Origin of the sequence: Xanthomonas arboricola, assembly GCF_002940665.1 — a bacterium.
Taxonomy (GTDB): Bacteria; Pseudomonadota; Gammaproteobacteria; order Xanthomonadales; family Xanthomonadaceae; genus Xanthomonas; species Xanthomonas arboricola_B.
The window spans coordinates 166649-223615 of the sequence record NZ_MIGY01000003.1 but is presented as its reverse complement, the minus strand read 5'-3'; the positions used below and the strand labels follow the sequence as shown (position 1 = coordinate 223615).

Below are 56967 nucleotides of genomic sequence, written 5' to 3'. Positions count from 1 at the left end.
CCCGACTGGGGCGTTGGCAGCGATCGCCGATGAGAACGTTCGCCCGCGACGGTCAGTTGCGTTGCAGGCGATAGATGCCGGTCGACAGGGCAGTGACACCGTCGGCACGGAAGCGCGGCTCCTGATCGAGAATGTCGCGGTGTTCCAGTTGCTGCACCTGCCAATGCGTGTCGAACAGTTTGTGTATCTCGGTGGCGTCCACCGAAAACGGCGGTCCGGCCCTTTCGGCCTGCGGGTATTACAGGGTGATCAACAGACCGCGGCATCCCGCAGGCAGGCGCGCGTACGTGGTGTGCAGAAACTGTTGGCGCAAGCCGGCAGGCAGGGCGATCAATGCGGCGCGATCGTAGACGGCGCTGCAATCGGCCAGCACGCTTGGCTCCAGTGCAAACGCGTCGCCGCAGATGATTTCGATCGGGCCGGCGATAAAGTGCTCGCCTGCGCGGCTGCTGTGTCGTTGCGGTCGCAAACCGGCATCAGCGAAGAATTGCGCCACCGCCAGCGGCGATATCTCCACGCCGAGCACGCGATGACCTTGTGCGGCCAGCCAGTGCAGGTCCAGCGTCTTGCCGCACAGCGGCACCAGCACGCGGGCAGCCTTCGGCACCTGCAACGCCGGCCAGTGCTTTTGCAGCAGCGGCATCACCTGGTCCTGATGGAAGCCGGTCTGACCGTTCTGCCAACGCTGCAGCCAGAAATCTGTGTCCATGATGTTGTCTTGTTGGTTTGCGTTGACGAGTGCCGTGATGCAGCCAATGGCACTCACACTGCAGATCGAAAGGAACCGCTCAGACCACACCGCACCGCCGCGCGACATGCACTGCACACACCCACGCACGCCGACCATTTCGACCGGTCCTTGTCCGCCCACCGTCGCGGGACCTTACGCGGCATGGATGCCGCGTAAGCGCCTACACGGACGTACTTGCGGCGTGTGCTGCGATGGTGGGCGGGCAAGGGCCCTGCAGCAAATCCGCAGATCTCTCGCTCTACAACCGACGCATCCGCACCGCTCGATTACTTCTCAAGGCAATGCAGAGCTTGCGCTTCAGCGTAGCCTCGCCGTTGCAAGCCAAGCTGCCCGAGGGCGCGATGCCCTAAAGCCGGCAGCATCCAGCTGGCGGTAGTTTTGTGGGTCGCTCACAACCGCACGGCCAACGCGCCGCCGCGCGGCGCTTGGGTGAACAGCCGTTACTGCACTTCCAACCCGTCCACCTTCTGCCACCCTCGCGGCAACAACGCCCCGCGACTTGCGCGCGCGCCCACATAGGGATCCAGATCCTTGAACGACAGGCTCATGGTGCGTGCACCGCTGCGCACCAGCAGCGTGTTGCCTGGTGCCACCGCCACCACCGCGACCACACGCTCGGTGCCGAGCTTGGCCTTGGGGATGTCGATGATCTTGTTGCCTTTGCCCTTGTCCAGCTCGGGCACGTCGCTGGCGGTCACCGCCAGCAGATTGCCGGCACTGGTGACGGCGACGATGCGGTCGCTCTGCGGATTGGTCACCTGCGCAGGCGTCAGCACATGTGCGCCGGTGGTCAGGTTGAGCATCGCCTTGCCGGCCTTGTTGCGGCCGGTGAGGTTTTCGAAGCGGGTGACGAAGCCGTAGCCGTGCGAGGACGCCAGCACGAAGCGGGTGGCGTTGTCGGCGCTGGCCATGACCTGGAACGCCGCGCCCGAGGCCGGCGAGAAACGCCCGGTCAACGGTTCGCCATTGCCGCGTGCCGAGGGCAGGGTGTGCACCGCGGTCGAATAGGCGCGCCCTTCCGAATCCAGGAACGCCACCTGATGCGTGCTGCGGCTGCGCACCGCTGCCAGCAGGCTGTCGCCTTCGCGGTAGGACATGCCGGCCGGGTCGACCTCATGGCCCTTGGCCGCGCGTACCCAGCCCTTTTCCGACAGCACCACGGTCATCGGTTCGCTGGCGACCATCTCGGTTTCGTCGATCGCCTGCGCCGCGCCACGCTGTACCAGCGGCGAGCGGCGTGCGTCGCCGAACTTCTTGGCGTCGGCGGTCAGTTCGTCCTTGATCAGCTTCTTCAGCTTGGTCTTACTTTCCAGGATCGCCATCAACTGCGCGCGTTCCTTGGCCAGTGCTTCCTGCTCGCCGCGGATCTTCATTTCTTCCAGGCGTGCTAGCTGGCGCAGCTTGGTTTCCAGGATGTATTCGGCCTGCTCTTCGCTGAGTGCGAAGCGCGCGATCAACACCGGCTTGGGTTCGTCCTCGCTGCGGACGATGCGGATCACTTCGTCCAGGTTGAGGAAGGCGATCAACAACCCTTCCAACAGGTGCAGGCGGCGCTCGACCTTCTGCAGGCGATGGTTGAGGCGGCGGGTGACGGTGTCGCTGCGGAAGGTCAGCCACTCGCTCAGCAACTGGCGCAGATTCTTCACCTGCGGGCGGCCGTCCAGGCCGATCACGTTGAGATTGACGCGGTAGCTGCGCTCAAGGTCGGTGGTGACGAACAGGTGTCCCATCAGCTGCTCGGCATCGACACGGTTGGAGCGCGGCACCAGCACCACCCGCACCGGGCTGGTGTGGTCGGACTCGTCGCGGATGTCTTCCAGCCACGGCAGCTTCTTGGCGCGCATCTGCTGGGCGATCTGCTCGATCACCTTGGACGGCGAGACCTGGTACGGCAACGCATCGATGACGATGTTGGCGTGTTCTTTCTTGTAGGTGGCGCGTGCGCGCACGCTGCCATGGCCGGTCTCGTAGATTGCGCGCAGATCGGCCGCCGGGGTGATGATCTCGGCGGTGGTCGGGTAGTCCGGGCCAAGCACGTGTTCGCACAGCTCGGCGACCGTGGCATCGGGGTTGTCGAGCAGGCGCAGCAGCGCGCTGACGATCTCGTTGAGGTTGTGCGGCGGCACGTCGGTGGCCATGCCCACCGCGATGCCGGTGGTGCCGTTGAGCAGCAGGTGCGGCAGGCGCGCCGGCAGCCAGGTCGGCTCTTCCAGGGTGCCGTCGAAGTTGGGCGCCCAATCGGTGGTGCCCTGGCCGATTTCGCCTAGCAGCACCTCGGCGATCGGGGTCAGCTTGGATTCGGTGTAGCGCATTGCCGCGAACGACTTGGGGTCGTCGGTGGAGCCGAAGTTGCCCTGGCCCTCGATCAGCGGGTAGCGATACGAGAACGGCTGCGCCATCAGCACCAGCGCTTCGTAGCAGGCGCTGTCGCCGTGCGGATGGTACTTGCCGATCACATCGCCCACGGTGCGCGCGGATTTCTTCGGCTTGGCAGCGGCATTCAGGCCCAGCTCGCTCATCGCGAAGATGATGCGCCGCTGCACCGGCTTCAGGCCATCCCCGAGGAACGGCAGGGCGCGGTCGAGCACCACGTACATCGAATAGTCGAGATAGGCGCGTTCGGCGTACTCGCGCAGCGGCAGCTGCTCGAAGCCGTGGAAGGTGGGGCGGGTCAAATCGGTCATGTAAAGCCAGGTCCTACGAAAGAGGAGCCCGCGCCGTGGCGCGCGCTCGAAGAGCGCCGATTATCCGGATGCGGCCGGGGATGCCAAGCCGCGCGCATGCGCGCCGGCCAGATACCGCGTGGGTGGAGCGCCGAAATGGCGGTGGAACACGCTGACGAAGGCGCTGGGGCTGCTGTATCCGAGCTGGTCGGCGACCCGGGCGACCGGACTGCCCTGGCTGAGCCGCCGCAGCGCCTCCGCCAGCCGGGCCTGCTGCCGCCATTGCGCGAAACTCAGCCCGGTCTCGCTGCGGAAATGCCGGCTCAGGCTGCGCGCCGACAGCCCGCCCCAGTCGGCCCAGGCGTCCAGCGGGCGCGGGTCGGCCGGGGTATCGAGCAACTGCCGGGCGATGCGCAGCAGCCGCCGGTCGGCCGGCATCGGCAGGTGCAGGTGGTCGATCTGCACCTGGTGCAGTTCGTCCAGCAGTACCGCGGCCAGGCGTTGCCGGGTGGGGTCCAGCGGCTGACCCGGCGGCCAGTCGGCTGCGCGCATGATCGCCTCGCGGGCGAGCCCGGTCAGGCGGATCACCCCGCCTTGCGCAGGCAGCGCAGCACAGGCGTCCGGCCGGACCACCACACCCCAGCCGCGCAGCGGTCCGGCCAGCTCCACCGTGTGCTGCTGCCCGGGCGGCATCCAGCCGGCGCAGCCCGGCGGTAGCGACAGGGTTCCCTGTTCGGTGTGCACCGTCAGCACGCCGTGCTCCACATACATCAGCTGCCCGCGGACATGCGCATGCCGAACGGTCTCCGGCGCCCATACCGCGCGCAGGTCGGCCAGGAATGCGATCACCTCCGGTCCATCGGCCCATTCGAAGCTGTCCCGCACGCCGGGTGGGAATGCATCGACCGTGGTTGGCGGGTTTTCGACAGTCATTGGCGCAATTGTATTACCAGGCCAGCGGCGTAGGCACGTAAGGTAGCGATCCTTGCTGGCGGTTTAATCCCGTTAGAAATATTTGCGTTGACAAATATATTTTTCGGAAGAAAATGGCCTGCCATGAATGACCTCTCCTCCGCCTCGCCATCGTTTGGCCTGCTGTTGCGTCAGGTGCGCGATGCGCTGATGCGGCAGCTCGAAGCCGAAATGAAGGGCGAGCTGCCGGACTTCGGCTTCAGCCACTATGTCGGTCTGAAGATTCTGGCGGTGCGTTCGCCCTGCACGGCCAACGAACTGGCGCTGGCGCTGGACCAGACCCCGAGCGCGGTCACCCGCCTGCTCGACAAGCTCGAAGCGTTTGGCGCGGTGCGACGCGAGCCGCATGCGCAGGACCGGCGCGCGCTGCAGATCGTCATGACCGACCAGGGCGTGGCGCTGTGGGAACGCCTGAAGCTGCGTGGCGAACGCGCCATCGAACATGGCTTGCGCGATCTGTCTCCGCCCGAGCGCGAACAACTCACCTCTCTCCTCATCCGTGTCCGCGATGCACTCAACTCATGAACGCTGCTAGTTCCCCGATCCAGATGCTGCGCCTGCGGTCCACGCAGCTTGCGCGGCCGCTCGTCCTCACTGCACTGACGCTGGCGCTGGCCGCCTGCGCCAGCAGCCGCGGGCTTGCCCCGCACGGCGCCGTGCTGGAGCCGGCCGCGCTGCATGCCGAGCGCACCCTCGCCCAGGCCACCCTGAGCACGGCCGCCTGGCCGACCAGCGATTGGTGGCGCGCCCTGGGCGATTCGCAATTGAACACGCTGATTGCCGAAGGGCTGCAGCGCAGTCCCAGCCTGGCGGCGGCCGATGCGCGCCTGCGTCAGGCGCAGGCACGCATCGGTAGCGCGCAGGCCGATCGCGGCCCCAGCCTGTCGGTGTCCGGCGGCTATGCGGGCGTGCAATTGCCCGAATCGATGGTAGGCGAGGAGCGCGGCGGCAAGTTCGGCGGCAACGGCCAACTGGTGCTGGACTTCCGCTATGGCGTGGACCTGTGGGGCGGCAAGCGCGCCGCCTGGGAAGCGGCGGTGGACCAGGCGCATGCGGCCGATGTGGACGCACAGGCGGCACGCCTGAACCTGTCGGCGGCGATCGCCGAAGCTTATGCGCAGCTCGACTACGCATGGCGCCTGCACGACGTGGCCAACGATGAGCTGACCCGCGTGCAGAAGACTCTGGAGCTCACCCGGCAACGCCGCGGCGCCGGCATCGACAGCGATCTGCAGGTGCGCCAGGCGCAGGCCCGTGTACCGTCGGCGCAGCAGCAGCTGCAGTCCGTGCAGCAGCAGATCGACGAGGCGCGCAACGCCCTGGCCGCGCTGGCCGGGCAGGGGCCGGATCGCGGGCTGGAGATCGCGCGCCCGACGCTGAGGGCGGCAATGGCCACGCAGTTGCCGAGCAACCTGCCAGCCGACCTGCTGGGTCGCCGCCCCGATGTGGTCGCCGCGCGCTGGCGCGTGGAAGCCTCCGATCAGGACATCGCCGCCGCCAAGACCCGCTTCTACCCCAGCTTCAACATTACTGCGCTGGGCGGGGTGGTGAATCGCGATGTCGGCCAGTTGCTGGAAAGTGCCTCGGTATTTGGCGTGGTTGCGCCGGCGCTGAGCCTGCCGATTTTCGATGGCGGCAAGCTGCGCGCCAATCTGGCCGGCAGCGATGCGCAGTACGACCTGGCGGTGGCCGACTACAACCAGAAGGTACTCGACGCCCTGCGCGAGGTGGCCGACCAGGTCAACGCCGTGCGTTCGCTGGAGCAGCGTGCACGCGCGCAGGACGACGCCGTGCAGACCGTGACTGCCGCCTTCGAGCTCGCGCAGCAGCGCTACCGCGCCGGTATCGGCAGCTATCTGGAAGTGCTCAGCGTGCAGGAGCAATTGCTGCTCGCACGCCAGCGCATGGCCAGCCTGCAATCGCAACAATTGTTGGCCTCGGTGAGGTTGCAGCGTGCCTTGGGCGGCGGATTCACGCCGGAACCTGCGCGCGATACCGCACACGCCGCGACCACTTACGCACAACCGAATTCCTGAGACAGCGACGATGAGCCAGACGACTCCAACTTCTTCCCCCCCTGCGCCGGCCGTGCCCAGCAGGCGCCGTGCGGCGCTGCGCATCGTGGCCATTGCGGTGATCCTGGCGATCATCGGTCTTGTGGTGTGGTACTTCCTGGTCGGCCGCTGGCATGAGGACACCGACGACGCGTATGTACAGGGCAACCAGGTGCAGATCACCCCGATGGTGGGCGGCACCGTGGTCAGCATCGGCGCCGAAGACGGCATGCGCGTGGAGCGCGGCCAGTTACTGGCGCAGCTGGACCCGGCCGACACCGCGGTCGCGTTGCAGCAGGCCGAAGCCAATCTGGCCAAGATCGTGCGTCAGGTGCGTGGTCTGTACCGCAGCGTGGAAGGCGCGCAGGCCGAACTGTCCTCGCGCGAGGTGAGCTTGCGCAGCGCACGTGCCGACTTCGCACGCCGCAGGGATCTGGCCGCCAGCGGCGCGATCTCCAACGAAGAATTGGCGCATGCCCGCGAGGAACTGGCCACTGCCGAAGCGGCGGTGAGCGGTTCGCGCGTGAGCTTCGAACGCAACCGCGCCCTGGTGGACGACAGTGCGGTGGCCAATCAGCCGGACGTGCAGACGGCCGCCGCGCAGCTGCGTCAGGCCTATCTCAACCACGCCCGCACCGGGGTGATTGCACCGGTGTCCGGTTACGTGGCGCGTCGTTCGGCGCAGCTGGGCCAGCGTGTGCAGCCCGGCAGCGTGCTGATGGCGGTGGTGCCGCTGGAGCAGGTGTGGGTGGAAGCCAACTTCAAGGAAACCCAGCTCAAGCACATGCGCCTGGGCCAGGAAGTGGAACTGCATTCGGATCTGTACGGTGGCGGCGTGAACTACACCGGCCGCATCGAAAGCCTGGGCCTGGGCACCGGCAGCGCGTTCTCGCTGTTGCCGGCGCAAAACGCCAGCGGCAACTGGATCAAGATCGTCCAGCGCGTGCCGGTGCGCATTGCGGTGGATGCCAAGCAACTGGCCGGCAATCCGCTGCGCATCGGTTTGTCGATGAAGGTCGATGTCAACCTGCACGACCAGCAGGGCAGCGTGTTGCCGACCAAGTTCGCCAATGGCGCGGTGTTCTCCACCGACGTGTATGCGCAGCAGTTGCAGGCCGCCGACGCGGATATCCAACGCATCATCCAGGACAACCTGCCTGCGCAGGCTGCGTCCAAGGCGGGCTGAGCCAGCATGTCTTCGCAAGCTCCCGTCGCGCCAGGCGGTCCCTCGGCACCTGCGCCCGCCACCGGCTTTCGTCCGGCGAGCGTGGCGCTGTGCACCGTGGGCCTGGCGATGGCCTCGTTTATGCAGGTGCTGGACACCACCATCGCCAACGTCTCGTTGCCGACCATCGCCGGCAATCTCGGCGCCAGTTCGCAGCAGGCCACCTGGGTCATCACCTCGTTCGCGGTCAGCACTGCGATCGCCCTGCCGCTGACCGGCTGGCTGAGCCGCCGCTTCGGCGAGACCAAGTTGTTCGTGTGGTCGACGCTGGCTTTTACCGTGGCCTCGTTGCTGTGCGGCCTGGCCCAGAGCATGGGCATGCTGGTGGTGTCGCGCGCGCTGCAGGGGTTCGTTGCCGGGCCGATGTACCCGATCACCCAGAGCCTGCTGGTGTCGATCTACCCACGCGAAAAACGCGGGCAGGCACTCGCCTTGTTGGCGATGATCACGGTGGTGGCACCGATCGCCGGCCCGATCCTGGGTGGCTGGATCACCGACAACTACAGCTGGGAATGGATCTTCCTGATCAACGTGCCGCTGGGCATCATCGCCAGCAGCATCGTCGGCTCGCAGTTGCGCCATCGCCCCGAGCAGCTGGAAAAGCCGCGCATGGACTACATCGGCCTGATCCTGCTGGTGGTCGGCGTGGGCGCGCTGCAACTGGTGCTGGACCTGGGCAACGACGAGGACTGGTTCTCCTCCGACAAGATCGTGGTGCTGGCCTGCGTCGCTGCAGTGGCGCTGGTGGTGTTCGTGATCTGGGAACTCACCGACAATGATCCCATCGTCGATCTCAAGCTGTTCCGGCATCGCAACTTCCGCGCCGGCACGCTGGCGATGGTGGTGGCCTATGCGGCGTTTTTCAGCGTGAGCCTGCTGATCCCGCAATGGCTGCAACGCGACATGGGCTACACCGCGATCTGGGCCGGCCTTGCCACCGCGCCGATCGGTATCCTGCCAGTGCTGATGACACCATTCGTGGGCAAGTACGCGCTGCGTTTCGACCTGCGCATGCTCGCCACCGTCGCCTTCATCTTCCTGTCGTTCACCAGCTTCCTGCGCTCCAACTTCAACCTGCAGGTGGACTTCGGCCATGTGGCCACCGTGCAGCTGGTAATGGGTGTGGGTGTGGCCTTGTTCTTCATGCCGGTGCTGCAGATCCTGCTCTCTGACCTGGACGGTCGCGAGATCGCGGCAGGTTCCGGCCTGGCCACCTTCCTGCGTACTCTGGGCGGCAGCTTTGCCGCATCGTTGACCACCTATCTGTGGGCACGCCGCACCCAGGTGCACCACGCGCACATCACCGAACATATCTCGGTGTACACCCCGGGCATGCAGGAGCAGGTCACCGCGATGGGGCAGGGCGACCTGCAACACGGCGCGGCATCGCTCAACAACATGATCAATCACCAGGCCTCGCAGATGGGCTTCAACGACATCTTCTACCTGCTCGGCTGGACGTTCCTGGCGATCATCTTCTTCCTGTGGCTGGCCAAGCCGCCGTTCGGTGCAGGCGCGGGCGGCGCAGCGGCGGCTGGTGGGCACTAGTAGGCGCCGGCTGACAAGGCGCTTGGCCGCTCTAACATCGGCTAAGACAACGACTTCATGCCGGTCTAGTGCAGAGCGGATGATCTGCGACTTGGCTGCAGGGCCCTTGCCCGCCCACCATCGCGGGACACGCCGCAAGTACGTCCATGTAGGCTCTTACGCGGCATCCATGCCGCGTAAGGTCCCGCGACGGTGGGCGGGCAAGAGCCAGTCGAGATGGTCGGTGTGCGTAGCGCTTTGCAAAGCAACCAGCAAACCGTTTGGAGCGGTGAGGGCGCTGCAGCCTTGACCGACGCAGTATTTGACGTGGGCTTCTGACTGCATCCAAAAAAGGTAGCTGACAAAACCCCTGCGCTCACCCCCCACCAGTCGGGTGCTCGCTACGGTTTGTGAGTCGCTCTAACAATCGTGCTGTGCCTGTCAACACGCTCTAGACTGACGCTCTCCAAGTGGGAGCAGTTCAATGGCAGTGACGCCTTCAACGACCGGTTTACCGCAGTCCTTCTGCCTCATGCATACGATGCAGCGCCAAGGCCGGCTCACGCTGAATCGAGAGGCCCAGCGTCATCGTGAGTTACCGCATGCAGCGCCGGCAATTGGGCGTGTGCTGCAGACTGTGCTCCTTCTGTCGCTGTGGTTGCCGTTGATCGCCTTGGCCGATGAATCGAGCGACAAGGTGACGCGGCAGATGCAGCTCAATCGGCAGCGCTACGGCATCGTAGGGCAGGCTGCGTACGTCTCCCACAATGGCAAGGTGCTGTTTCGCGGTGGCGATGGACTTGCCGATCTCGATAGCCAGCAGCCGCTCACGCCTGAGCAGATATTTCCTGTGTTTTCGGTGAGCAAGCTGCTGGTGAGCACCTTGATCATGCAGTTGGTCGAGGCCGGGCGGATCGATCTTGACCGACCGGCCCGGGTCTACCTGCCAGATCTGCCGCGGCGCTGGAGCAAGATCACGGTGCGTCAGCTGCTCAACCACACCTCCGGGTTGCCCGAGTATTTCACCGAGGCGCAGATGAGCGGCTCGCCGGAGGCAAACGCCTCATTTCCTGCAACTGCGCACGCTGTCTTTGCAGCGCTGGGCAGTCAACCGTTGCTTTTTCCACCCGGTAGCAACACGCGCTACATCAACACCAACTATCTGGTGCTGTCGCAACTGCTCCAGGCGCATTACCGCAAGCCGTATTCGCAGATCGTGTCCGAGCGGATCCTCGAGCCGTTGAAGCTGGCGCATACCTTTCTCGGACGCTCCCGATTGCCGGCTGATGCAGTCGTCAACGCCTACGTTGGCAAGGACGGAAAACTGCAGAAACAGCAGGAGATCGCCTGGCCCGATTACGCCCTCGGGCATGCCGAGCTGTACGCCAGCATCGACGATCTGGCGACGTTCATCGAAGCGATGCGAGATGGAAAGTTGGTCGGCAAGCCAGCCCTGCGGCAGCTCTGGCAACCGCAGCTGCTGACCAACGGGCAGCGCGGCTGGTTTGCCAGCGGCTGGGAGGTTGGCGCAAGTGGTGCCTATCGGCACGTCGGTCATGATGGCGGCGCGCGGGTGAGGGTGCGCCTGCTGTTCGCCGATGCCCTGGATGGCGATAGCTACACCATCGTTTACCTGACCAATGGCAGCACGCGCGGGGTGTGGTCCCGGGTGCTGGTCGACAGCATCATGGCCACCATCGCGCCACAGACGTTTCCCGCCGAAGCCTTGTCGGAGAAGCTCATCGCCTTCGCGCTGCAGTCGCCTGTCGATCACGACACGCAGTTGTTGGCCGATGCACTGCGTGTCGACGGGAGCATCCCCCTCGATCAACTCGAGGCTGTGGTCAACGCGACTGGCTACACCGTTCTGTCCAATCTCGGCGCAGATGCGGCGATTCGTGTGTTCGCGCTCAATGTGTTGCTGTTTCCGGCGTCCCGCAATGCGCTGGACAGCCTTGCCGAGGCGTATGAGGCAAGCGGAGATCTCGCCCGTTCGAGCACCATCCGGCAGAGCATCAAGGGCATGGCCGCCCCGCCCGAGGAACAATGATCCGACCGAGGGCGTGAGGTCTCAGCTGTTTGTTGCTGGTTGCAGCTTGACTGCCCGGTTCGGTGGCGCATCGCCGCTGTCGGGCTTCGGTTCAGCCCGTTCGGTGTCATGGCGCGGCGTGTCGTCCTGCAGGGGTGCGAGCAGTTGCAGCCGCTTGCCCTGGTAACGGAACTCGAGCGCGTCCTCTAACTGACGCAGTGCTTGCACCTGGGTGCACAGCGCATTGGCACTGGCCTCGATGGTGGACGCCTGGGTATCCTGCCTTGCATCCAGTTGGCCCTCCATCTGTTGGGCGCGTTTGTCGATTCCGTCCGAACGCCCGGTGACGATCTGCCAGAGCATGTGGCGCGCGATGCTGCCCTTGAATTGCTCGGCTTCGTGTTCGACGTAATTTGCGAAGTTGCCGTCGAAGGCCTTCTGCTCCCAACGCCCCTTGCCCAGGGTGCCGTCGACATACGCGCGTGCGCGTTTGCGCAGCCGTTCGATCTTGCGGGCGTTGAGCGCACTGCCTGTCATGACCTCGATGACACCGCCGAGCGCGTCGTAACTGAGGTCGATCACCTGATAGGCAATGCCGGCAACCTGCGGCATCAATGCGCGGGTGCGTTGTTCCATCTCCCAGAGGCGTCGTGCATCGGCCGTGCTGGTCTGCTGCAGCTTGTGGTCGATGCTCAGTTCGCCGCCGTGGAAGAAAATTTCGCGTGGCCAACCGCTGTCGCGATAAAGCCAGATGCCGCCGCTGTCGGCGAGCACGTTGAACGGCGTGCCGAGACCGCATTGCTGCGAAGACACCTGCGCGCGATGGTACGGGGCATCGTGTTTGTTGGTCTGCTGTGCCCGTGCATGCGGACTGACAACGGCCGGAAGCAGGGCAAGCCAGAGGAGGATGCGCATGGGGCCTGCTGCCGTCGTGGAGGCGTTGCGCAGGGTCGCCACAGCAGCAATAGCTGGTCGCGTGTCGAAAGTCACCGGCGCCGCATCCTGGCAACGCTGCCGATCTGCAGACATCACCGATGCCGCACACCATCGTGCAATCGTATGGCCCAGACGCAAAAAACCCCGCCTGAGCGGGGTTTTTTACGATCTACCGTGAGTCATGGTGCCCAGGAGAGGACTCGAACCTCCACGAAGTTGCCCCCGCTAGCACCTGAAGCTAGTGCGTCTACCAATTCCGCCACCTGGGCGACTCAGGAGGCGAATTGTGCAAGTTGCGCGCGACGCTGTCAACGCATCCGGCACAAATTTTTCGTGGTGGCCGGTGCTTGCCGGCGACGTGAGAAGACGGCGTGGCGGACACGCGTAATGCATGCCCGCCACGACACCGGATCACGGCAGCTGCGCCGCCTGCAGGCTGACCTCTGCACTCTGCACCGGTTCGCTTGCCGAACGCGCCAGCTGCACGCGATAGGTGCCCGCGGCAATCGTCCAGTGACGGGCCTTGGCATCGAAGTCGGCCAGCGTCCTGGGTTCGGCGATCACCTGCACGGTGCGCTTTTCGCCCGGCTTGAGCGTGAGCTTCTGCCAGCCGATCAGGCGCAGCGGGGTGGCATGGCCGTCGGGCAGGGTGACGTAGAGCTGCGGCACGGCGGCGCCTTCGCGCTGGCCGATGTTTTCCACCTCGAAGTTCGCCGTGAGCTGGCTGCCGTTGGCTTCCACGCGCAGCCCGCCCATGCGGAACTGCGTGTACGACAGGCCATGGCCGAACGCATAACGCGGGGTCAGCTTGCGCGCGGCGAACCACTTGTAGCCGACGTTGGCGCCTTCGATGGCGTAGTCGATGCTGTCTTCGCCCGGCTTGGCCGGCTTGAAGCCCAGGCCCGGGATCGAGGGACGCGGCAGCTGCGATTCGTCCACCGGCCAGGTCACCGGCAGATGGCCGGACGGATTGACCGCACCGGTCAGCAGGTTGGCGATCGCCTCGCCGCCGCCGATGCCCGGATACCACGCCTGCAATACCGCCGGCACGCGCTCGGCCCAGGGCATGCGCACCGGGCCGTTGGTTTCCAGCACCACGGTGGTCTTGGGGTTGGCCTTGGCCACCGCCTCGATCAAGGCATCCTGGTTGTCGGGCAATTGCATGTCCGGCAGGTCCACCGATTCGGCCGACCATTGGGTGGCGAACACGATCGCCACATCGGCGGCCTTGGCCGCGCGTGCCGCGGCAGCGCGGTCCTTGCCGTCGACATAATCGATCTGCACGTTCGGCAACGCGGCGCGCAATGCCTGCAGCGGCGAGGACGGATGGATGATCACCGGGCCGGGCCAGGTGGTCGGATTGAGGCCGGGTACGGCGTTGCCACCGTTGATGGTGTAGTCCACACGCGAGGAACCGCCGCCGGACATCACGCCCTTGTCGGCATACCCACCGATCACCGCGATGCGGCGCACGTCCTTGGATAGCGGCAAGGTAGCCTGCTCGTTACGCAGCAGCACGCTGCCTTCCTCGGCAACATGCTGCGCGGACAGCTGCCCGGCCTTGCCGTCGATCGGCTGGCGCTGGGTGGGATGATCGAACGCGCCATGCGCGAACAGGCTGCGCAGCACGCGCTTGACCATGTCGTCGAAGCGCGCGCGCGGCACCACGCCGGCCGACACCGCCATGCGCAACGGTGCGTCGAAGAACACCGCCGCGTCGAACACTTCGCCAGCCGATTGCTGATCGAGTCCGGCCAGGGCCGCCTTGGAGCCGCTGTGCACGCCGCCCCAGTCGGACATCACGTAGCCGGGGTATTTCCATTCCTGCTTGAGTACCTGGTTGAGCAGGTAATCGTGCTCGCAGCCGTAGATGCCATTGATCTTGTTGTAGGAGCACATCACCGAGGCCGGGTCGCCGATTTTCAACGCGATCTCGAACGCCAGCAAATCCGATTCGTGCATCGCCTGCTCGCCGATCTCGGCGCTGTGGAAATTGCGTCGCGTCTCCATGTCGTTGAGCGCGTAGTGCTTCATCGTTGACAGCACATGCTCGCTCTGCACGCCGCGGATAGACTCGCCGACCATGGTGCCGGCCAGCAGCGGGTCTTCGCCGGCATATTCGAAATTGCGTCCGTTGCGTGGGTCGCGCTGCAGGTTGACGCTGCCGGCCAGCAGCACGTTGAAGCCCTGCTGCCAGGATTCGCGGCCCATGGTCTTGCCGCCGGCATAGGCCAGCTGCGGATTCCAGCTCGAGGCGGCCGACGGGCCGGACGGCATCGCGGTGGCGAAGTCGCCCTTGCGGATGCCGCCGGGATTGGTCACGCCCACGCCGGCATCGGCCAGTTGCTGCGCCGGGATGCCCAGCCGTGGGACGCCGGGGACATAGCCGGCCGAACCCAGCGCGCCCTCGGGCTTGGGAATCTTGTCGGTGCCCAGGCCGAAGTAGCTGCGCAGCATCTGGAATTTTTCCTCCTCGCTCATCTGCGCGAGCAGACGATCGGCGCGCTGGTCCGCGGTCAGCGCGGTGTCCATCCACGGCTGCGCTGCAGCGGCGGTCTGTGCGCCGAGCGGGGCGGCAAACGCGGTGCCGACGCCAAGGGCGATGGCCAGCGCGAGACGGCGTGGCCTGGAGTGTGTAAACGGTTTCATATCGAGCTGTGGCACGGGTGGTCCTTGTGGTGCGGTTGCAATCAGGGGAGGGCACCGCAGTGCCCGCGTTCGAAAGGCGCGCGCGTGCGCCGAATCAGGTACCTGCCGGAAGCGGGCGCCGGCTCAGAACTGCGTCTGTGCCGTGCGTAACACTGGGTACAGGCGGTAGCGCTCGTCCCAGGAGGAATGCAGGCGAGCGAAGAATTCCAGGCGTGCCTTCGGGTCGGCCGCGAAGGCGGCATCGCTGGCCAGGCGTTGTTCGAATTGCGCCTTCACTGCCGGGTCGCGTTCTAGCAGGTCGCGCGCCACCTCTTCGGCGACGTAATCCTCCATGTATTCCTTGCGCTCGAATGCGGTGTTGAACAGGCCCCATTGCAGCAGCGAATCCGGCGCCTGCGGTTCCAGAATCGCCATCACCAGGCGCGACCTGGCCTGGGCGATCGGCACGAACAAGGAGCCTGCCGGCACGGTGCGGGTTTCATCGCGCCACTGCCCGGCGATCTCCAGGTTCTGGTGGCCTTCGTTGGAGCGCGCGGCAAACGTCGCCTTGTCGGCATGGAAGCTCTGCACCGGATGGGCGGCAGTGGTGGCGAGGGTGTCGAAGGCGATGCCGTGCAGGCGCAGTTTCTCCGCCACCAGGGCCGCTTGCGCGGCAGGCACCAGATAGCCGCCGCGGGGCGCATCGACCACCACATCCGGCTTGATCTGATCGCGTAACGGTACCTTCCAGATCTGTGGTCTGGTCTCGTCGTAGCGCGTCATCAACGCACCGGAAATCGGCGAGGGCGTGCGCGTGTAGGCGTAGCCACGGAAGGCAACGGTGCGTGCGGCCGGGCCGGCAGCGAAGCTCAACGGCTCGATCTCGCCAGCCAGCCTGGTCGCACGCTGATCGGCCGCCAGCGCATCGGCGCGCCACCTGGCGCCGTTGCGCGCGGCCTGCTGCAGCACCGACACGATCGCATTGCGGGTGACGCGTACGCGCACCGGGTAGGTCTTCCACGAATGCGTTTCCACCAGCATGCCGAAGCGGTTGCGCAGCAGGAAATAGCCGTGCGAAAAACGCGGCGGCGACACGTCGTCGGCAAAGCCCGATGTCGGGTCGTCCTCGTGCACGAACGAGGGGTAATACGGCAACGGCAGCGAGCCCTGTGCGGCGAGGTCGGCAATCACCGCATCGCGCCAGCGCGTGCCGTCGCGTTGCAGCGTGGCATCGCCGGCGTGCACGGGCTCCACCTGCACCGACACGTCGTGCTCGAACTTGGCGCCATCGGTGACGTGCAGGTCCACGTACATCAGCGGATCCCATTGCTGCACCAGCCGCAGCATCGCCTGCATTTCCGGCGCGTCGGCCTTGAGGTAGTCGCGATTGAGATTGAGGTTCTGCGCGGTGGTGCGCCAGCCCATCTGTTCGGGGCCGCGTTGATTGGGGCGGTTCCAGGCGCCGAAGCGCTCGTGGCCGTCGACGTTGAACACCGGCACGAATACCCAGACCAGCTTGTCCAGTACGCCTTTGCCGGTTTTTCCGTCCAGCAATTCGCGCAGCGCCAGGAAGCCCGCGTCCTTGCCGTCGATCTCGCCGGCATGGATGCCGCCTTGCACCAGCACCACCGGCAACTTGCGTTGCGCAGCGCTGTCGGTATCCAGTGCGCCGCTGGTGGAGACGATCAGCGCCTTCATCGGCCGGCCTTCCGGGGTGGTGCCGAACTCGATGCAGCGCACCGCCTGCGGGTAGCGCTGCGCAAAGGCATCGCAAAGCGCGATGACTTCCTCGTAGCGTCCGGTCTGCGCAAACCCGCTGCGCTCGGCCCGGGTGGTCAGCGGTTCGGCGGCCAGTGCGGCGGGGGCGGTGGTCAGCAGCAACAGGCTCAGGGCCAGGCGGGTGAAGCGGGGCATCCAGCGGTCCAGTGTTCCAGGAAAACGTTTGCAATGTAGCCGAGCCGGCGCAGCAGGCCAATCTGCACTGCGTCATGACTTGCGCGCGATCGGCGTGGTTGCGGCGTGCCAACAGCGGTTTTAGGCACGTCTGGGCCGAACGACGTGTCGGGTACACCGCAATGGCGGCCATAAGCGCAGCGGCGTCGCTGCATGCAGCGGCGCATCCTGGGTCTTATCCGATGGTCGCGATGGCGGCCAACCGGCGGCCGCCGGTACGATAGCGCGTGTTTTCTGCTTGACCGGACTGCCCTTGACCACTTCCACCCTGCCGGGCCCCACTGCCGGTGCGCGGCTGCCGCGCCAGATACCTTTCATCATCGGCAACGAAGCCTGCGAGCGTTTCAGCTTCTACGGGATGCGCAACATCCTGGTGCAGTTCCTGATCACCTCGCTGCTGTTGCAGGAAGTCGGCGGGCCCGGCCGTGAAGCCGAGGCCAAGCACATCCTGCACAGCTTCATGATCGGGGTGTTTTTCTTCCCGCTGCTCGGCGGCTGGCTGGCCGATCGCTTCTTCGGCAAGTACAACACCATTCTGTGGTTCAGCCTGGTGTACTGCGCCGGGCATGCCTGCCTGGCGCTGTTCGAAGGCAGCCGCGGCGGATTCTTCCTCGGGCTGGGCCTGATCGCGCTGGGTGCGGGCGGCATCAAACCGCTGGTGGCCTCGTTCATGGGCGACCAGTTCGACCAGTCCAACAAGCACCTGGCCAAGGTGGTGTTCGACGGCTTCTACTGGATCATCAACTTCGGCTCGTTGTTCGCCTCGTTGTTGATCCCGCTGGCGCTGAAGAATCTGGGCCCGGCGTGGGCATTCGGCATTCCGGGCATCCTGATGTTCGTGGCCACGCTGGTGTTCTGGCTGGGCCGCAGGCGCTATGTGCGGGTGCCGTTGCCGCCGAAGGACCCGCACGGCTTCGGTGCGGTGGTGCGCACCGCATTGCTGACACAGGCGCCGGGGCAGGGCCGTCCGGGACTGATGCTGGCAGTGGTCTCGGTGCTGCTGGCGCTGGCCTGCTTCGCGCTGGTCGACCAGCTCGGCATCGTCATCTGCCTGTGCATGGCGCTGGTGCTGTTGCTGGCCGGCATCGGCGGCGGCACCTGGTGGCAGCTGGAGCGTGCGCGCGGCATCCATCCCGATACCGCGGTCGAAGGCGTGCGCGCGCTGCTGCGGGTGTTGGTGATCTTCGCGCTCGTCACGCCATTCTTCTCGCTGTTTGACCAGAAAGCCTCGACCTGGGTCCTGCAGGGGCGCGAGATGACGATGCCGGCCTGGTTCACTGCCTCGCAGATGCAGGCGCTCAATCCGCTGCTGGTGATGCTGCTGATCCCGTTCAACAATCTGGTGCTGTATCCGCTGCTGCGACGTGGCGGCTGGGAGCCGACAGCGCTGCGCCGCATGACCTGCGGCATCGCCTTCGGCGGCCTGGCCTGGATTGCGGTCGGTGCCATCCAGATCAGCATGGACGGCGGCGAGCCGATGCATATCGCCTGGCAGATCCTGCCCTATGCGCTGCTGACCTTCGGCGAGGTGCTGGTGTCGGCCACCGGGATCGAGTTCGCCTACAGCCAGGCACCGCCGTCGATGAAGGGCGTGGTGATGAGCTTCTGGTATCTGACCACCACGGTGGGCAATCTATGGGTGCTGCTGTCGAACGTGGCGGTGCGCAACGCCACGGTGACCTCCCACATCGCCGATACTGGGCTCAGCGAAGCGGCATTTCTGATGTTCTTCTTCGCGGCCTTCGCGTTCCTGGCGGCACTGGCCTTCGGCCTGTACGCGCGCGGGTATCGCATGGTCGACAATTACCGTTCTGCCTGAGGTCCGCATGATTACCCTGATCCTGATCGCCATCACCGGCATCGTCTCGTGGATGGCGTTCAACAACCGCAAGCTGGCTGACCGCCTGATCCTGTGGCCGCCGGCGCTGGACAAGCACAAGCAGTACGACCGCCTGGTCACCTACGGTTTCATCCATGCCGATCTGGGCCACCTGGTCTTCAACATGATCACGCTGTTCTTCTTCGGCCGGGTGATCGAAAACGTGATGACCCAGCTGACCGGCAGCGTGCTGACCTACCCGCTGTTCTATCTGGCGGCGCTGGTGGTCTCGATCCTGCCCAGCTATCTGAAGAACCAGAAGAACCCGAACTATCTCAGCCTGGGCGCCTCCGGTGCGGTGTCGGCGGTGTTGTTCGCCTTCATCCTGCTGCAGCCGTGGACCATCATCCTGGTGCTGTTCATTCCGGCGCCGGCGATCATCTACGCGGTGTTCTATGTCGGCTACAGCCTGTGGATGGACCGCCGCGGCGGCGATCGCATCAACCACAGCGCGCACCTGGCCGGTGCCGCGTTCGGCGTGATGTTCATGCTGATCATGGAGCCGCGCGTGCTGCAGGTATTCCTGGAGCAGCTATCCAATCCGCGTTTCGGCTGATCGGTTGGCAAACCGACCGCTGGCCGCCGGTGGGCACGCGCGGTTAGGTCGACGGTGTCGGGAAGAGCGGGTCGCCTTGGGCGACCGGACCAGGACCCTCGCGAGTGCGCGCGTGGTCCTGGGCAGTGATGCGATGCCGGCTCAGGCCGCGTCGCGTTTCTGGTCGCCAGCGACGCTGCCGGTGGGCACCGACCCGTAGGCCTGCTGCAGGCGCTGGTACACCGTGTCGTTGAGCTGCGCGAAGTCGGGGTTGTGGGTGTCGCCCTTGATGGCGAACTGGAACAGGCCTTCCAGCAGCGAGCTATCGCTGTCTGCGCTGTGTCCTGCCGAATCGTTGTGCATGCGGTGACTCCTCGTAGGTAAGGCGAAGGCGTCGGCGGCTCGCACCGGCCCGGGTGCAACGGGCGCCTTCGGCTGAGCTATCGGCGCGGTGCGAGCGAACTTAAGTGCCGGTTCGCAGGCTGCGCGGGCGGTCACAGCATCGATTCATTTTCACGCAGGCGCGGCGCCGCGCTGGTCACACTGCTGACCATCGTCACTGCCTCGTGCAGACCACCATGGAGGCAGCGACAGTGCAGGCAGACCACGATTCCACGCAGCAGCTCTTCAGCGTAGACACCGATGGACAACATGCCGAGCTGGCATACCGTCTGGAAGGTGAGCGCATGACCATCACGCATACGCATGTGCCCGACGCGATCGGTGGACGCGGTATTGCCGCAGTGCTGGTCGAGGCTGCCTTGGCCCATGCGCGCCAGCAGGGCTACAAGGTCGTGCCTGCCTGCAGTTACGCCGAGGCGTATATCCGGCGGCACCAACAGTTTCAGGATCTGCTGGCCTGATCGCCGGCAGCGTGTCTTTGCAGATGTATCGATGGGGAGCAGGTGGGAATGGGGCGGTTGTCAGGAGTGAACGCAGTCCGGGGCTTGCTGATGCTGGCCGTGTTGGCAGGATGTACGCAGCGCGAGCCGACGACGGCCGAATCGGCACAGCCGGCAGCTGACGCAACTGCCGTCGCGGCACCGCCGGCCGAGCCCGTGCTGGTGCAAAGCGGCCCGCTGGAGGATGTGATCGAGCAAGCACCCGCCTATATGGTGGGTATCAGCTATCCGCGTGGGCTGGACGCGTTTCCCGAGCTGAGCGGACTGATCCGCAGTTATGCGCAGGCAGCACGCGCCGAACTCATGGAAGCGGTGTCCGGGCTCGGCAACGACAAGCCGGCCGCACCTTACGAATTGTCACTGGCGTTCGAGACCGTATTGCAGACACCGGACCTGATCGTCGTGTCCGCGGACGGCAGCCGCTATACCGGTGGTGCGCATGGCGAGCCGTTGGTGGCGCGCTTCGTCTGGCTGGTCAAGGAGCGCAGGCAATTGACCGCGCAGGCCTTGATTCCGGACCCGGCAGGCTGGGAAAAGATCGGGCGCGAGGTGGCCGTGCAATTGCACAACGCCGCCACCCAGCGCGTGGAAGCCGATCGCGTGCCGGTCGCAGAACAGGCCGAGCAGGTGGCCTCGGCCGATCGCATGATTGCCGAAGGCACTGCCGCGCAGGTCGACAACTTTGCCCAGTTCGTGCCGGTGCTCAATCCGGCCGGGCAGATCACCGCGCTTCGGTTCGTGTTTCCGCCGTATCAGGTGGGGCCGTATTCGGATGGCACGCAAACGGCCGAGGTCGCTGCCTCGACATTGTTGGCGTCGGTCGCGCCGGAATATGTACATCTCTTCGCACGCTGAGGTGTCACCCCGCAGATGATGTGATTGAATGGCTTGGCCATTCAGTAATGTAATCAAACGGGTGATATGAGTAGTTTCGATCCAACCGCAAGTCGCGTGGACCACACCTGTGTGCGCTATCCGGCGTTTCCGCGTGAACCAGCCGTCCTGGTGCGGCTGATCAAGCATCTCTACAAGCGACTGCATACGCAGGGTTGTGTGCGGCTGAAGCCATACGGTATCAGCCCGCCGGAATACGAGATTCTGATGATGCTCTACGGCACGCCGGAGCAGGCGATCACGCCTACCGAGGTGGCCGAGGCCGCCAGCGAAAAGCCGGCCAACATCACCCGGCTCACCGACCAATTGTGCGAGAAGGGCTTGATCGCGCGTGGCAGCAGCCCGGACGATCGGCGCAAGATCATGCTGACCTTGCAGCCGGCAGGCCTGGCGTTGATCAACAGCCTGCTTCCCGACGCCTGCACGCTGCTCAATGCAGAGACCTCCAGCATCAGTGATGCCGAGCAGGTGCGGCTGGAAAAGCTGTTAAGGAAATTGCTCGACGGCGTGGATTCGGTCGAGCTCTGAGCGCGGCGTCTGCGGCTCGCGCAGCCCGCTTCATCGCGACCATCAAAAACGCCGCCCGGATCGCTCCGGGCAGCGTCTTGGTTTCAACGCAGTGCGATTACGGCTTGAACTGCGGCGCTTCCGGCGTGGCGCCATCGCCACCTTGCGCACTCAGGCCGCGCTTCTCGAGCAGGGGCTCGATCTGCGGCGCATGGCCGGCAAAGTTCTGGAACAGTTCCATCGCATCGACGCTGCCGCCGCGCGAGAGCAGGGTCTGACGGAAGCGATCGCCGTTGGCGCGGCTCAGCCCGCCGTGCTGCTTGAACCACTGCTGGGTGTTGGCGTCGAGCACTTCCGACCAGATGTAGGCGTAATAGCCGGCCGCGTAACCGCCCATGATGTGGCTGAAATACGGGGTCTTGTAGCGCGGCGGCACCGGCGCGTAGGCGATGCCGTCCTGCTGCAGGGCCTTGGCTTCGAATGCCATCACGCCAGCGGCGTCGGGCACCTGGCTGGCGCTGATCTGGTGCCAGTTCTGATCGAGCATGGCCGCACCCAGATACTCGGTGGTGGCAAAGCCCTGGTTGAACTTGGAGGCGGCAATCACCTTGTCCAGCAGCGCCTGCGGCATCGGCGTGCCGTTCTGGTAATGCTTGGCGTAGTTCTTCAGGATCGACGGCTCGTCGGCCCACATCTCGTTGACCTGCGAGGGGAACTCGACGAAGTCGCGCGGCACGCTGGTGCCGGAGAAATACGGGTATTTGACGTCCGAGAACATGCCGTGCAGCGCATGCCCGAACTCATGGAACATGGTGGTCACTTCATCCCAGGTCAGCAGCGTCGGCTGGCCAGCCGGCGGCTTGGGGATGTTGAGGTGGTTGGCGACCACCGGCTTGAAACCGGTCAGCGTCGACTGCGACACATAGGAGTTCATCCAGGCGCCGCCACGCTTGGATTCGCGTGCATACATGTCGGCGATGAAGATCGCCAGCTGCTTGCCGTCGGCGTCAAACACGTCATAGACGGTGATGTCGTCGCGGTAGGTCGGCAGGTCAGTGCGCTGCTTGAAGGTCAGGCCGTATTCCTGATTGGCCGCATAGAACACGCCGTTTTCCAGCACGTTCTTCAGCTCGAAGTACGGCTTGAGCTGGGATTCGTCGAAGTTGTACTTGGCCTGGCGCACCTTCTCGCTGTAGTAGGCCCAGTCCCAGGCTTCGAGCTTGAACGTCGGCTTGCGCGCGGCCTTCTGCTCCTTGTCGATCATCGCCTGCAGATCGGCCGCTTCGCGCTTGGCATTGGCTACCGCCGCCGGCGCCAGCTTGCCCAGCATCGCATTGACCGCTTCCGGTGTCTTGGCGGTCTGGTTTTCCAGCGAATAGGCAGCGTAGGTTGGGAAGCCGAGCAGCTTGGCCTTGTCGGCGCGCAGCTTCATGATGCGCGCCACCAGTGCGGTGTTGTCGTACTGGCCGCCGTGGCTGCCACGCGACACCGAGGCGTCGTAGATCTTCTTGCGCAGTTCGCGATTCTTAAGTTGCGTCAGCGGCGGCTGGCCGGTGGTGTTGAGCAGCGCAATCACGTACTTGCCGTCGAGCTTGCGCGCCTTGGCCGCTTCGGCGGCAGCGGCGATCTGCTCGTCGGACAGGCCATCGAGCTGCTTGACGTCATCGACGACAACGGCGGCGGCATTCACTTCGGCCAGCACGTTCTGGCTGAAGGTGGTGCCCAGGTTGGCCAGCTCGGCATTCATCGCCTTGAGCGTGGTCTTGTCGGCCTCGGAGAGCTTGGCGCCGTCGCGTACGAAATCGCTGTAGTACTTCTCGACCAGGCGCACGCCCTGGGCGTCCAGGCCCAACTTGCTGCGCTGGTCGTACAGGGTCTGGAGACGCGCGAACAGCTTGCCATTGAGCGAGATCGCGTCGCGGTGCGCGGCGAACTTGGCCGAATAGTCGGCCTGCAGTTTCTTGCGCGCGTCGTTGGTGTCGGCACCGACCAAGTTGAAGAACACGGTGGTGGCGCGATCCAGCGTGGCGCCGCTTTTTTCCAGCGCGATGAGGGTGTTGTCGAAGCTCGGCTTGGCCTTCTGGTTGGCGATCTTTTCCACTTCCTTCAACTGCTCGGTCATGCCGGCGTCGAAGGCGGGTGCGAAATCGCTGTCGGTGATCTTGTCGAACTGCGGGTAGTGCAGCGGCAGCGTGCTGTCGGCAAAGAAGGGGTTGGCTTGGGTGGCGGCGTGCGTCGTGGCGGGTGCGGCGATGCTGTAGGACGGCATGGCAAGTCCCAGGGAAGCGGCCAGGGCAAAGGCGAGACGGGTGGTCAAGAGGGTTGCTCCAAAGTGCGAACCGCCGAGGCTACCCCAGCCGGGCCGGACAGGCGTGTGACAAAAGGCATGGCTGCAGGGTCATTGCGCCGCCATCCGGCGGGCGCGACCGGTGCTTGCCTTGCGGGCACAGAACCGATGACACCACGAGCGCGCAGCCACCGGACCGACGCTGCCGGTGTACGCGACAGCAGGTTCAACTCGGCTATATGCCGGATGCTCGGCGGGCACCGAGGTCTCGATCAGTCCGCCTGATGGATGCTGGCCGGTAGCGCGCCGTGTCAGCGGCCGGCAACGGTCGGACCAGCGGAAAGGGCCAGATGTCTGCGGCGACGCATCCGTTGAAAACCGTCTTTCCTGGCTGACGCGCTCGGCGACCGCGATGCGACGCTGCCGGCTGCTGGGTTACGCTGCCCATCTCGCACACTTCAGGGCAGCCATGAGCGACATCTCCACGTTCGAATTCACCGACCTGGAAGGTCGTCCCCGCTCGATGCGCGATTACGCCGGCAAGGTGGTGCTGGTGGTCAACGTCGCTTCAAAATGCGGCTTTACCCCACAATACGCAGGCCTGCAGGCACTGTGGCAGCGCTATCGCGAGCGTGGTCTGGTGGTGATCGGGTTTCCCTGCGACCAGTTCGGTCATCAGGAGCCGGGCGATGCCGCGCAGATCCGCCAGTTCTGCTCGCTCGATTACGCGGTGGATTTTCCGCTGGCCGAGAAGGTCGAGGTCAATGGCAGCGGCACGCATCCGCTATGGCAATGGCTCAAGCACCAACAGCGTGGCGTGCTGGGATCGGAAGCGATCAAGTGGAATTTCACCAAGTTCCTGATCGGCCGCGATGGCACGGTGCTGGAGCGTTACGCCCCGACTACCAAACCGGACGCCCTGGCTGCGGATATCGAGCGCGCGTTAGTTGAATCGTAGGAGCGCACCTGGGCGCGATGAGGCATTCCCGGGAACGCTTCATCGCGCCCAGGTGCGCTCCTACGACGGTGCATGCCGGCGTCGCGGTCTGCGTAAACGCCGCATCGCGCTGATGTCTCACGCGCGCCGTATCACTTCTCGACGAAGGCGCGCTCGAACACGTAATGCCCCGGCGTGCCGATGCGTGGCGAGGTCTGGAAGCCACGTGCATCCAGCAAGGTGCGCAGGTCGGCCAGCATCTGCGGGCTGCCGCAGATCATGAAGCGGTCGTTGGCCGGATCCAGCGGCGGCAACCCGAGCGTCTGCTGCATGCGGCCATCGGCCATCAGCTCGGTCAGGCGGCCCTGATTGGCGAATGCCTCACGCGTCACCGCCGGGTAGTACAGCAACTTCTCGCGCAGGAGGTCGCCGAGGAATTCGTGCTGCGGCAGCTCGCGCTCGAAGTAGTCGCGATAGGCCAGATCCTGCACGAAGCGCACGCCCTGGGTCAGGATCACCTTGTCGAAACGCTCGTAGGTTTCCGGGTCCTTGATCACCGACAACCACGGCGCCAGACCGGTACCGGTGCCCAGCAGATACAGGTTGCGGCCCGGGTGCAGGTCGCTGATCAGCAGCGTCCCGGTGGGTTTCTTGCCGACCAGCACCTTGTCGCCAGGCTGGATGTGCTGCAGCCGCGAGGTCAGCGGACCGTCCGGCACCTTGATGCTGAAGAACTCCAGATGTTCTTCCCAGTTGGCGCTGGCGATCGAGTACGCACGCAGCAGCGGGCGCGTCTCGGTCTCCAGACCGATCATCACGAACTGCCCGTTCTCGAAGCGGAAACCGGCATCGCGGGTGGTGGTGAAGCTGAAGTAGGCATCGGTCCAGTGACGGACCTCAAGCACCGTTTCGGCGCCGAAAGCGGAAGACATACCAGTAAGTGTCGTGGGAAGAGTACCCGGCAATTCTACCTCAAGCCGGCCAAATGAGAGAGGCTCTCATTTGGCCGGGAATGGGGAATGGGGAATGGGGAATGGGGAATGGGGAATCGGGGCAGCTGCATAAGGATCCCGGAGGCCTACGGGGCGAGACGCTCAGCACCCGTCAGACGCCGGGAACGCCGCTTTTAACGATTCCCGAATCCCGATTCCCCAATCCCAGCCTCATCGATACCCCGCCGCCTGCAACTCGAACAACTCCGCGTACCGCCCGCCCTGGGCCATCAGCTCCGCATGCGTGCCGTTGGCCTCGATGCGGCCTGCGGCCAGCACCAGGATGCGGTCGGCCATGCGCACGCTGGAGAAGCGGTGCGAGATCAGCACCGCGGTACGGTTGTCCGACAGCTCCTTGAAGCGCTGGAACACCTCGAACTCGCTACGCGCATCCAGTGCGGCGGTGGGTTCGTCCAGGATCATCAGCTGCGCATCGCGCATGTAGGCGCGCGCGATGGCGATCTTCTGCCATTGCCCGCCGGACAGGTCCACGCTGTTTTTGAAGCGGCGCCCGACCAGCTGGTCGTAGCCGTCGGGCAGGCTGTCGATCAGCTCGCCGGCCATGGCACGCTGCGCAGCGGCACGGATGCGCGGCGCATCGTCCATCGCATCGACCTGGCCGACGCCGATGTTCTCGCCCACGCTCAGGTGGTAGCGCACGAAGTCCTGAAAGATCACGCCCAGGTTGGCGCGCACATCGTCCAGATCGTAATCGCGCAGGTCGTGGCCATCGAGCAGGATGCGGCCCTCGTCCGGGTCGTACAGCCGCGCCAGCAGCTTGACCAGGGTGGTCTTGCCGGCACCGTTTTCGCCGACTAGGGCCAGCACTTCGCCGGCACGCAGTTCGAAATCCAGATGCCGCACCGTCCACTGCTCGGCATCCGGGTAGCGGAAGCCCACGTCCTCGAACACGAAGCCTTGGCGGATCGGTCGCGGCACCGGCAGCGCGTTCGGGCGCGAGCGGATCTCCGGCACAATGTTGAAGAACGAATACAGATCGTCCAGATACAAGGCCTGGCCGGCGACCTGCGAGAACCCGATCAGCAGGCCTTCGAGCAACTGGCGCAGGCGCAGGAAGCTGCCGGCCAGAAAGGTCAGGTCGCCGATGCTGAAATCGCCGCGCACGGTGCGCCAGGCGATGTAGCCATAGGCCGTGTAGTAGCCCAGGGTGCCCAGCGCAGCCAGCAGCGCGCCCCACAACGCACGCTTGCGCGCGAGTGCACGATTGGCCTGGAAGAACTTGTCGGCCAGCCGCCGGTAACGCGCGATCAGGAAGCGGTGCAGGTTGAGGATCTTGACTTCCTTTGCGGTCTCGACGCTTGCGCCGACCTGGCGCAGGTAATCGAGCTGGCGCCGCTCCGGCGTCCACTGGAAGTTGAGCGAGTAGCCCAGCGCATTGAAATGCGCCTCGCCGATGAAGGCCGGGATCAGGGCGATCGCCAGCAGCAGGATCAACCACGGCGCATACACCACCAGGCCCACCGCCAGGCTGACCACGGTGATGGCGTCCTGCACCTGGCCGAACAGCTGGCTCATCAGGTTCATGCGGTTCATGGTCTGGCGCCGCGCACGATCCAGCTTGTCCTGCCGATCGGGATCTTCGAAGTCCTCCAGATCCAGCTGCGCGGCGTGCTCCATCAGGCGCACGCTGGCGGCGTTGTTGAACAGTTCCGACAACAACGCATCGGCGTAGCCGACCAGCCGGCCGAGCAGGTCCGAACCGATCGCCAGGGCCAGCTCCAGCGCCAGCAATTCCAGCAACCGGTTCAGTCGGCCGCTGCCCAGCGCCTGCGCCAGCGAGTCGAAGGCTGGCGGTTGACCGACCAGGTGGATCGCCTCGTCGATGATCAGCTTGCCGATATACAACGAGGCCACCGGCATCAACGCGCGCAGCACGCGCAGGCCGATGCTGCTGGCGCTCAGCCAGCGGCTGGTCTGCCAGATCTGGCGCAGGAACGGCGGAAGATTGCGCAGCGCATCCAGGCGCTCGCGCAGGGTGGGGCCGGTACGGGGAGCGGCAGGCGCAGAAGCGCCGGAACGGGAGGCTGACATCGCCTCAGTGTGCAGCGCCACGCGTGGGCGTGGGGTGTTGGAGGCGCACCGGCGGGTCCTGCGGCATTGGCACGCGGTCGCCGCGGCGCCGCCGACTGCACGCTTGCACGGCTGTGCGGCCGACGTCCTGCAGCACACCCGTCCCGTGGACCCGACCCGGCGCGATCGGCGGCCCGATCAATCGCGTCGATTGATGCAACGTCCGGGTGCGCCGGAAGTTTCGACTAAAATGGCCGGATTGCCCCCGCCAGCCTTAGAGCCAGCCGTGACCTCGATCAAGCAGGAAGACCTCATCCAGTCCGTCGCCGACGCGCTGCAGTACATCAGCTACTACCACCCGGTCGACTACATCAGGAATCTGTCCGCTGCCTACGAGCGCGAAGAGTCGCCGGCGGCCAAGGACGCCATTGCGCAGATCCTGATCAACTCGCGCATGTGCGCCGAAGGCCATCGCCCGATCTGCCAGGACACCGGCATCGTCACCGTGTTCCTGGAGATCGGCATGCAGGTGCGTTGGGACGACGCCACGATGGGTGTGGAAGACATGGTCAACGAAGGCGTGCGCCGCGCCTACAACCACCCCGACAACAAGCTGCGCGCCAGCGTGCTGGCCGACCCGGCCGGCAAGCGCACCAACACCCGCGACAACACCCCGGCGGTGGTCAACACCAAGATCGTGCCCGGCCACCATGTCGACGTGATCGTTGCGGCCAAGGGCGGCGGCTCGGAAGCCAAGAGCAAGTTCGCCATGCTCAACCCGTCCGACTCCATCGTCGACTGGGTGCTCAAGACCGTGCCGACCATGGGCGCCGGCTGGTGCCCGCCGGGCATGCTCGGCATCGGCATCGGCGGCACGGCCGAAAAGGCCATGCTGCTGGCCAAGGAAGCGTTGATGGAGCCGATCGACATCGTCGACCTGCAGGCACGCGGCGCGTCCAACCGCGCCGAAGAGCTGCGGCTGGAACTCTACGAAAAGGTCAACGCGCTCGGCATCGGTGCGCAAGGCCTGGGCGGCCTGACCACGGTGCTGGACATCAAGGTCAAGGATTACCCGACCCATGCCGCCAACCTGCCGGTGGCGTTGATTCCCAACTGCGCGGCCACCCGCCATGCGCACTTCACCCTGGACGGCAGCGGCCCGGTGATGCTGGACCCGCCCTCGCTGGAAGACTGGCCCAAGCTCACCTACAACCCGACCAACGCGCGTCGGGTCAACCTGGATACGATCTCCCGCGAGGAAGTCGCCAGCTTCAAGCCGGGCGAGGTGGTGCTGCTCAACGGCAAGCTGCTGACCGGCCGCGACGCCGCGCACAAGCGCATGATCGACATGCTCAACAAGGGCGAGACATTGCCGGTCGACTTCACCAACCGATTCATCTACTACGTCGGCCCGGTCGATCCGGTGCGCGATGAAGTGGTCGGCCCGGCCGGCCCGACCACCGCCACGCGCATGGACAAGTTCACCCGCCAGATGCTGGAGCAGACCGGCCTGCTGGGCATGGTCGGCAAGTCCGAGCGCGGCGATGCGGCGATCGAGGCGATCCGCGACAACAAGGCGGTGTACCTGATGGCGGTCGGCGGCTCGGCCTATCTGGTGTCCAAGGCGATCAAGGCCGCACGCGTGCTCGCATTCGAAGACCTGGGCATGGAGGCGATCTACGAGTTCGAGGTCAAGGACATGCCGGTCACCGTGGCGGTGGATTGCACCGGCGAATCGGTGCACAAGACCGGCCCGCGGCAGTGGCAATCGCGCATCGGCAAGATTCCGGTCGTGGTGGAATAAGTCACCCTGGAACGGCGACGCACTTGCACTGCGTCGCCGTTTTCAGTTTGGGCGCTGCGCGTGCCCGCCGTTCGCACGCGCTGCCTATGTACTGGAAAAAACGCCTGCATGCGTGTCTCACCTAGGGTGGCGGGACGGCCCAACAGGAACGGGCTATGCTCGGTGCGTCCATGCCGGCACCCTCAGGAGAACAGGAATGCTCCGTCTCATTTGCCTCGCCGTCCTGGTGTGCGCCGGCCTGCCTTTGGCAGCGCAACAAAAGACCGGCGCAGCGGGCCAATTGCATGGCCCAGGTGTTCGATTGCACGCAGCAGAGCGATGTCAATCGCTGTGAACCCCACAAGCTCGCCTGCTTGCGTTCCTGTACCAACTGACGAAGGAATTTGCATGACCACGACGCTGTACCACGCCCCCAGCACTGCCGCACTGGTCGTGCATTGGCTGCTGATCGAACTCGATGTGCCGCACGTACTGCATCCGCTGGATTTCGAGCGCGCCGAGCAGAAATCGCCGCAGTATCTGGCGCTCAATCCGGCCGGCGTGGTGCCGACGCTGGTGTTCGACGGACACGTGCTGACCGAGGCGGCCGCAATCGTGCTGCATCTGGCCGACCTGCATCCGCAGGCCGGGCTGGCACCACCGCTCGGCAGCCCCGAACGGGCGGCGTACTACCAGTGGATGTTCTTCTGCGCCAACACCTTGCAGCCGGCATACCGGGCCTGGTTCTATCCAGACGAGCCGGCCGGCGCCGCACACGGCGATGCCGCGCAATCCCAGGCGCGCGCCAGACTGGAGGCGGCCTGGGCGCGGGTCGATGCACACCTGCAGGCCAATGGCCCGTATCTGCTCGGGCAGACCCTGTCGGCGGCCGATTTCATGTTGACCATGATGATGCGTTGGTCGCGCAACATGCCCCGGCCCAGTGATGCCTGGCCGGCGCTGCAGGCGCATGCGCAGCGAATGAAAGCCCGCCCGGCATTTCAGGAAACCTATCGCCGCGAAGGCCTGACGGACTGGACCTGAACCCAAAGGCGAAAACCGACCCACAAGGGCTGCTTGCTAGGTTTTGCTGCTCAAGGCTATAAGCCCACGAAAAAAGCCGGCATACGCACATGCCGGCTTTTTTATGGGTTTCGACGTTACTCAATGCGCTGGCGCGATGTAATTAGAACCACTCCAGCAACGACACGCCCAGGCCGATGTAGGTAGCCTTGTGGTTGTAGTCGATCAGGCTTTCGCCATAGCCGTCGAACACCTGCACGTGGCCGCGCAGCAGGTTGGTGATCGGGAAGCCGTAATCCAGCTGCACCGAGCCGTGGGAGCGGTCGCCGCCGCGCAACGAATGCCGCGCGATCAACGCCACTTCGTGCCCGTCCTTGTTGTAGACCAGGGTGGCGTCGCCACGGCCCATGTAATCCTCGATATCGGGATTGTTGTCGTCGGCGCGATCTTCCTTGATGCGGAACCACGGGCGTAGCGTCAGTGCCCAGTTCTCGCGATCCAGCCCGATGTTGAGAATGACCCGGTTCCAGGAGCGCGACAGCGGATCTTCGCGGCCGTTGGACATGTGGTTGATGCTGATGCCGCTCATGCGGCCCTTCCAGCCGAACAGGCTGTAGTTGTTGCGGAACACCAGCATCGCTTCCGGTTCGTAATTGGTTTCGCGGAACGGACGCGAGGCATCGGTGTTGTAGGCCTGCCAGCGCGAACTCTGGGTGTAGCCCATCCAGATGTCGCCGTTGTCGCCGAACAGATCTTCGACCACCTTGGTCTTGAAGCTGAGCTGGAACTTCAGTTCGGTGCTGTCCAGTTGCTGCGGGGTGGACACCGAGTTGGCCGGATTCGGCGACTGCGGGGTGCGGTTGGAGTCGCTGGTCCAGAACGCCGGCAACAGATAGACCGGCTTGTAGCCGCGCAACTGGAAGGTGCCGAGCTTGGAATCCTTGGCCAGCTCCCAGCGGCGGTCCAGCAGCGAGCCGCGGCCGGCATTGGCGACCGCCTCGGCCTTGGGCTGATCCTGGCCATCGGCGCGGAAGAAATCGCCGACACGGCTGATGGCACGCTCGTCCAGCGGCTTGGACTCTGTCTGCTTGGCGATCTGCGCGGCGGCATCGGCCTCAGCGGTGACCTGCGGGGTATAGCCCAGCGCCTGGTCGTAGCACGCCAGCCGGGCCGCATCCGAGGTGACGGAGGTGCAGGCCTGCGGCGAAGCGGGGGTAGGGGCGATTTCCTGTGCGTGCGCCAGCGGCGTAGCCGCCAGGGCAATCAGTAGCAAGGGACGAGTGCAGTGCTTGGACATGGGCAGTCTGGCCGAATGAAGGCGCCAGGCAGGCGCGTCGGATGCGAAGCTTAACGGTCGCGCCTGCATGCGCGGTGTGTACACGGTGGCATAACATCCAAGCGGAGCCCTGCAATCCGCGTCCTGACCGTTACCGGCCGACGACACGTCGACATTCGCCAGCGGCCGAGTGTGTGCTTGGCGCTGTCAGCGTCCTGCCGGGCAGCCCACCCAATCAACCTCAGTGAGCGCTGGAATCCGCTAGAACAACCAGGCGATGGCAAACACGCCCAACATGCACAGGCCAAGTGCCAGCTTGGTCGCGGTGCCGAACACGATGCCCAGCCAGGTGCCGAAGCCGACCTTGGTGGCTTGGTCGGACTTGCGGGTCTGCCAGTACTCGCCGATCCACGCGCCGGCGAACGGGCCGACGAACAAGCCGATCGGCATGAAGAAGATGCCGACGACCGAGCCGATCACCGAGCCCCACAGTGCCGCCTTGCTGGCACCGACCCGCTGGGCGCCGTACACGGTTGCGAAGAAGTCGATCGCAAACGACAACGCGGTCATCAGGCCCAGAATCAGCAGCGCCACCCAGCCGACGTGGGCAAAGCCCTCGGCCCAGGCGGCCACCAGCAGTCCCGCAAACACCAGCGGCAGACCCGGCAGCGCCGGCAGGACGACCCCCGCAAGGCCGATCAGTACCAGCACGCCAGCCAGGATGTAATAGAGGACGTTGGTATCCATGATCGTTAAAAATATCCCGTTTCAGGTTTGACAAAATTGCGCAAGGCTTGCTTGAAAATTCGTTTGGCGCGGGTTAAGTTGCCAGCGCTGCTGTTTGCAACGGTCACCGTGAATCGTGGCCTGATGCGGCAGATCGTTCGATCCGCTACATCCTTGTACCTCGCTTCCTCCTTGCAAATCACAGCCACCACCGTCAGTCCATCACAGTGTCGTAGGGAGTCAGTCGAGATGTCCAATATCGAACGCGAGAATGGTGTCGTGAAGTGGTTCAACGATGCCAAGGGCTTTGGCTTCATCAGTCGCGAAAACGGCGAGGACGTCTTCGTCCATTTCCGTGCGATCCAGATCCAGGGCTTCAAGAGCCTCAAGGAAGGCCAGAAGGTCAGCTTCACCGTCGTGCAAGGACAAAAAGGCCTGCAGGCCGATGCGGTGCAGGTGGTCTGAGCGCGGCGCAACACGGCGGGCCATCGTGCAGACAGCAGAAAGGCCCGTCGCCGGGCCTTTCTGTCATCTCGCCAACACTGGCGAATCGAACGTAGCGAGCAGTCGCAGGCGGGCCTGGAAGCGTTGGAAGGCATGCGTGATACATGCCGATTCCGGTTACCGATTGCGCCGGCCTGACGGCAGGCACAGCGGTTTTTATTGACCGCTGCTGGTGCGTGCGCCGATCAGCGCAGCACGACCTTGCCGTTGACCACGCGCACGTAGGCATTTTCGCGCACGCCGGCCAGATCGCGCTGGTTCACCACGATGACACGGCCGTCGTCCATGCGCACCTGCACATCGAAGCTGTCGCTGGTGACGTTGTTCTGGATCGCATTGCCCGCGAGTGCGCCGGCGGCGGCACCGGCTACGGCCGAGACATTCTTGTTGCCCTTGCTGCCACCGGTCTCCTTGGAGATCTGGCGCCCGGCCACTGCGCCGACGATGCCGCCGAGCACCGCACCGGTGCCGGTGGGAGCGCTGCGGGTCGGGCCGACTTCATCGATGCGGGTCACAATGCCGCAATCCACGCAGCGTGCCTGCGGCTGCGAATAGCCCTGGTCGTAACCGCGGTCGCCGCGATAGCTGCCGTACTGGGGCTGGGAGGTGGCGCAGCCAACCAGTGTCGCGGTTGCAGCCAGGCCAATGACGAGCAGTCGGGTCTTCATGAAGTCTCTCCGGGGTGGTTCGAAAAAGCGGTCAGGGCCGCGGCGACGTCATCCTGTGTTGGTCCGGGTGAACGGTCTGCCAACTGGATCACTCCAGGCTTAACGAAACCCGAGCGTCCTGTTCACCACCACTGTCGTGCGCATCGATGCAGCGGCGCGCTGCCAGGTCACCGGAAGTCGCGATGGCAGGCCTCGCAGGCGTCGTTGATCTGGGTCCTGACTGCAGCAAGCGCGGCGCAATCGGCTGGGGGCGTGTGCCGTGCCTGGTCCAGGACGGTGCGCAGGTCGCTGGCGTGCTCGCCGAAGCGGCGGTCTTCGCCGATGTCCCGAAAGGCCGGCTCCAGTTCGTCGGCCAGCAGGTGCAACGATTGCAGTCGCGCTCGCTTTCGTGCGGGGTTGCAGCCGCCATCGGCATCGGGTTGCAGAGCGCGTAGCTGGTAAGCCATTACCTGCATCAGGCTGTCCGGCACCGGATTGCGTCTGGCCTGCAGCACGCGCGCCACCATCGCCGTGCACACCAGCCCGATCAGGATGCCCAGCACCAGGAGGAAGGCATAGCGGGACGCGCGCGATTGTTCTGTGGGCGGGGCGGGCATGGACGGAACTCCGGTGGACGCAGGCATCAATACGTCGGTGGGCGCGCGCTGAGCGGCGCGCGTAAAATAGGCCGATGAGAGCACAATGGCGTGAACGCTTTGCCGGTATCGACCGGCTGTACGGGGCCGGCACGGTGGAGCGGCTGGCCGCCTGCCGCGTGGCGGTGGTGGGAATGGGCGGCGTGGGCTCGTGGGTGGTCGAGGCGCTGGCGCGTACCGGCGTCGGCCACATCCGCCTGATCGATGCCGACGATCTGTGCGTGTCCAACACCAACCGGCAGCTGCCGGCGCTGGCCGGGCAGTACGGACGCAACAAGGCGCGCGCGATGGCCGAACGCTGCCTGGCGATCAACCCGGAGATCCAGGCCGATGCGGTGGAGGCGTTTCTCACCGCCGGCAATATCGAACAACTGCTCGGTGATGCGTTCGACCTGGTGATCGATGCCTGCGACAGCTTCCGGGTGAAAGTGGAAACCATCGCCTGGTGCCGCCGACGCAAGCTGCCGCTGCTCACCGTAGGTGCCGCTGGCGGACGCACCGATCCCACCCTGGTGCGAGTACGCGATGTCTCGCGCACCGAACACGACGCGATGCTGGCGCTGATCCGCAAGAAGCTGCGCAGCGAGTTCAACTTCCCCAAGAATCCGCAGCGCTATTTCGGCGTGCCGGCGGTGTACTCGCTGGAGAACGTCAAATATCCGCAGGCCGATGGCAGCGTCTGCGGCATCCGCCCGCAGCTGGATGCCGACGCCACGCTCAAGCTGGATTGCGGGGCCGGGCTGGGCGCAGCCACGCATATCACCGGCACCTTCGCGTTTGTCGCGGTGGGCAAGGCGCTGGAGATGTTGCTCAAGCCGAAGGTGGCTGCTGCCAAGCCTGTTGCCGAGGCTGCTTCGGCGGCGTGAGTGCGCGTGTCGCTGCGTCATGTGGCAACAGGCAATCCGATCAGCCAGGCAACCCGAACAACCGCCGCGCATTGGCGGTGGTCTGCGCGGCGATGTGCTCGGCCGCCTCGCCGCGTAGCTGTGCGATGCAGTCCAGCACCGTGCGCAGGTAGGCCGGCTCGTTGCGTTGGCCGCGGATGCTGGCATCGGGCTGATCCGGCGCATCGGTTTCCAGCAGCAGCCACTCCAGCGGCATCGTCGCTGCAAGGCCGCGCAGGCGGTTGGCACGCGGGTAGGTCACCGGGCCGCCCAGGCCGATCATGAAATCTAGCTTCCACAATTGCTGCGCCTGTTCGGGGCTGCCGGCGAAGCTGTGCACCACACCGCGCAGGCCGCCCACGGCCTTGATGCGGGCGATGACTTCTTCGGTGGCGCGCCGCGCATGCACGATCAGCGGCAGCTCGAAGCGCTTGGCCAGTTGCAGTTGTCCGTCGAAATAAACGCGCTGTGCGCGCGCGTCCAGCCCGTCCAGATAGAAGTCCAGCCCGCACTCGCCGATGGCGCAGGGCCGCTCGCGCTCGATCCAGTCGGCCAGCAGCTCCAGATGTTCGGGGCGGTGCTGATCCAGAAAGATCGGGTGCAGTCCGTAGGCGGGGTGCAACCCGGGTGCCTGGGTGCAGACGCTGCGCAGATCCGGCCAGCTGGCGGCGGTGATCGCCGGGATCACCTGTTGCACGACACCGGCTGCCTGCGCGCGCGCGATCACCTCGGCGCGGTCGTGGTCGAACTCGCCGGCGTCCAGATGGCAGTGGCTATCGACCAGCTGCATCAATCGCGGCGGACCGGGGCAGGCAGCGGCGCCTTGCGCGTCTTCCAGTTGGCGAGCAGCAATGTGGTCAGGCCGAACAGCAGCTCGTCCAGGAACGGGATCGGATCCGGGATCACCAGGTCGACCAGAAACAACGCGGCCGCCAGCTTGAACAAGGTGGGGTAGCGCAGCTTGCTGGCCCACTGCAGAGCGCGCGAGGTGACGGGATTGCGCATGCGAATGCTCCGGCTGTTAGAAGTGCATGAAATAACCGCTAGCTGAACTTAACTGCGGCGTTCATGAGCGAGCGCGTTTTTGTTCAGGGTTCGCGTGCTGGAATCACGCCGTCAACAACGCGGCGTGTCCGCACGGAGCTGGATCATGAAGAGCAATACGACAACTATACTGGTCGCTGCGGGTGCGTTGCTGGTCGGAGGCGTGGCCACTGCCGCCTTCATGAACAATCGCCCGTCGTCCGGCGATTTCGTCGCCAATGGCGAGCCGGCACCGCGTGGTCTGGAATACGCCGACGTAGTCAAGGTCGCACCGATCACCGAGCGCGAGCCGCAGTACGCGCAGGTCGTCAACAGCGCGGCCATCCGCGAAACCACCACCAGCTCCTCGCCGCGCGAAGTCTGCCGCGACGTGGTGGTGCAGGAACGTCTGCCCGAGCGCGATGGCAACGTCGGCGGCACCGTTGCCGGTGCGGTGATCGGCGGTCTGCTCGGCAACCAGGTCGGCGGCGGCAACGGGCGCAAGCTGGCCACCGTGGCCGGTGCGGTCGGTGGCGGCATGGTCGGTAACCGTGTGGACCGCAATCATGTCGGCGGCCGCGTGGTGGATCGCACCGAGCGCCAGTGCCACACCGAAAATGCCAATTCGCAGTCCTCGCGCGTGGTCGGCTACGACGTGACCTACCGCAATGCCGACGGCACCACCGGCACCATGCGCATGGACAGCAAGCCGGGCGAGCGCATCTCGCTTGGCGATGCCGACAACGTGGTGGCCTACGACGTGACCTACCGCTACGACGGTTTCGAGAAGACCGTGCGCATGAACGACAAGCCGGCCAGCGATCGCCTGCCGGTGGTGGACGGTCAGCTGGTGACCCAGACCGCTTCGACGGCTGGCGACAGGAGCGTTCGTGTGGATGCGGGCAGCACGCGCCAGTAAGTCACTTGCGGCGATCCGCCCAGGATCGCTGCGTTAGCGCGAAAGGAGCCGGCATTGCCGGCTCTTTTCGTTTCCAGGCGCTGGGGACGGCCTCCGCGCGTTGAACACCTCGCCGCCATGTTCGGCCGGCAACTGGCTGATAATCATCGCTTCTCCTGGAGTGGAAGCCGACATGCCGGTGCGCACCGATGATCTGTTCGATGTACGCGGGCTGCTGACCGACGAAGAGCGGGCAGTCCAGGATGCGGTGGCGCGCTTTACCGATACGCGGGTACTCCCGGCGATCGGCGATGCCTTCGACGCAGGGCGCTTCCCGCGCGAATGGGTGCCGGAACTGGCGGATCTCGGCCTGCTCGGCGCCAGTCTGCCGGTCCGCGATGGCGGCGCGGGCCTGGGCGCGGTGGCGTACGGATTGATCTGCCAGGAACTGGAGCGTGGCGACAGCGGCCTGCGCAGCTTCGTCAGCGTGCAGTCCTCGCTGTGCATGTACCCGATCTATGCCTACGGCAGCGACGAGCAACGCCAGCGCTGGTTGCCGGCGATGGCAGCCGGCCGTCTGATCGGCTGTTTCGGGCTGAGCGAAGCGCAGGGCGGCTCGGATCCGGCCGCGATGACCACGCGCGCGGTACGGCAGGGCGACGGCTGGCGCTTGAACGGGGCCAAGATGTGGATCACCAACGGCAGCATTGCCGGCCTGGCGATCATCTGGGCGCATACCGACGACGGCGTATGCGGCTTTCTGGTGGAGACCGGCAGCGCCGGCTTCAGTGCGCAGGACATCGCGCACAAGATGAGCCTGCGCGCATCGGTGACCTCGGGCTTGTTCCTGGACAACGTCTACGTGCCGGAGCAGATGCGCCTGCCGAACGCGGCCGGTCTGAAGGCGCCGCTGGGGTGCCTCAACCAGGCGCGCTACGGCATCGCCTGGGGCGCGATCGGCGCGGCGGTGGCCTGTCTGCGCGAGGCGCTGGCCTATAGCGGGCAGCGCATCCTGTTCGGCCGGCCGCTGGCGGCCACGCAGAGCGCGCAGATCAAGCTGGCCGACATGGCGCGGCGGATTTCCACCGCGCAGCTGCTGGCGCTGCAGCTCGGGCGGCTGAAGCAGGCCGGCCAGCTGCGGCCGGAACAGATCTCGCTGGCAAAGTGGAATAATTGCCGCATGGCCCTGGATGTGGCGCGCGAGTGCCGCGATCTGCTGGGCGCGGCCGGCATCACCACCGAACATGTGGCGATCCGGCATGCGCTGAACCTGGAATCGGTGATCACCTACGAGGGCACCGAGACCGTGCATCAGTTGGTGGTCGGGCGTGCGCTGACGGGACTCAATGCGTTTTGACGAGGAGTGGGTGTTGATCGACAGGGATGGGAGGCGACGCCTGCGTGGCGTGTTCTGGATGCGCTGCGTGCTGGCCGTGGTTGCGAGCGTGATCGCACCGGCACAGGCCAGCGAGGCGCCGCGCATGGCGCCGCCACCGGCCTGGGTCATCGCCGATGCAGTGCCCGACAAGGTGCCCGGTGCCAGCGGGCTGCGCTATGAGCTGGTCTCCGATCAGGTCGATCTGACCGGCGCGGCGCCGCAGGCGTATCGCCGCCTCAGTTACACCGTGCAGCGTGCGAAAAGTCTGGACGAAGCCGGACAGATCTCCATCGATTACCAGCCGCAGTATCAGCAGCTGGCGCTCAACAGCCTGGAGGTGTGGCGCGACGGCAAGCGCATCGACATGCGCAAGCAGGCGCACTACGCCCGGTTGCGCCGCGAAAGCGGACTGGAAGACGGTTTGATCGATGGCGCGCTGACGCTGTCGATCACCTTGCCGGATCTGCGCGTGGGCGACCGGGTCGATTACGGCGTGACCATCACCGGCAGCAATCCGGTGTTCGGCAAGGGCTATTACGACGTGTTCGATGCGCGCTACGGCGTGCCGCTGGGCGAGCGCCGGGTGCGCGTGCGGCATCCGGCCGGCATGGCATTGCAGTGGCGGGTGACGGCGCCCGGCTTCAGCCGCGATATCAGCCGCACCGGCGATGTGGCGACACTGGACATCGCCGCACGCGACCTTGCCGCCGTGCAGGAGGAAAAGGACACCCCGGAGGATGTCGATCCGTATGGCCGGATCGAAGTCTCCACTGCCGGCAACTGGGCGACGGTGGCGGCGTGGGCAGCGCAGCTGTATCCGCGCGCGTTCAAGGACGCGCGTGTTGCCGACGGGATGGCGCAGAACCTGCAGTTGCGCCGCGACGACCCGCTGGGCGCACTGCTGCGTGCAGTGGCCTTCGTGCAGGGCGAGATCCGCTACGTCGGCCTGGACATGGGCGAGAATTCGCACGCGCCGCATACGCCGGAAGTAACGCTGCGCAACCGCTACGGCGACTGCAAGGACAAGGCGACGCTGTTGATCGCGCTGCTGCAGCTGGCCGGCATCCGCGCCGAGCCGGTGCTGGTCAACAGCGACAAGGGCCATGGGCTGGAGCTGCGCTTGCCCAGTCCCTATGCGTTCGACCATGTGGTGGTGCGCGCGCACCTGCCGCAGGGCGAGGTATGGGTGGATGCCACGCGCGATCGCGAAGACGGCCCGCTTGCGCAACGCCGGCCGTTGCCGTTCGTGCGCGGTCTGCCGGTCGTGGCCGGGCAGCGCGATCTGGTGGCTGTGCCATCGCCGATGCCGACGCTGCCGCAGATCGAGGTGGACGAGGAGATCGTGATCTCGCTGCGCAAACCGCAGCGCGTGGCGACCTTCACCGTGGACACGACGTACCGCCAGGGACGCGGCGAGCGCGTGGCGACCAGCTTCGAGGACAACGGTGCGCAGGCGGTCGGCGAGCACTACCTGGAATTCATGCAGCAGTACTACACCGCGCTGACGCAGGGCGGGGCGCCGACCATCGACGCGACCGATGGGTTGAACGTGCGCACGCACGAGGCCTACCGCTTGGAGTGGCCGACCGAGGAGGGCGACGAGCTTGGCTTCCCGCTGTTCCAGCTCGGCGAATGGATGGACGCCTTGCCCACTGCGACGCGCAAGAGCCCGCTGGCGCTCGGCGGCCCGCGGCTGGCGCGGCAGACCGTGCGGGTGCGGGTCGACCCGGTGGTGCGAGTGGAAGCCGATACGCAGGTGGTCGCCAACCCGTGGTTCCGGTTCTCGCGCACGGTCTCCATGCATGAGGGACGCACCGTCATCGTTGGCGAGTGGCAGCGCCTGTCCGACCGCATTCCCGCCAGCGGCGTGAAGCGGGCAGCCGCCGACATGCAGCGTGCCCGCGACCTTTTGTATTTCAATCACGACCTCAAGCCGCAACCGCGCAAGCAGCCGCTGGACGTCCATGCATTGGCCTATCCGCTGGCCGCGCTGCTGGCGCTGATCGTGCTGGTGCTGGCATGCCTGGCCTGGTGGCGCGGCGGTGGCTTGGGCGGGATGTTGTTCGATCCGCATACCGTTGCGCAGCGCCTGCACACGCAGGCCGGCGCGCGTTGGAGCGCGTGGTGCGTGTTCGGCCTGATCCTGGTGCTCTCGAGCTGGATGTGGGTGTCTGCGCAGCCGCTGTGGGTGCACGCCATCGCCGTGGCGATCATGCTGGCCATCGCGCTGGTGGGCTGCGTACTGTTGCAACGGATGCTGCGCTGGATGGGCGGCGCTGCGCAGTTCGGTCCGTTGCTGCCGGCGTTGTTGGGCAGCGCCTTGCCATGGCTGGTCTGCCTGCTGGCGGCGCTGGCCGCGCTCGGGGGCGATATCGTCCTGTTGGCGACCGGTGTGCATGATCAAGCCGGACTGGCGCAAGTGGCCATGGCAGTGCTGCTGACGCTGCTGGGCGGGCTGTGGTGGTCGATCGCTGCGGTGCAGGCGGTTGCCGGTGCGACCGGCTGCACACGGGCGCGTGCCTTCGGTGCGCTGGCATTGACGTTGTCGCTGCTGGGCATGCTGGTCGCCGTGCTGGGTGTGCCGGTGGCGCTGGTGGTGATGCGCTGAAGCGTGCTGGCCGCAGCGCACGCAATTGCGGCCACGCCTTGCGGCAGAATCGGTGCAGGGCTTTGCAAAGACCCGCGGGGCTGTGACACTGCCAGCCCCTCGTTGCTGCCGCGGAGCCAGCTTGATGTCGACCGTGCGTCCCCCGTTGACCGTCCATGGCATGTCCAGTTCCGGCAACTGCTACAAGGTGCGCCTGCTGCTGGAGCAATTGGGCAGCCGCTATCACTGGGTCGAGGTCGACAGTGCCGCGGGCGAAACCCGCACGCCCGCGTACCTGGCCAAGAATCCCAACGGCAAGGTGCCGATGGTGGAGCGCGACGACGGCCGCGTGCTGACCGAGTCCAACGCGATCCTGTTCTGGCTGTCCGAAGGCACCCCGTATCTGCCCACCGACGCGTGGCAGCGCGCGCAGGCCTTGAGCTGGATGTTCTTCGAGCAGTACAGCCATGAGCCGTACATCGCGGTGGCGCGGTTCATCAGCCTGTGGACGCCGCGCGATGCCGCGCGCCGCGCCGACCTGCCGCAACTGCGCGCCCGCGGCGAGCAGGCACTGGCAGTGATGGAGCAGCATCTGCAGCAGCACCGCTGGTTTACCGGCAGCGACTACGGCATCGCCGATATCGCGCTGTTTGCCTACACCCATTGCGCCGAGGACGGCGGCTTCGATCTGGAGCGCTGGCCGGCGGTCGGTGCCTGGCTGCAGCGCGTGCAGGCAGTACCCGGTTTTATCGCAATGCCGGCGCCTGCAGCCGGCGCGGTGACGGCATGAGCGGCATGCGCTGCCCGCAGGAGCACTGACGATGTGCGGATTGGCTGGACTGCTGCTGGCCTCGCCCCGCATGCATGGCGAACAACTCGATGCCCTGGTGCGGCCGATGGGCGCCGCCTTGCGTCATCGCGGCCCCGACGATGCCGGCAGCTGGTGCGATGCGCAGGCCGGCGTGGCGCTGGCGCATCAGCGCTTGAGCATCCTGGATCTGTCTCCGCTGGGCCATCAGCCGATGCGCTCGGCCGATGGCCGTTATGTGCTGGCCTACAACGGCGAGATCTACAACTTCGCGCAGCTGCGCGCGGCGCTGTCCGCGCTCGGGCACCGCTTCCGTGGTCATTCCGATACCGAAGTGCTGTTGGCGGCGGTGGTGGAGTGGGGGCTGGACGACACCCTGACCCGCTGCAACGGCATGTTCGCGCTGGCGTTGTGGGACGAGCGCGACAATTGCCTGTATCTTGCCCGCGACCGCGTCGGCAAGAAGCCGCTGTACTACGGCTGGGCCGGCGACACCCTGGTGTTCGGCTCCGAACTCAAGGCGCTGTGGCAGCATCCGGACTTCGATAACGGGGTCGATCGCAATGCGCTGACCTTGCTGCTGCGGCTGGGCTACATCCCGGCGCCGGCCTGCATCCACGAGCGCACCTTCAAGTTGATGCCCGGGCGGGTGCTGCGGCTGGATGCGCAGATGGTGGCGGCCGGCGCGGCGGCACATCGGCCGGACCAGGCGCAGCAGCCGTTCTGGAACGCGCGCGAGGCGATGCAGCGCGCGCTGGCGGCGCCGTTCACCGGCAGCGATGCACAGGCCGAGGAACAGCTCGATGCAGTGCTGCGCGATGCGGTGGCGCTGCGCATGGTGGCCGACGTGCCGGTGGGCGTGTTCCTGTCCGGCGGCACCGATTCGTCAATCGTCACCGCGATGATGCAGGCGCAGAGTGCCCAGCCGGTGCATACCTTCAGTATCGGCTTCGACGGTTCGCATCACGACGAAGCGCCGCTGGCGCGCGAGGTGGCCACGCACCTGCACACCGACCACACCGAGCTGTATGTCAGCGGCGCCGACGCGCTGGCGGTGGTGCCGACCCTGCCGGACATGTTCGACGAGCCCTTCGCCGATGCCTCGCAGGTGCCGACCGCGCTGGTTGCCCGGCTGGCGCGTGGCGGGGTGACGGTGGCGCTGTCCGGCGATGGCGGCGACGAGTTGTTCTTCGGCTACGGTCGCTACCAGCGTGCGCTGCGCAACTGGCGCATGCATGGGCTGGTGCCGGGGCCGCTGCGGCGGTTGATGGCGCTGGCGGCGCGCCGTAACGGCGAATCCTCGCGCACCGGCGGCCTGGCCGCGCTGGTGGCCGAGGCCGGCGCACGCGGTGTCGGCGACATCTACCGCAACCGCATTTCGCGCTGGCGCGATCCGGCCGCGGTGGTGCTGGGCGCGACCGAGCCCGACAGTTTCTACAGCCTTGCCGACCCGCTGCACGGTTCCGGCACGCCGGCCGACGCGATGATGCTGGCCGACTTTGCCGCCTATCTGCCCGACGATCTGCTGTGCAAGGTGGACCGCACCACCATGGCGGTGGGGCTGGAAGCGCGCGCGCCGTTGCTGGACTGGCGGGTGGCCGAGTTCGCCTGGTCGCTGCCGCTGTCGCTGAAGTACCGCGACGGGGTCAGCAAGTACCTGCTCAAGCGCGTGCTGTGCCGCTATCTGCCCGACCCGATGGTCTACCGCGGCAAGCGCGGCTTTGGCGCGCCGGTCAGCGCCTGGCTGCGTGGCGACCTGCACGGCTGGGCAGACGATCTGCTGGCGCACGCCACGCTGGAGCGCGACGGCGTGTTCGCCGCCGACACCGTGGCCGGGCTGTGGCGGGACTTCAACGGCGGCGAGCGCAAATGGCATACGCACCTGTGGACGGTGCTGATGTTCCAGGCCTGGCAGGTGCATTGGCGTGCCCAACGCGCCGCGATCGGCCGCTGAGGCAGCCGCGCTTCACCGGGTCTGAGCGCCGAGCTGACTAGAGTCGGGCGCTGATTCCCCAATGGAGCGTTCCCCATGAGCAAGATCACCATCGCCGTGCTGGTCGGCAGCCTGCGTGCAGCGTCCTACAACCGCCAACTGGCGCGGGCGCTGGAGCATCTGGCCGGCGACAAGGCGGTGTTCGAGTATGTGGAGATCGGCGACATCCCCTTGTACAACCAGGACCGCGACGGCGATTACCCGGCAGAGGGCACGCGGCTGAAGCAGCAGATCCGGTCGGCCGACGCGGTGCTGTTCGTCACCCCCGAGTACAACCGCTCGATTCCCGGCGTGCTCAAGAACGCCCTCGATACCGGCTCGCGCCCCTACGGCGACAGCGCGTTTGCGGGCAAGCCGGCCGCCGTGGTCGGCATCTCGGTCGGGGCGATCGGCACCGCCACCGCGCAGCAGCACCTGCGCAATGTGCTGTCGTATCTGGACATGCGGGTGCTCGGCCAGCCGGAAGTCTTCCTGCAGTACAAGGACGGCCTGTTCGGTGCCGACGACCAGGTCGCCAACGCCGACAGCCGCAAGTTTCTGCAGGGCTTTGTCGATGCCTTCCTGGGCCTGGTCGAACAGTCCAAACGTTGAGTTGACCACAGCAGCGTCGGGCCTGAAGACCGCTACCAACCGGTGCCGGTGATGCGGCGCAAACCCAGTGTCAGCGGGCGTCTCGGCGGTTGCGACGGCCGGCGCGTAGAACGGTGATGCACCGGCTGTCCACCAGTTATCCACAGAGTTGTGCATGGTCGTCGGCGCCGCCGATGACTATGCTTCCTGCCCTCGTCTCCCTCGTGTCAGGTCCGTTTGTCCATGTCCGCTCGTCCTGGTTTCCGTTCCAAGCGCAATCGCGATCGCGACGACGACGATTACGATCGTCCCGAGCCGCGGCTTGACCAGTTGCGGGTACCGCCGCATTCGGTCGAGGCCGAGCAGGCCGTGCTGGGCGGGTTGATGCTGGCGCCGGACGCGTTCGATCGGGTCAACGACCAGCTGACCGAAAACGACTTTTACCGCCGCGATCATCGGCTGATCTACCGCGCGATCCGCGAACTGAACGAGAAGGACCGCCCCTTCGATGCGGTGACCCTGGGCGAGTGGTTCGAATCGCAGGGCAAGCTGGAGCAGGTCGGCGATGGCGCGTACCTGATCGAGCTGGCCAGCACCACGCCCTCGGCAGCCAATATCGCCGCGTACGCGGAGATCGTGCGCGACAAGGCGGTGTTGCGGCAGCTGATCGAAGTGGGCACCACCATCGTCAACGACGGCTTCCAGCCCGAGGGCCGCGACAGCGTGGAGTTGCTGTCGTCGGCGGAAAAGGCGGTGTTCAAGATCGCCGAGGCCGGCGCGCACGGGCGTACCGACTTCGTGGCGATGCCGGGCGCATTGAAGGACGCCTTCGAGGAATTGCGCAGCCGTTTCGAAAACGGCGGCAACATCACCGGCCTGCCGACCGGCTACAACGATTTCGACGCGATGACCTCGGGCCTGCAGCCGACCGACCTGATCATCCTGGCCGCGCGTCCGGCCATGGGCAAGACCACGTTTGCGCTGAATATCGCCGAGTACGCCGCGATCAAATCCAAGAAGGGCGTGGCGGTGTTCTCGATGGAAATGTCGGCATCGCAGCTGGCGATGCGCCTGATCTCGTCAAATGGCCGCATCAACGCGCAACGCTTGCGTACCGGCGCGCTGGAAGACGAGGACTGGGCGCGCGTGACCGGCGCGATCAAGATGCTGAAGGAAACCAAGATCTTCATCGACGACACGCCGGGCGTGTCGCCGGAAGTGCTGCGCTCCAAGTGCCGCCGACTCAAGCGCGAGCACGACCTGGGCCTGATCGTCATCGACTACCTGCAGCTGATGTCGGTGCCGGGCAACAGCGAAAACCGCGCGACCGAAATCTCGGAAATCTCGCGTTCGCTCAAGGGCCTGGCCAAGGAGCTCAACGTGCCGGTGATCGCGTTGTCCCAGCTCAACCGCTCGCTGGAAACGCGTACCGACAAGCGCCCGGTGATGGCCGACTTGCGCGAATCGGGCGCGATCGAGCAGGACGCGGACATGATCGTGTTCATTTACCGCGACGACTATTACAACAAGGAAAACTCGCCGGACAAGGGCCTGGCCGAGATCATCATCGGCAAGCACCGCGGTGGGCCGACCGGTTCGTGCAAACTCAAGTTCTTCGGCGAATACACCCGTTTCGACAATCTGGCCCACGATTCGGTGGGAAGTTTCGAATAAACCTCCTGTGTGATGCCGCGCGGCAATCCGTCGCCGCGGCATCGCGCCATCCTTGCATCTGCTGGCTTATGCTGCGCGCCTCATCGTCGCTGCCGAGCTTGTATGTCCTACGCCATCGTCTGGTTCCGTCGCGATCTGCGCCTGGAAGACAATCCGGCCTTGCAGGCTGCGCTGGATGCGGGGCACCAGCCGATTCCGCTGTATATCGATGCGCCGCACGAAGAGGGCGAGTGGACGCCGGGCGCTGCCTCGCGGAGCTGGCGGCATCGCTCGCTCGCGGCGCTGGATGCGGCCCTGCGCGCGCTGGGCAGCGGCCTGGTGATGCGCGCCGGTAACAGCGCGCAGGTGCTGGATGAGGTGATCGCGCAGACCAAGGCGGTTGCGGTGTACTGGAACCGCAAGTACGAGCCGGCCACGCAGCCGCGCGATGCGCAGATCAAGCGCAGCCTGCGCGAGCGCGGGATCGAAGTGCAGAGCTGCAATTCCGCGCTGATGTTCGAACCATGGCAGTTGACGACGCAGCAGGGCGGCCCGTACAAGGTGTTCACCCCGTTCTGGCGCAATGCGCTCACGCAGCTGCAATTGCCGGCTGCCGTGCCGGCACCGCGCAGCCTGCCGCCGCTGCCTGCGCAATTGAAGAGCGCTGCGCTGGACACGCTCGGGCTGCTGCCGGCGCTGGATTGGGATCGAGGCTTCTGGGAGCACTGGCAGCCTGGCGAGGCCGGCGCGCATGAGATGCTGGAGATCTTCATCGATGGCGCGCTGTCCGGTTATCGCGAAAACCGCGACCGGCCGGACCGGGTCGGCACCTCGCAACTGTCGCCGCATCTGCACTTCGGCGAGATCGCGCCGTGGCGGATCGCCAGCACGCTGGAAGCCAATCGCACTGCGCGCAACGCTGCGGAAGTCGACGGCTATATCCGCCAGCTGGGTTGGCGCGATTTTGCGTACCACCTGTTGCACCATTTTCCCGACACCACCAACCAGAATCTCAACCCGCGCTTTGCAGGCTTCGACTGGGCCAAGGTAGACCCGGTCGCATTGCAGGCCTGGCAGCGGGGCCGTACCGGCATTCCAATCGTCGATGCGGGCATGCGCCAGCTCTGGCACACCGGCTGGATGCACAACCGCGTGCGCATGATCGTGGCGAGCCTGCTGTGCAAGCATCTGCGCGTGCACTGGATCGAAGGCGCGCGCTGGTTCTGGGACACCTTGGTGGATGCGGATCTGGCCAACAACACGCTTGGCTGGCAGTGGGTGGCTGGTACCGGCGCCGATGCGGCGCCGTATTTCCGTGTGTTCAATCCGGTCACGCAGGCAGAGAAGTTCGATCCACAGGCCGCCTACATCACGCGCTGGGTACCGGAGCTCGGCAAGCTTGCGGTCAAGGAGCGCTTCGCGCCGTGGCTGCATCCGTTGTCGCTGGCGCGCCTGGCGCCGGAGTATCCGCGTACGCCGGTCATCGGCCTGGCCGAAGGCCGCGATGCGGCGCTGGCGGCGTATGCGAAGACGCGCGGCTAGACGCGCGCGCCAGCGCGAGCAACAGCTGGATTGCGTGGTCACATGATGCGCGCTTCTGTGTGTTTTTCTTTTGCAGGCCTGAAGCGCTGCATGCGTGTGTTGCGACGCCTGGTTTGTCCATCAGTGAATGCGTTACGCGCAAGCATGTGGCTGTGCCAGCAGAAAACGTTTTCCTGAATGCAGTACTAGCCGTGTGCGATTGCAGGTCGGTTTCATCATGCGCCAGTCGCGTTGGCCTGTTTATCCTCGCCGACACGATTGAGTGCCGGATGGTCCGGCCATAGGAGAACACCATGTCCCCAGCAGCCACCAAGAGTCTTGCCGTTGCCCTGGCCAGCGCCATTGCGTTGTCCGCCTGCGCCACCGGCGGCTCGTATGTGCAGCGCGACCAGTACGGCGAGCAGACCCAGCAGCAGAACCGCACCGGCCGCAACGCGCTGATCGGCACCGCGATCGGCGTGGCCGCTGGTCTGCTGACCGGCGACAGCGCCACCGAGCGCCGTCAGCATGCGATGGTCGGTGCCGGCATCGGCGCGCTCAGTGGCGCGGCGGTTGGCCAGTATCAGGATCGCCAGGAGCGCGCACTGCGTGAGCGCACCGCCAACACCGGGATCGAAGTGCAGCGCCAGGGCGACAACATCACCCTGAACCTGCCCGACGGCATCACCTTCGACTTCGGCAAGTCTGCGTTGAAGCCGCAGTTCTACAGCGCGCTCAATGGTGTGGCATCCACGTTGCGCGAGTACAACCAGACCATGGTGGAAGTGGTCGGTCATACCGACAGCGTCGGCAGCGACGCAGTCAACCAGCGTCTGTCCGAAGAACGCGCCGGCGCAGTCGCGCAGTATCTGACCGCACAAGGCGTGCAGCGCGAGCGCATGGAAACCATGGGCGCCGGCAAGCGTTACCCGATCGCTGACAACAGCACCGATGCCGGCCGCGCGCAAAACCGCCGTGTCGAAATCCGTCTGATCCCGCTGCGCTCGGAGGGTGCCGGGAACAACACGGGCATGCGTTGAGTTTGCCGCATTGAATCGTGACGAGTCGATTGACGCGCCGCGATGAGTAACCAAAACGGGCCGCGAAAGCGGCCTGTTTTTTTTGCGCTGCGAATCGTTGTGATCACGAGCGGCGCTCAATCTCTTGAGTGCTGTCTTGGCAGGCGTAGTCTCTTGCGGTTTTGTGGAAGCCATGGGGCGCCATGGAGCCTTCCATGGATTCATGGAGTGCAGGAAAAAACGGGGGAGAGCTTCGCGACCTTGGTCAGCCGGCATCAAACATTCCATCACCGCAAAAGCTCGGGTTTTGGTCGCCTTTGTGGTGATTGAACGGTGGGGATGCGTCGGGTGCGAAGCTGCCGATCTGCGGGTTTTCTGCAGGGCCCTTGCCCGCCCACCATCGCGGGACACGCCGCAAGTACGTCCCTGTAGGCTCTGGCGCGGCATCCATGCCGCTCAAGGTCCCGCGATGGTGGGCGGGCAAGGACCAGTCGAGATAGTCGGTGTGCATGTTTGCAAACAAGAGCATGAGGTGCGCTGGGCGGATCACTCTGGGTTCCACCAGCTTTTTATCGCCTTCCCATCGCGAGCGGAGTAGCCGACAGGCTTTCACCACGTCACCTGCAAACTTCTCATCTGCCTAGCGCAAGCCGAGCGACATGCCTTCAAGAAAGCAACCGACCAACTCTCTGGTGCGGTGTCCTTGCCGGTTGCGGGACCCTTGGCGGCATGGATGCCGCCAAGGAGCCTCCACGGACGGATTCACGGCGTGTCCCACGAGCAGTGAGGGCACCGCGCACTCGACCAACCGAACTTCTGACTTACAGCTGGGCTTTATCGCTAGGCGTTGACCAACGCAGCTGCGGATCTCCTGACCACGCTAAAACCCACGCTCTCAGTCGCTTCAAGATTGCATCAGGCGACAGCGGTTTGCTGCTTTAGCCAAGACAAAAGTTACCGGCACCGGAAGGCATAGAAGCTCCTGGAGCGATTCAGGGGTCGGGAACCGAAAATGGAGGTGTGTAGCGGTCAACAAGTTTTCACCGGTAAGTGCAAACGTCTCCTCGTCCGCCATTCGGACATTCTCCCGAAGGTGAGAAGCGTGCTCCGTTGGGCGAGTACCAGAGTGCGGACTACGCCGTGACGTTTTCCAGGATGCGCTTGCCTTCTGCACGCAGTTTCGCGTCTGCGCCGACCTCGATCTTTGCATCGTTGTCGGCCTTCTGCGCGGCCAGACGCGCAGGGCACTGCGCCATCATGTAGTCCGCATCGAAGTTCATCCGCGTCACCAGGAAGTCCACGAAGGCGCGTACTTTCGGCGAGACCAGGCGGCCGCCGGCGAACACCGCATTGAAGTCGACCTCCGGCCCGGTCCAACCCGCGAGCACCCGGCGGACCAGACCCGATTGCACGAACGGCTTGGCCATCACATCGCCGGTCAGCAGCAAGCCTTCGCCGCACAACACCGCGCCATTGAGCGCGGCCGGATCGTTGGCCACCATCAATGGATTGACCGGGAAATCGCGCACATCGCTGCCGTCGCTGAGCGACCAGAAAAAGCGATTGTTGTGCACGTTGCGGTTCTTGCGCAGCGCCAGCGTGCGATGGAACTGCAGCTCGTCCGGATGCAGCGGCTCGCCATAGCGCTCGATGTAGGACGGGCTGGCGAAGACCTGCGTGCGCAGGCTGCCGAGCTTGCGCGCCACCAGATTGGAATCGGGCAGGGCGCCGACGCGCAGTGCCAGATCGGCTTCGCCGCCGATCAGGTCCAACTTCTCGTTGCCCAGGTGCATGTCCAGCTGGATTTCCGGGTACTGCGCATGGAACTCGCCCAGCAACGGCGCGATCCAGGTGATGCCCAGCGAGTAGGGCACCGTGAAGCGCAGCCAGCCGCGTGGGCCGGACTGCAATTGCCCGACGGCGCTCTCGGCCTCTTCCAGTTCGCGTGCGATGCGCTGGCAATGTTCGTGGTAGACCGAACCGGCTTCGGTCAGGCCGATGCGGCGCGTGGTCCGGTGCAGCAGGCGGGCGCCCAGGCGGGTTTCCAGTTCCTGCACCTTGCGGCTGACGGTGGTCTTGGGCAGGCCAAGCGCGTTGGCGGCGGCGATGAAGCTGCCTTGTTCGACCACCTTGACGAAGATCAGGGTGTCGTTGAGATCGTGAGTCATGGGACTGCCTTCCGAGGGTCAGGAGGGATTAGACCGCTTACGGGACGATTATTCCCCTAAATCCGGACTAATCAAGTGCTGGTTTGGGGCCTAACTTATGCGGCATCCCCTCCATGCAGGAGCACGGCCATGTGGTTGTGCAATGTTTTCGGCTTGTCGTCGACATCGCGTAGCGCCATCGAAGGTGCCTTCGATCCAGTGGTTTCCACGGCGAGAGGTCCGCGTGCCGGTGTTTCGCGCGCTTTTTCGGCATCGCCCCGGCGTCAGGCCGGCGGCGCGCCGGCGCAGCGGACTGGACTGTCGGCGCGTCTGGCGCAGCGCGGAATTGTCCCGATGTCGGGAGTGAAAGTCCCATGACCGGGATGGTCCAATCCGAGACGGCCGTCATTGGCGGCGCGGGCAATGTCGGCGCCGGCATCGTCGCCGCCTTGCTCGATGCCGGGATGCCGGTGCTGGTGATTGGACGCGATGCCGCCAAGCTCGACACGCTGCGCGTGCAGCATGGCAATACACCGCTGCTGGAGACCTTGCAGGGGTCGGTGGCCGACGACGCTTCGGCGCAGGCGCTGGCCAGCGAACTGGCCCAGCGCCCGCGTCCGCTGGGGGCGGTGATCGCCAGCGTGGGCAGCCCGCTCAAGGCCGGCCGCCTGCTTGATCGCCCGGTCGCTGCGCTGCGTCGCCGCCTCGAGCGCGATGTGCTGCCGCACCTGGCGGCCGCGCGGCATCTGCTGCCGCTGCTGGCCGAAGCCGATGGCGGCGGGCGCTACCTGCTGCTGGGCAGCCCCTGCGCGCTGCGTGCCTGGGCCGCGCACGGCGACACCTCGATTGCCGCCGCCGCCACCCGCATGCTCGCCCAGGTCCTGCACGAGGAAGCCAAGCCGCTCGGTATCCGCGTACACCTGCTGTCGGTCGAGCAGCCGGTGTGCACGCCGGGCCGTGCCAAGGACGCGTGTCCGGAATGGATCCGCGCCGTGGATGTCGGCCGTGCCGCGGTCTCGCTGATCGCCGGGCCTGGCCAGCCCGGGCAAGCCATCGTGACCGTCAGCCGTCGCCTGCACGCCGCTCCATCGGCCGACCGGCTCGCCGGTCTGCATTTCCCCATCCCCACCCGAGAGATTTCCCCATGACCCCGAACGCCACCCCGTTCCGTTTTCCCTTGCGTACTGTATTGACGGGCGCCGTACTCGCGGTTGTGCTGGCCGGTTGCGGCAGCAAGACTGCCGAGACCGGCGCGCCGCCGCCGCCCAGCGTCAGCGTCGCCCCGGTGTTGCTGAAGGAGATCAGCCAGTGGGACGAATTCAGCGGCCGCATCGAGCCGGTGGAAAGCGTCGAACTGCGCCCGCGCGTGTCCGGCTACATCGACAAGGTCAACTACGTCGAAGGTGCCGAAGTGAAGAAGGGCGATGTGCTCTTCAGCATCGACGACCGCAGCTACCGTGCCGAATTCGCACGCGCCAACGCAGCGCTGGTGCGTGCACGCACGCAGTCCACGCTGGCCCGCAGCGAAGCGGCACGCGCCCGCAAATTGTCCGACCAGCAGGCCATCTCGACCGAAACCTGGGAGCAGCGTCGCGCTGCCGCCGATCAGGCCGATGCCGATCTGCTGGCCGCGCAGGCCGCGCTGGATACCGCCAAGCTCAATCTGGACTGGACCCGCGTGCGTGCGCCGATCGATGGCCGCGCCGGACGTGCGATGGTCACCGCCGGTAATCTGGTCACCGCCAGCGACAGCGCCAGCGTGCTGACCACGCTGGTGTCGCTGGACAAGGTATTCGTGTACTTCGACGCCGACGAAGGCACCTTCCTGCGTTACGCGCAGATGGCGCGCAACGGCGAGCGCCCGGATGCGCGCGGCGGCGAGTTGCCGGTGCGCATCGGCCTGGTCGGCGAGCAGGGGTTCCCGCACACCGGGCGCGTGGATTTCCTGGATAACCAGGTGACCCGCAGCACCGGCACCATCCGCGTGCGCGCGGTGCTGGACAACGCGCAGCGCCAGTTCACGCCGGGCCTGTACGCGCATGTGCAGCTGCTGGGCAGCGGCCAGTTCAAGGCCATGCTGGTCGACGAAAAGGCCGTGCTGACCGATCAGGACCGCAAGTACGTGTACGTGGTCGACAAGGACGGCAAGGCGCAGCGGCGCGACATCGAGCTTGGCCGCAATGCCGACGGCTTGCGCATCGTGCGCAAGGGACTGGCTGCCGGCGACCGGGTGGTGGTCGATGGCGTGCAGAAGATCTTCATGCCTGGCATGCCGGTCGATGCCAAGCCGGTTGCCATGACCACGGCGCCGGACAAGCGCACCGCGTCGAACTGATTCATCGCTGCATCGCGCCCGTGACCACCGGCCTTGAAACAAGGCCGGTTCGGGGCCGCCGTGCCGCGCCGCCACCCGGCGGCAACCTCTTTCAGGACCATCCCAATGGACTTTTCCCGTTTTTTCATCGACCGGCCGATCTTTGCCGCGGTGCTGTCGATCATCATCTTCGCTGCCGGCCTGATCGCCATGCCGCTGCTGCCCATCAGCGAGTACCCGGAAGTGGTGCCGCCGAGCGTGCAGGTGCGTGCGGTGTATCCGGGCGCCAATCCCAAGGTCATCGCCGAGACCGTCGCCACGCCGCTTGAGGAAGCGATCAACGGCGTGGAAGACATGATGTACATGAAGTCGGTCGCCGGCTCCGATGGCGTGCTGGTGGTCACCGTGACCTTCAAGCCGGGCACCGATCCGGACCAGGCGCAGGTGCAGGTGCAGAACCGCGTCAGTCAGGCGCAGGCGCGCCTGCCCGAGGACGTGCGGCGCCAGGGCGTGACCACCCAGAAGCAGTCGCCGACGCTGACCATGGTGGTGCATCTGACCTCGCCCAAGGGCAAGTACGACTCGCTGTACCTGAGCAACTACGCCACCTTGAAGGTCAAGGACGAACTGTCGCGCCTGCCGGGTGTGGGCCAGATCCAGATCTTCGGTGCGGGCGATTACGCGATGCGCATCTGGCTGGATCCTGACAAGGTCGCCGCGCGCGGGCTGACCGCCAGCGACGTGGTCGCAGCCATCCGCGAGCAGAACGTGCAGGTTTCCGCCGGCCAGCTCGGTGCCGAGCCGATGCCCAACAAGAGCGACTTCCTGCTGTCGATCAATGCGCAGGGCCGCCTGACCACCGAAGAAGAATTCGGCAATATCGTGATTCGCAGCGGCAACAGCGGCGAGATCGTGCGGCTGTCGGATGTGGCGCGTCTGGAACTGGGCGCGGGCAACTACACCTTGCGCTCGCAGCTGGACAACAAGAACGCGGTCGGCATGGGCGTGTTCCAGTCGCCCGGCGCCAACGCGATCGAATTGTCCGATGCGGTGCGCGCCAAGATGGCCGAGCTGGAAAAGCAGTTTCCGCAGGACATGGCGTGGTCGGCTGCGTATGACCCGACCGTGTTCGTGCGCGACTCGATCAGCGCGGTGGTGCACACGCTGCTGGAAGCGGTGCTGCTGGTGGTGCTGGTGGTGATCCTGTTCCTGCAGACCTGGCGCGCCTCGATCATTCCGTTGCTGGCGGTGCCGGTGTCGGTGGTCGGTACGTTTGCCGCGCTGTACCTGCTGGGTTTTTCGATCAACACGCTGAGCCTGTTCGGGCTGGTGCTGGCGATCGGCATCGTGGTCGACGACGCGATCGTGGTGGTGGAAAACGTCGAGCGCAACATCGAAGAAGGGCTGGCCCCGTTGGCCGCGGCGCATCAGGCGATGCGCGAGGTGTCCGGGCCGATCATCGCCATTGCGCTGGTGCTGTGCGCGGTGTTCGTGCCGATGGCCTTCCTGTCGGGCGTGACCGGCCAGTTCTACAAGCAGTTCGCGGTGACCATCGCCATTTCCACGGTGATTTCGGCGATCAATTCGCTGACCTTGTCGCCGGCACTGGCCGCCATGCTGCTCAAGCCGCACGACGCACCGAAGGATGGCCCGTCGCGGTTGATCGATCGCTTGTTCGGCTGGCTGTTCCGTCCGTTCAATCGTTTCTTCAATACCAGTTCGAACAAGTACCAGGGTGCGGTATCGCGTGCGTTGGGCAAGCGCGGTGCGGTGTTCATGGTGTATGTGCTGCTGCTGGTGGTCACCGGTTTCATGTTTAAGGTGGTGCCGGGCGGCTTCATTCCGACCCAGGACAAGCTGTACCTGATTGCCGGTACCAAACTGCCGGAAGGGGCCTCGCTGGAACGCACCAACGACGTGATCCGTCAGATCACCCAGATCGCGTTGCAGACCGAAGGCGTGGACCACGCAATTGCGTTCCCGGGCCTGAACCCATTGCAGTTCACCAACACGCCCAATACCGGCACGGTGTTCCTGACGCTCAAACCGTTCAGCCAGCGCAGCCGCACTGCCGCGCAGATCAATGCGGAGATCAACGCGCGCATCAGCCAGATCCAGCAGGGCTTTGCGTTTGCGTTCATGCCGCCGCCGATCCTGGGCCTGGGGCAGGGCTCGGGCTACTCGCTGTACATCCAGGACCGCGCCGGCCTGGGCTATGGCCAGTTGCAGAGTGCGGTCAATGCGATGTCCGGTGCGATCTCGCAGACGCCGGGCATGCAGTTCCCGATCGGCACGTATCAGGCCAATGTGCCGCAGCTCGATGCCAAGGTCGATCGCGACAAGGCCAAGGCACAGGGCGTGCCGCTGACCAACCTGTTCGACACGTTGCAGACCTATCTGGGTTCGTCCTACATCAACGACTTCAATCGCTTCGGTCGCACCTATCAGGTGATCGCCCAGGCCGATGGACAGTTCCGCGACAGCGTCGAAGACATCGCCAACCTGCGCACCCGCAACGATCGCGGGCAGATGGTGCCGATCGGCAGCATGGTCACGCTGGGTCAGACCTACGGCCCGGATCCGGTGATCCGTTACAACGGCTACCCGGCCGCCGATCTGATCGGTGAAGCGGACCCGCGCGTGCTCTCCTCCACCCAGGCGATGCAGACGCTGGCCGGCATGGCGCCGCAGGTGCTGCCAAACGGCATGAACATCGAGTGGACCGATCTGAGCTATCAGCAATCCACCCAGGGCAATTCGGCGCTGATCGTGTTCCCGATGGCGGTGTTGCTGGCGTTCCTGGTGCTGGCTGCGCTGTACGAAAGCTGGACGCTGCCGCTGGCGGTGATCCTGATCGTGCCGATGACCTTGCTGTCGGCGTTGTTCGGCGTGTGGCTCACCGGCGGTGACAACAACGTGTTCGTGCAGGTGGGTCTGGTGGTGCTGATGGGCCTGGCGTGCAAGAACGCGATCCTGATCGTGGAATTCGCCCGCGAACTCGAAATGCATGGCAAGGGCATCGTCGACGCCGCGCTGGAAGCCTGCCGCCTGCGTCTGCGTCCGATCGTGATGACCTCCATCGCCTTCATCGCCGGCACCGTGCCGCTGGTGTTCGGTCACGGCGCCGGCGCCGAAGTGCGCTCGGTCACCGGTATCACCGTGTTCGCCGGCATGCTCGGTGTGACCCTGTTCGGCCTGTTCCTGACCCCGGTGTTCTACGTGGCGCTGCGCAAGTGGGTCACCCGTCGCGAACCCGCTGCACCGGCCACTGTTGCGCACGATCACGTCAAGGCGTGAGTGCGTCGTCCCCAATCCCCATTCGCAGTTGAAGGACATTGAAATGAGCAACCACAAGATCGCATTGGTCACCGGCGCCACCCGCGGCATCGGCCTGGAAACCGTTCGGCAACTGGCCCAGGCCGGCGTGCATACGCTGCTGGCCGGGCGCAAGCGCGACGATGCCGTCGCCGCCGCACTCAAGCTGCAGGCCGACGGCCTGCCGGTGGAGGCCATCCAGCTCGACGTCAACGACGACATCAGCATCGCCGCGGCGGTCGGCACGGTGGAACAGCGCCATGGCCACCTGGACATCCTCATCAACAACGCCGGCATCATGATCGAGGACATGCAGCGCACGCCGTCGCAACAGAGCCTGGAGGTGTGGAAGCGCACCTTCGACACCAACCTGTTCGCGGTCGTCAGCGTCACCAAGGCATTCCTGCCGCTGCTGCGTCGCTCGCTGGCCGGGCGCATCGTCAATGTGTCCAGCATGCTCGGCTCGCTGACCCTGCATACCCAGCCCGGTTCGCCGATCTACGACTTCAAGATACCCGCCTACGACGCCTCCAAGAGCGC

Annotated in this window: 45 protein-coding genes, 1 tRNA gene and 1 pseudogene (1 of these 47 running past the window's edge); 29 read left to right on the top strand and 18 right to left on the bottom strand. The window is 65.5% G+C overall.

The features are described 5' to 3' along the window. Positions 1 to 52 precede the first annotated feature (52 nt). The 3 genes and pseudogenes from XarjCFBP7645_RS14550 to XarjCFBP7645_RS14540 form a co-directional block, all read right to left on the bottom strand. Positions 53 to 709: pseudogene (locus XarjCFBP7645_RS14550) on the bottom strand (thiopurine S-methyltransferase). 482 nt (positions 710 to 1191) lie between these two features. Then, positions 1192 to 3435 (bottom strand): DNA topoisomerase IV subunit A, encoded by a 2244-nt coding sequence (parC, locus tag XarjCFBP7645_RS14545; protein WP_104538097.1) that lies wholly within the window; start codon positions 3433 to 3435, stop codon positions 1192 to 1194. Positions 3436 to 3495: 60 nt separating this feature from the next. Beyond that, on the bottom strand, positions 3496 to 4347 hold the full coding sequence (locus XarjCFBP7645_RS14540) for an AraC family transcriptional regulator (RefSeq protein ID WP_104538096.1): 852 nt from the start codon (positions 4345 to 4347) through the stop codon (positions 3496 to 3498). Positions 4348 to 4470: 123 nt separating this feature from the next. Between XarjCFBP7645_RS14540 and XarjCFBP7645_RS14535 the strand changes: the two genes are divergently transcribed. The 5 genes from XarjCFBP7645_RS14535 (at position 4471) to XarjCFBP7645_RS14510 (ending at position 11242) form a co-directional block, all read left to right on the top strand. Continuing rightward, positions 4471 to 4911: a MarR family winged helix-turn-helix transcriptional regulator gene (locus tag XarjCFBP7645_RS14535; RefSeq protein WP_104538095.1), complete on the top strand. Its 441-nt coding sequence runs from the start codon at positions 4471 to 4473 to the stop codon at positions 4909 to 4911. A 23-nt stretch (positions 4912 to 4934) separates the two neighbouring features. Then, entirely contained in the window at positions 4935 to 6422 is a 1488-nt protein-coding gene (locus XarjCFBP7645_RS14530; RefSeq protein ID WP_181126401.1) for an efflux transporter outer membrane subunit, read from the top strand. 10 nt (positions 6423 to 6432) lie between these two features. Beyond that, positions 6433 to 7626, top strand: a complete 1194-nt coding sequence (locus XarjCFBP7645_RS14525) for an efflux RND transporter periplasmic adaptor subunit (protein ID WP_104538093.1) — start codon at positions 6433 to 6435, stop codon at positions 7624 to 7626. Positions 7627 to 7632: 6 nt separating this feature from the next. After that, positions 7633 to 9213 (top strand): DHA2 family efflux MFS transporter permease subunit, encoded by a 1581-nt coding sequence (locus tag XarjCFBP7645_RS14520; RefSeq protein ID WP_104538092.1) that lies wholly within the window; start codon positions 7633 to 7635, stop codon positions 9211 to 9213. 463 nt (positions 9214 to 9676) lie between these two features. After that, positions 9677 to 11242 (top strand): serine hydrolase domain-containing protein, encoded by a 1566-nt coding sequence (locus XarjCFBP7645_RS14510; protein WP_258079565.1) that lies wholly within the window; start codon positions 9677 to 9679, stop codon positions 11240 to 11242. Between the two features lie 21 nt (positions 11243 to 11263). On the opposite strand, the gene XarjCFBP7645_RS14505 is transcribed toward XarjCFBP7645_RS14510, so the two are convergent. The 4 genes from XarjCFBP7645_RS14505 to XarjCFBP7645_RS14490 all read right to left on the bottom strand — a co-directional run bounded on the left by XarjCFBP7645_RS14505 (position 11264) and on the right by XarjCFBP7645_RS14490 (position 16699). Further along, positions 11264 to 12136, bottom strand: coding sequence for a DUF2884 family protein (locus XarjCFBP7645_RS14505; RefSeq protein ID WP_104538089.1), 873 nt, complete (start codon positions 12134 to 12136; stop codon positions 11264 to 11266). Positions 12137 to 12339: 203 nt separating this feature from the next. Continuing rightward, positions 12340 to 12426 (bottom strand) — tRNA-Leu (locus XarjCFBP7645_RS14500). 142 nt (positions 12427 to 12568) lie between these two features. Further along, complete coding sequence (locus XarjCFBP7645_RS14495; RefSeq protein WP_104538088.1) at positions 12569 to 14806, bottom strand: beta-glucosidase family protein; 2238 nt, start codon at positions 14804 to 14806, stop codon at positions 12569 to 12571. A gap of 123 nt (positions 14807 to 14929) precedes the next feature. Next, complete coding sequence (locus XarjCFBP7645_RS14490; RefSeq protein WP_104538087.1) at positions 14930 to 16699, bottom strand: M14 family metallopeptidase; 1770 nt, start codon at positions 16697 to 16699, stop codon at positions 14930 to 14932. A gap of 292 nt (positions 16700 to 16991) precedes the next feature. Here XarjCFBP7645_RS14490 and XarjCFBP7645_RS14485 point away from each other — a divergent pair, with 292 nt between their 5' ends. Next, the gene (locus XarjCFBP7645_RS14485; protein WP_104538086.1) at positions 16992 to 18557 is read left to right on the top strand and encodes an oligopeptide:H+ symporter; all 1566 of its coding nucleotides are present in this window, start codon (positions 16992 to 16994) and stop codon (positions 18555 to 18557) included. 7 nt (positions 18558 to 18564) lie between these two features. Next, the gene (locus tag XarjCFBP7645_RS14480; protein WP_039520379.1) at positions 18565 to 19173 is read left to right on the top strand and encodes a rhomboid family intramembrane serine protease; all 609 of its coding nucleotides are present in this window, start codon (positions 18565 to 18567) and stop codon (positions 19171 to 19173) included. A 141-nt stretch (positions 19174 to 19314) separates the two neighbouring features. On the opposite strand, the gene XarjCFBP7645_RS14475 is transcribed toward XarjCFBP7645_RS14480, so the two are convergent. Continuing rightward, the gene (locus XarjCFBP7645_RS14475; RefSeq protein ID WP_104538085.1) at positions 19315 to 19515 is read right to left on the bottom strand and encodes a hypothetical protein; all 201 of its coding nucleotides are present in this window, start codon (positions 19513 to 19515) and stop codon (positions 19315 to 19317) included. Positions 19516 to 19730: 215 nt separating this feature from the next. Here XarjCFBP7645_RS14475 and XarjCFBP7645_RS14470 point away from each other — a divergent pair, with 215 nt between their 5' ends. The 3 genes from XarjCFBP7645_RS14470 to XarjCFBP7645_RS14460 all read left to right on the top strand — a co-directional run bounded on the left by XarjCFBP7645_RS14470 (position 19731) and on the right by XarjCFBP7645_RS14460 (position 21476). Continuing rightward, positions 19731 to 20015 (top strand): GNAT family N-acetyltransferase, encoded by a 285-nt coding sequence (locus tag XarjCFBP7645_RS14470; protein ID WP_047126642.1) that lies wholly within the window; start codon positions 19731 to 19733, stop codon positions 20013 to 20015. Positions 20016 to 20063: 48 nt separating this feature from the next. Beyond that, the gene (locus XarjCFBP7645_RS14465) at positions 20064 to 20909 is read left to right on the top strand and encodes a DUF3298 and DUF4163 domain-containing protein (RefSeq protein ID WP_047125654.1); all 846 of its coding nucleotides are present in this window, start codon (positions 20064 to 20066) and stop codon (positions 20907 to 20909) included. A 66-nt stretch (positions 20910 to 20975) separates the two neighbouring features. After that, complete coding sequence (locus XarjCFBP7645_RS14460) at positions 20976 to 21476, top strand: MarR family winged helix-turn-helix transcriptional regulator (protein WP_039520389.1); 501 nt, start codon at positions 20976 to 20978, stop codon at positions 21474 to 21476. Between the two features lie 97 nt (positions 21477 to 21573). Here XarjCFBP7645_RS14460 and XarjCFBP7645_RS14455 read toward each other — a convergent pair whose 3' ends face one another. After that, positions 21574 to 23772 carry a M3 family metallopeptidase gene (locus tag XarjCFBP7645_RS14455; RefSeq protein WP_181126351.1) on the bottom strand — a complete coding sequence of 733 codons (2199 nt, stop codon included), beginning with the start codon at positions 23770 to 23772 and terminating at the stop codon, positions 21574 to 21576. A gap of 439 nt (positions 23773 to 24211) precedes the next feature. Here XarjCFBP7645_RS14455 and XarjCFBP7645_RS14445 point away from each other — a divergent pair, with 439 nt between their 5' ends. Next, positions 24212 to 24700, top strand: coding sequence for a glutathione peroxidase (locus tag XarjCFBP7645_RS14445; protein ID WP_104538082.1), 489 nt, complete (start codon positions 24212 to 24214; stop codon positions 24698 to 24700). 131 nt (positions 24701 to 24831) lie between these two features. Here XarjCFBP7645_RS14445 and XarjCFBP7645_RS14440 read toward each other — a convergent pair whose 3' ends face one another. Beyond that, positions 24832 to 25611: a ferredoxin--NADP reductase gene (locus tag XarjCFBP7645_RS14440; RefSeq protein WP_104538081.1), complete on the bottom strand. Its 780-nt coding sequence runs from the start codon at positions 25609 to 25611 to the stop codon at positions 24832 to 24834. Between the two features lie 231 nt (positions 25612 to 25842). Further along, a complete protein-coding gene (locus XarjCFBP7645_RS14435; protein ID WP_104538080.1) occupies positions 25843 to 27723 on the bottom strand; it encodes an ABC transporter ATP-binding protein in 1881 nt (626 codons plus the stop codon). A gap of 265 nt (positions 27724 to 27988) precedes the next feature. On the opposite strand from XarjCFBP7645_RS14435, the gene XarjCFBP7645_RS14430 reads away from it, so the two are divergent. Both XarjCFBP7645_RS14430 and XarjCFBP7645_RS14420 read left to right on the top strand, forming a co-directional pair. After that, entirely contained in the window at positions 27989 to 29506 is a 1518-nt protein-coding gene (locus XarjCFBP7645_RS14430; RefSeq protein ID WP_166775586.1) for a fumarate hydratase, read from the top strand. A gap of 387 nt (positions 29507 to 29893) precedes the next feature. Continuing rightward, positions 29894 to 30529: a glutathione S-transferase family protein gene (locus XarjCFBP7645_RS14420; protein WP_104538077.1), complete on the top strand. Its 636-nt coding sequence runs from the start codon at positions 29894 to 29896 to the stop codon at positions 30527 to 30529. 142 nt (positions 30530 to 30671) lie between these two features. Here the strand turns inward: XarjCFBP7645_RS14420 and XarjCFBP7645_RS14415 are convergent, their stop codons facing one another. Both XarjCFBP7645_RS14415 and XarjCFBP7645_RS14410 read right to left on the bottom strand, forming a co-directional pair. Beyond that, positions 30672 to 31805 (bottom strand): phospholipase A, encoded by a 1134-nt coding sequence (locus tag XarjCFBP7645_RS14415; RefSeq protein WP_104538076.1) that lies wholly within the window; start codon positions 31803 to 31805, stop codon positions 30672 to 30674. 240 nt (positions 31806 to 32045) lie between these two features. Continuing rightward, positions 32046 to 32531 (bottom strand): DUF456 domain-containing protein, encoded by a 486-nt coding sequence (locus tag XarjCFBP7645_RS14410; protein WP_104538075.1) that lies wholly within the window; start codon positions 32529 to 32531, stop codon positions 32046 to 32048. 228 nt (positions 32532 to 32759) lie between these two features. Here XarjCFBP7645_RS14410 and XarjCFBP7645_RS14405 point away from each other — a divergent pair, with 228 nt between their 5' ends. Then, positions 32760 to 32975, top strand: coding sequence for a cold-shock protein (locus XarjCFBP7645_RS14405; protein ID WP_003483561.1), 216 nt, complete (start codon positions 32760 to 32762; stop codon positions 32973 to 32975). 224 nt (positions 32976 to 33199) lie between these two features. On the opposite strand, the gene XarjCFBP7645_RS14400 is transcribed toward XarjCFBP7645_RS14405, so the two are convergent. Both XarjCFBP7645_RS14400 and XarjCFBP7645_RS14395 read right to left on the bottom strand, forming a co-directional pair. Beyond that, on the bottom strand, positions 33200 to 33682 hold the full coding sequence (locus XarjCFBP7645_RS14400) for a glycine zipper 2TM domain-containing protein (RefSeq protein ID WP_016902706.1): 483 nt from the start codon (positions 33680 to 33682) through the stop codon (positions 33200 to 33202). A gap of 167 nt (positions 33683 to 33849) precedes the next feature. Further along, entirely contained in the window at positions 33850 to 34278 is a 429-nt protein-coding gene (locus XarjCFBP7645_RS14395) for a hypothetical protein (RefSeq protein WP_104538074.1), read from the bottom strand. Between the two features lie 74 nt (positions 34279 to 34352). Between XarjCFBP7645_RS14395 and XarjCFBP7645_RS14390 the strand changes: the two genes are divergently transcribed. After that, positions 34353 to 35183 (top strand): tRNA threonylcarbamoyladenosine dehydratase, encoded by an 831-nt coding sequence (locus XarjCFBP7645_RS14390; protein WP_104538073.1) that lies wholly within the window; start codon positions 34353 to 34355, stop codon positions 35181 to 35183. Positions 35184 to 35223: 40 nt separating this feature from the next. On the opposite strand, the gene XarjCFBP7645_RS14385 is transcribed toward XarjCFBP7645_RS14390, so the two are convergent. Further along, positions 35224 to 35991, bottom strand: a complete 768-nt coding sequence (locus XarjCFBP7645_RS14385) for a TatD family hydrolase (protein ID WP_104538072.1) — start codon at positions 35989 to 35991, stop codon at positions 35224 to 35226. After that, a complete protein-coding gene (locus XarjCFBP7645_RS14380; protein WP_104538071.1) occupies positions 35991 to 36206 on the bottom strand; it encodes a DUF6116 family protein in 216 nt (71 codons plus the stop codon). Before XarjCFBP7645_RS14380 ends, XarjCFBP7645_RS14385 begins: the two co-directional genes overlap by 1 nt. Before the next feature lie 145 nt (positions 36207 to 36351). Between XarjCFBP7645_RS14380 and XarjCFBP7645_RS14375 the strand changes: the two genes are divergently transcribed. From XarjCFBP7645_RS14375 to XarjCFBP7645_RS14335, 9 genes are all read left to right on the top strand, one after another. Then, a complete protein-coding gene (locus XarjCFBP7645_RS14375; RefSeq protein WP_104538806.1) occupies positions 36352 to 37143 on the top strand; it encodes a glycine zipper 2TM domain-containing protein in 792 nt (263 codons plus the stop codon). Between the two features lie 160 nt (positions 37144 to 37303). Beyond that, positions 37304 to 38479, top strand: coding sequence for an acyl-CoA dehydrogenase family protein (locus XarjCFBP7645_RS14370; protein WP_181126400.1), 1176 nt, complete (start codon positions 37304 to 37306; stop codon positions 38477 to 38479). A gap of 58 nt (positions 38480 to 38537) precedes the next feature. Then, positions 38538 to 41108 carry a DUF3857 domain-containing protein gene (locus XarjCFBP7645_RS14365; protein WP_104538805.1) on the top strand — a complete coding sequence of 857 codons (2571 nt, stop codon included), beginning with the start codon at positions 38538 to 38540 and terminating at the stop codon, positions 41106 to 41108. A 124-nt stretch (positions 41109 to 41232) separates the two neighbouring features. Beyond that, positions 41233 to 41877 (top strand): glutathione S-transferase family protein, encoded by a 645-nt coding sequence (locus tag XarjCFBP7645_RS14360; RefSeq protein ID WP_181126350.1) that lies wholly within the window; start codon positions 41233 to 41235, stop codon positions 41875 to 41877. A 31-nt stretch (positions 41878 to 41908) separates the two neighbouring features. Then, the gene (gene asnB / locus XarjCFBP7645_RS14355; protein ID WP_104538070.1) at positions 41909 to 43849 is read left to right on the top strand and encodes an asparagine synthase (glutamine-hydrolyzing); all 1941 of its coding nucleotides are present in this window, start codon (positions 41909 to 41911) and stop codon (positions 43847 to 43849) included. Positions 43850 to 43924: 75 nt separating this feature from the next. Then, complete coding sequence (locus XarjCFBP7645_RS14350) at positions 43925 to 44479, top strand: NADPH-dependent FMN reductase (RefSeq protein WP_104538069.1); 555 nt, start codon at positions 43925 to 43927, stop codon at positions 44477 to 44479. A gap of 222 nt (positions 44480 to 44701) precedes the next feature. Further along, positions 44702 to 46132, top strand: a complete 1431-nt coding sequence (locus tag XarjCFBP7645_RS14345) for a replicative DNA helicase (protein WP_104538068.1) — start codon at positions 44702 to 44704, stop codon at positions 46130 to 46132. Positions 46133 to 46234: 102 nt separating this feature from the next. Further along, a complete protein-coding gene (locus XarjCFBP7645_RS14340; RefSeq protein WP_104538067.1) occupies positions 46235 to 47653 on the top strand; it encodes a cryptochrome/photolyase family protein in 1419 nt (472 codons plus the stop codon). Between the two features lie 293 nt (positions 47654 to 47946). Then, positions 47947 to 48672 carry an OmpA family protein gene (locus XarjCFBP7645_RS14335; RefSeq protein WP_016902719.1) on the top strand — a complete coding sequence of 242 codons (726 nt, stop codon included), beginning with the start codon at positions 47947 to 47949 and terminating at the stop codon, positions 48670 to 48672. Positions 48673 to 49784: 1112 nt separating this feature from the next. On the opposite strand, the gene XarjCFBP7645_RS14325 is transcribed toward XarjCFBP7645_RS14335, so the two are convergent. Beyond that, positions 49785 to 50819, bottom strand: coding sequence for a LysR family transcriptional regulator (locus XarjCFBP7645_RS14325; RefSeq protein WP_102596357.1), 1035 nt, complete (start codon positions 50817 to 50819; stop codon positions 49785 to 49787). Positions 50820 to 50948: 129 nt separating this feature from the next. Between XarjCFBP7645_RS14325 and XarjCFBP7645_RS14320 the strand changes: the two genes are divergently transcribed. From XarjCFBP7645_RS14320 to XarjCFBP7645_RS14300, 5 genes are all read left to right on the top strand, one after another. Continuing rightward, on the top strand, positions 50949 to 51176 hold the full coding sequence (locus XarjCFBP7645_RS14320; RefSeq protein WP_104538066.1) for a hypothetical protein: 228 nt from the start codon (positions 50949 to 50951) through the stop codon (positions 51174 to 51176). Beyond that, positions 51173 to 51946: an SDR family NAD(P)-dependent oxidoreductase gene (locus tag XarjCFBP7645_RS14315; protein WP_104538065.1), complete on the top strand. Its 774-nt coding sequence runs from the start codon at positions 51173 to 51175 to the stop codon at positions 51944 to 51946. The genes XarjCFBP7645_RS14320 and XarjCFBP7645_RS14315 overlap by 4 nt, the downstream gene beginning before the upstream one ends. Then, positions 51943 to 53133, top strand: a complete 1191-nt coding sequence (locus XarjCFBP7645_RS14310; RefSeq protein ID WP_104538064.1) for an efflux RND transporter periplasmic adaptor subunit — start codon at positions 51943 to 51945, stop codon at positions 53131 to 53133. The genes XarjCFBP7645_RS14315 and XarjCFBP7645_RS14310 overlap by 4 nt, the downstream gene beginning before the upstream one ends. Positions 53134 to 53238: 105 nt before the next feature. Beyond that, positions 53239 to 56409 carry an efflux RND transporter permease subunit gene (locus XarjCFBP7645_RS14305; protein WP_104538063.1) on the top strand — a complete coding sequence of 1057 codons (3171 nt, stop codon included), beginning with the start codon at positions 53239 to 53241 and terminating at the stop codon, positions 56407 to 56409. A 43-nt stretch (positions 56410 to 56452) separates the two neighbouring features. Continuing rightward, positions 56453 to 56967: the 5' portion of an SDR family oxidoreductase gene (locus tag XarjCFBP7645_RS14300; protein ID WP_047128481.1), read on the top strand. It continues 217 nt past the right edge of the window; only the first 515 of its 732 coding nucleotides appear in the window; it begins with the start codon at positions 56453 to 56455; the stop codon falls past the right edge of the window.

Coding starts and splice junctions, on each gene's coding strand:
- XarjCFBP7645_RS14525 (WP_104538093.1), top strand. CDS start 6,433: ATGAGCCAGACGACTCCAACTTCTTCCCCCCCTGCGCCGGCCGTGCCC.
- XarjCFBP7645_RS14440 (WP_104538081.1), bottom strand. CDS start 25,611: ATGTCTTCCGCTTTCGGCGCCGAAACGGTGCTTGAGGTCCGTCACTGG.
- XarjCFBP7645_RS14415 (WP_104538076.1), bottom strand. CDS start 31,805: ATGTCCAAGCACTGCACTCGTCCCTTGCTACTGATTGCCCTGGCGGCT.
- XarjCFBP7645_RS14420 (WP_104538077.1), top strand. CDS start 29,894: ATGACCACGACGCTGTACCACGCCCCCAGCACTGCCGCACTGGTCGTG.
- XarjCFBP7645_RS14380 (WP_104538071.1), bottom strand. CDS start 36,206: ATGCGCAATCCCGTCACCTCGCGCGCTCTGCAGTGGGCCAGCAAGCTG.
- XarjCFBP7645_RS14510 (WP_258079565.1), top strand. CDS start 9,677: ATGGCAGTGACGCCTTCAACGACCGGTTTACCGCAGTCCTTCTGCCTC.
- XarjCFBP7645_RS14480 (WP_039520379.1), top strand. CDS start 18,565: ATGATTACCCTGATCCTGATCGCCATCACCGGCATCGTCTCGTGGATG.
- XarjCFBP7645_RS14320 (WP_104538066.1), top strand. CDS start 50,949: ATGTGGTTGTGCAATGTTTTCGGCTTGTCGTCGACATCGCGTAGCGCC.
- XarjCFBP7645_RS14325 (WP_102596357.1), bottom strand. CDS start 50,819: ATGACTCACGATCTCAACGACACCCTGATCTTCGTCAAGGTGGTCGAA.
- XarjCFBP7645_RS14520 (WP_104538092.1), top strand. CDS start 7,633: ATGTCTTCGCAAGCTCCCGTCGCGCCAGGCGGTCCCTCGGCACCTGCG.
- XarjCFBP7645_RS14495 (WP_104538088.1), bottom strand. CDS start 14,806: ATGAAACCGTTTACACACTCCAGGCCACGCCGTCTCGCGCTGGCCATC.
- XarjCFBP7645_RS14540 (WP_104538096.1), bottom strand. CDS start 4,347: ATGACTGTCGAAAACCCGCCAACCACGGTCGATGCATTCCCACCCGGC.
- XarjCFBP7645_RS14405 (WP_003483561.1), top strand. CDS start 32,760: ATGTCCAATATCGAACGCGAGAATGGTGTCGTGAAGTGGTTCAACGAT.
- XarjCFBP7645_RS14340 (WP_104538067.1), top strand. CDS start 46,235: ATGTCCTACGCCATCGTCTGGTTCCGTCGCGATCTGCGCCTGGAAGAC.
- XarjCFBP7645_RS14310 (WP_104538064.1), top strand. CDS start 51,943: ATGACCCCGAACGCCACCCCGTTCCGTTTTCCCTTGCGTACTGTATTG.
- XarjCFBP7645_RS14365 (WP_104538805.1), top strand. CDS start 38,538: ATGCGCTGCGTGCTGGCCGTGGTTGCGAGCGTGATCGCACCGGCACAG.
- XarjCFBP7645_RS14395 (WP_104538074.1), bottom strand. CDS start 34,278: ATGCCCGCCCCGCCCACAGAACAATCGCGCGCGTCCCGCTATGCCTTC.
- XarjCFBP7645_RS14350 (WP_104538069.1), top strand. CDS start 43,925: ATGAGCAAGATCACCATCGCCGTGCTGGTCGGCAGCCTGCGTGCAGCG.
- XarjCFBP7645_RS14410 (WP_104538075.1), bottom strand. CDS start 32,531: ATGGATACCAACGTCCTCTATTACATCCTGGCTGGCGTGCTGGTACTG.
- XarjCFBP7645_RS14360 (WP_181126350.1), top strand. CDS start 41,233: ATGTCGACCGTGCGTCCCCCGTTGACCGTCCATGGCATGTCCAGTTCC.
- XarjCFBP7645_RS14315 (WP_104538065.1), top strand. CDS start 51,173: ATGACCGGGATGGTCCAATCCGAGACGGCCGTCATTGGCGGCGCGGGC.
- XarjCFBP7645_RS14305 (WP_104538063.1), top strand. CDS start 53,239: ATGGACTTTTCCCGTTTTTTCATCGACCGGCCGATCTTTGCCGCGGTG.
- XarjCFBP7645_RS14460 (WP_039520389.1), top strand. CDS start 20,976: ATGAGTAGTTTCGATCCAACCGCAAGTCGCGTGGACCACACCTGTGTG.
- XarjCFBP7645_RS14465 (WP_047125654.1), top strand. CDS start 20,064: ATGGGGCGGTTGTCAGGAGTGAACGCAGTCCGGGGCTTGCTGATGCTG.
- parC (WP_104538097.1), bottom strand. CDS start 3,435: ATGACCGATTTGACCCGCCCCACCTTCCACGGCTTCGAGCAGCTGCCG.
- XarjCFBP7645_RS14335 (WP_016902719.1), top strand. CDS start 47,947: ATGTCCCCAGCAGCCACCAAGAGTCTTGCCGTTGCCCTGGCCAGCGCC.
- XarjCFBP7645_RS14470 (WP_047126642.1), top strand. CDS start 19,731: ATGGAGGCAGCGACAGTGCAGGCAGACCACGATTCCACGCAGCAGCTC.
- XarjCFBP7645_RS14475 (WP_104538085.1), bottom strand. CDS start 19,515: ATGCACAACGATTCGGCAGGACACAGCGCAGACAGCGATAGCTCGCTG.
- XarjCFBP7645_RS14490 (WP_104538087.1), bottom strand. CDS start 16,699: ATGCCCCGCTTCACCCGCCTGGCCCTGAGCCTGTTGCTGCTGACCACC.
- XarjCFBP7645_RS14505 (WP_104538089.1), bottom strand. CDS start 12,136: ATGCGCATCCTCCTCTGGCTTGCCCTGCTTCCGGCCGTTGTCAGTCCG.
- XarjCFBP7645_RS14345 (WP_104538068.1), top strand. CDS start 44,702: ATGTCCGCTCGTCCTGGTTTCCGTTCCAAGCGCAATCGCGATCGCGAC.
- XarjCFBP7645_RS14445 (WP_104538082.1), top strand. CDS start 24,212: ATGAGCGACATCTCCACGTTCGAATTCACCGACCTGGAAGGTCGTCCC.
- XarjCFBP7645_RS14400 (WP_016902706.1), bottom strand. CDS start 33,682: ATGAAGACCCGACTGCTCGTCATTGGCCTGGCTGCAACCGCGACACTG.
- XarjCFBP7645_RS14530 (WP_181126401.1), top strand. CDS start 4,935: ATGCTGCGCCTGCGGTCCACGCAGCTTGCGCGGCCGCTCGTCCTCACT.
- asnB (WP_104538070.1), top strand. CDS start 41,909: ATGTGCGGATTGGCTGGACTGCTGCTGGCCTCGCCCCGCATGCATGGC.
- XarjCFBP7645_RS14435 (WP_104538080.1), bottom strand. CDS start 27,723: ATGTCAGCCTCCCGTTCCGGCGCTTCTGCGCCTGCCGCTCCCCGTACC.
- XarjCFBP7645_RS14385 (WP_104538072.1), bottom strand. CDS start 35,991: ATGCAGCTGGTCGATAGCCACTGCCATCTGGACGCCGGCGAGTTCGAC.
- XarjCFBP7645_RS14535 (WP_104538095.1), top strand. CDS start 4,471: ATGAATGACCTCTCCTCCGCCTCGCCATCGTTTGGCCTGCTGTTGCGT.
- XarjCFBP7645_RS14390 (WP_104538073.1), top strand. CDS start 34,353: ATGAGAGCACAATGGCGTGAACGCTTTGCCGGTATCGACCGGCTGTAC.
- XarjCFBP7645_RS14375 (WP_104538806.1), top strand. CDS start 36,352: ATGAAGAGCAATACGACAACTATACTGGTCGCTGCGGGTGCGTTGCTG.